The sequence below is a fragment of the Williamsoniiplasma luminosum genome, assembly GCF_002803985.1.
Classification (GTDB): Bacteria; Bacillota_I; Bacilli_A; order Mycoplasmatales; family Mycoplasmataceae; genus Williamsoniiplasma; species Williamsoniiplasma luminosum.
This window is the reverse complement of record NZ_CP024963.1, coordinates 519,042-576,712: the sequence shown is the minus strand read 5'-3', so window position 1 is coordinate 576,712 and position 57,671 is coordinate 519,042. Positions and strand designations below refer to the sequence as shown.

The window sequence follows — 57,671 nt, the reverse complement described above, 5'->3', positions numbered from 1 at the left end:
GAATTTAGAAACTTGTTGCTAAATTCTCTTGTCAAAATTAAAGTTAATTCACGTAAAATTGTTGACTCCTTACGAGCTGATATCTTGTTAAATCCCATGATGTTTTCCTTCTTTCGTTTATATCTATATTATATATAAATTCTGAGGTTGAGGTTTTTAAGTTGCCTTTTTTTCTTCAACAACATAAGCTTCGATAATATCTTGCTCTTTTAAATCTTTAAAGTTTTTAATGGTTAATCCGCCTTCAGAATCAATTTTCGCTTCTTTGATGTCTTCTTTTCCATGTTTTAAAGATAAGATTTCACCAGTATAAATCACAACTCCACCACGAATGACACGAATTTTTCCATTTCTTGGAATCATTCCATCAATCACGTGAAATCCACCAATTACTCCGATATCTGTATGTCTGAATAAGGCACGGATTTCAGCTTGACCAAGAATTTTTTCTTCCATAATTGGATCAAGCATCCCTTTTGCAGCCGCTTGAAGCTCTTCGATTAATTTATAAATAATATTATGTAAACGAATTTCAACACCATCTTCTTCAGCTTTTTTACGAACTGGAGCTGCTGGACGGACGTTAAATCCATAAACCAATGCTTGTCCTGCTGCTGCTAGGGTAATATCTGAATTTGAAATTGCCCCAACACTGGCACGAATAATGTTGATTCTCACTCCATCAATATTGACTTTGGCCAATGATGATTTCAGAGCTTCAACACTTCCTTGTGTATCGGCTTTAATAATTAAATTAATTAGTTTCATTTCCCCATCATCAATATGAGTTTTGATTGAATCTAATGTAAAAATTTGTTTGTTTGAACGTTCACGTTCAACAAATTGATGAAGCTGTGCTTCAGCAATTGAACGCGCAACTTTTTCATCATTCATGACTAAAAATTTATCTCCAGCATGTGGTACTTCATTTAAACCAATAATTAAAACGGGTTGTGATGGAATCGCTGTTTTTTGTTTTTTACCAACTTCATTTTCCATATCTTTAATCGTTCCATGCGTGGTTCCAGCAATTACGACATCACGTAAATTTAAAGTTCCATGTTGAACAAGAACTGAAGCCACAGGTCCTTTTGATTTATCTAAATGCGCTTCTAAAACCACCCCTGATGCAAATTTATTCGGATTAGATTTGTAATCTTTTAATTCTGCAATCAATAAAATTGTTTCTTGTAATTCTTCTAAACCTTGTTTTTGTTTGGCTGAACCATAAATAAATGGTACATCTCCACCAAAATCTTCAGCTAAGATTCCATGGCGCATTAATTCAGTTTTGACACGTTCAGGATCTGCTCCAGGTTTATCCATTTTGTTAACAAAAACAATAATTGGAACACCAGCTTGTTTTGCATGATCAATTGCTTCTTCAGTTTGAGGCATCACCCCATCATCAGCAGCCACAATCAAAATCACAATATCAGTCACGTTCGCTCCACGACTTCTCATTTCTGTAAAAGCTTCATGCCCTGGTGTATCAATAAAGGTAATTTTTTTACCAGATTTTGAAGTCACCTGGTATGCTCCAATTGCTTGGGTAATTCCTCCAGCTTCGCCAGAAACAACGTTTGAATTATGCATTGAGTCTAACAAAGTAGTTTTCCCATGATCAACGTGACCCATGATTGTTACAACTGGGGGACGAACTTTTAAATCTTCTGGTTTATCAGGGGTTTGAAATTGTTCGAAAATGTTTTCTTTGGTTAAATTTTGTTCTTTTTTAAAGTCAAAACCAAAATGTAATGCCAATTCTCCCATTTGTTCATCACTTAAAGTGGTATTTTGATTCAACATCATTCCTTGTGAAAAGTAATATTTGATAATTTCAGTAATTGGCTTATTAACTTCTTTGGCAAAATCAGACATTGATAAAGGTTTTGTGTAAACAAAAACACCATCAATCAAACCTGTTTCGACCGTTTCTTTTAATTGTTGTTTAATTTGTTTTGTATGTTGTTGGACACGTTTTTTCTGTGCCAATTTATTATTGTTTTTGTGGTTATTGTTGTTATTGTTATTTGCCATTTTTACTCCTTCTCCTTACTTTGTTTAAACAAAGTAATCATGTTTTTGTCTTTAATTCCGATTGCAACAACTTTTTTCATGCCTGTTGCTTGTGATAATTCTTGAATACTAACTACATCAACTCATGTTTCAATATTGTAAAAATTACTTTTATCTAAATATTTCTTTTTTTGTGATTCACCCATGTCTGTAGCTATGATGACTAAATTTACTTGATTGTTTTTTATCGCTTCTAATAATCTAAAACCAAAAATTATTTTTCCCGATCTTCTTGCAAGACCTAGATTATTAATCAACTTAATTTTATTCATTGAACAACTCTAAAAGTTGATTATAAATTGATTCATCAACTTTGGTTTTTAAACTTCTTGATAAACCATTGGTTTTTTTAAGGCTTAAAATTGCTTGTTTATTTTTTTGAATATAAGCTCCTCGACCTGACAAATTTTGTTGATGATCAATCAAAATTTCATTGTTTTTGGTTTTAACAATTCTGATTAAATCATGACGATCAATTAGCGTTTTGGAAAACAAATCTTTTCTTAAATTATTAGTCGTAATACTCATCATAATCTTCTTCGTCTTCATCATCAATTTCATCATCTTCGAATTTATTTTCTAAATCATCAAAAGCTGCAAGATTTTGTTGGATTTCTTCTAATTCTAAAACTGGAGTTGAAAGACCAAAACTTTCATCAATTGCTTCTTCTTGTTTTGTTAATTCATCATATGCTTGAATTTCTTTGATTTCTTCTTGCAATGCCAATAGTTCATCTTCATTAATTAAATTGAAATTATTTTTGAAATTGTCAAAATCTTTGTCATTATTTCTGAAACTGTTGTTGTTGAAATTGTTATTTCTTGATTGGTATTGAGTGTTTGTATGTGCATAATTGTTGAATGGTTGGTACGGTTTTTTTCTTCTAATTGTGCTTTCAATAAATTCTGGACTTGTTAATTCCGCTAAAGTAATATTTCCATTTCAATTAATATCAATTGCAAATTTTTGAGCATCATCATATGAATAAATGTTGACTCTTTTTTTGATTAAGTTCGCAACTAATCTAGCAGCTACACCTTTTTTACCAATTGCTAAAGATAATTGTTCGTTTGGTACAACAACATCAATTTCTTCTGTTCCTTCAATAAAGTTAATTGAAATCACACGGACTGGAGCCATTGCTTCCATGATAAATTTAGTTAAATCTTCATCTCATTTAATCACATCAATGCGTTCGTCTTTTAATGCTTTTCTGACAGCATCAATTCTTGTTGAGTTTTCACCAATCAATGAACCTTTTGCATCAATTGCATCATCATAAGACACAACAGCCACTTTTGCTCTGACCCCTGGTTCACGACTAATTGCTTTAATCGCAATTAGTCGATTTCTAATTTCAGGAACTTCTCTTTCTAATAATTTTTCAAGAAATGCTGGTGCAGTTCTTGAAACTTTAACTTGCGAAATTTTATCTTCTTTGGCAACTTCTTCAACATAAACTTCAATGATTTGATTCACTTCAAATTTTTCTCCAGGGATCACTTTTTGTTTTCACAATGATGCTTGTGTACCATTGATATCTAATAAATATGAGTTTCCTTGTTCGTTCATTCCAGTCACTTTACCTGGTAAAATTGTGTGTTCTAAATTTGCAAATTTATCATAAACATTTGCACGTTCAGCCCCTTTAATTTTTTGTTGTAAAATTTGTCTGACTTGAATCACTGCCAAACGTGAAAACTCTTCATTGAAATGAATTTCTTTTTTAATTGTTTCACCAATTTGGATTGCATTATTTAATTTTTTTGCATCAGCAAAACTAATTTCTAATCAATCATCTTCGACTTCTTCAACAACTTCTAAAATTTGGAACATTTTTAATGTTCCAGCTTGTTCATCAATATCAACAACAATTTTTGCTTCTGTATCAAAAAACCTTTCATGGGCTTTTTGAAATCCTTCTTTAATTCCTATTAATACAACTTCTTTGGCAATGCCTTTTTCCATCGCAATTTCGTTAATTGCACCTAATAGTGCTGCTCCGTTAATCATTTTTTCATCTCCTCTTAAAATTTAACTGCATATCTTACTTGTTGAATCAACTCTCAAGTAAAATCGATTTGCTTTTTTTGTCCTTTAACAAAAAAAGCAATTTTGAATGTTTTGTCTTTTTCATCATAGCTAATAATTGTTCCATCTAAACTTTTAATTTTGTTAATCATTTGATGAAATTCAATATGCACATATTGATCAATTGCTTGAACTAATTCTTTTTCATTTCTAATTGGCTTTTCAATACCAGCACTCGCAACTTCTAATAAATATTGATTATCAATGCCTTTGATGTCATCCATCATCGTTGATAAATCTTCATTCACTAATAACAATATGTCAAAACTTAGTGGTTTATTTGGTTGGGTTTGATCTTCAACTAAAATTTGAATCACATCACTTTCAAAATCTTGGAAATTATTAATTTCATAAACTCTTAAGTTGTGTTGATTTAAAATTTTATTTGCTAAATCTTCAATTTGGTTTTTAAAGCTGGTAAAGTTTTCCATAATCCTCCTGAACGAAACAAGAAAGCAAGCCCGAAGCTTGCTCATGTTTACTAACTTACAATAAAATAATACCATATTTAATCTAAAATGGCATAATAATTTTTATTGTTGATCCAATACATTAATCAAATCTTTAAATCCAAGAAATTTAGATATATTGAAAAATAAATGTCCCAATAATTTTTGTCGAAGTCGCTTTCGCCGTCACTCTAGTTTCGGTGTTTCAAGCTCATCGAGGTCATGCAATATCGATATCATCACTTGTCACACCAACATTTGGAAGTGCTTGATTAATTGCTTCTAAAAGAAGTCTTCTTATCGTGAAATCATTACCATCAATGTTGATAATTGTCGTCCCAAGATCACTCAGATCTTTTTTAGCAACACTAATTTTGAATTCATCTGTAATCAAGGTTGAACCTTCTTTGGCTTTAACTGTAATAATTTCATCTCCAGCAGTGGTTGCAATCCCGGTTTCAGAAATTGGTCCGGTGATCACAAAATCATTTACCGTTGCTCTTGGTGAGACAGTTTGAATTTTTCTTAAAATTGCTTCTCCAATATTATCACCAACAAAAACATCAGTGATCGAAAGAGTGCTAATTGTAATTCTGGCCGGTAAAACAGTAATCGTGAATGAATCTTTAATTAAAGCAGAATCCTCAATTGCACTAACTGTTATCTCACTTCCGGCAGTGGTTAAGCTATTCAAATTACTGATTGTGTAATCAGTTCCTTCTGCAACTTCCTCAGCATAGACTTGAATATTTTCTTGAATATATGTTTTGACATAATCTTCTTCATCATCAGTGTAAACAATCAATTCAATTTCTTGAATTGATACTTTTTCAACAGTGATTGAAAAAGTATCTTTAATTTTTGTTGAATTAGCTGTTGCTTCAACTGTAATTATTTGTCTAGAAATGGTTACATCAGCTAAATTTGTGATTATATAATCAATATCTTTTTCAATCCCGGGGGCAATTTTGTCCATTTCAGTTTGAATATAATCTTCAACCATTTCTTGTTCTTCTCCAACCAAAATTGCCAATTCAATATTTTCAATTGAGGCTTTTTCAACAGTCATTGAAAAAGCACCTTGAATCAATATTGAATCAGGATTTGCTTCAACTCTAATTGTCTTGATTCCAACTGATGTTGCAATTCCATTTACATAATTGGCCCCGGAAATTGTGAAATCATCACTTGTTACATCCGGAACTATTTCTTGAATTTTTGTTAAAACAAGTTGATCAATGTTTTGCCCAACAATCACATCGTCAATTGTGATTGTTGAAATATTTGTTTTTGCAGGTAAAACATTAATTGTAAATGAATTCTTTAAAAAATTTGAAGTAGAAATAGCCTTAACTTCAATAGTTCCAGCATTTTCAGTCATTTGTTTAATGATTTGATAATCAATATCTTTTTTTGCTTCAATAGAAAAATAAGTTGAAATTTCAGTTTGAATTTTTGTTTCTAATTCAGTTTCATAAGTATCAAAATATAAATCTTTAATATCTGCTAAAGAAATATCTTCTTTTGAAACTTCAAAAGAAAACTCATTGGAAATCAATTCCGATGCGCTTGTTGCCCCCACTGTAAAAAGGACTTTGTCTGCATCAACAGTTTTTGTAATGGTATAGTCTTTATCCTTGACAACACCGGGTCTTACTTTTAAAATTTCAGTTTGAATTTTGTTATAAATTGCTTCTAAAGTATTGTTGACAAATACAACGTTACGAATTTGAATATCACTAATACTTTTTCTTTCAATTCTTCTTTTGATATTTTCTATTGCATTAATTGGTTTTGTAGTTTGGATTTTGGTTTTTTGACATGAAACAGTCATCACTATTGGTGATGCTGTTGCAATGATTGCTAATAATTTTAATAATTTTTTCATTATCCTTTTTCTTTTGTTTTCTCTCTTTTTGAACAAAATTATTAAAACTATATCATTTCTTTTAAACTAAAATGAATTAATTGGCATTTTTGTAAAAATAACTCGAAATTAATTCCTTATATTTGTTAAGAATTTGAAAAAACAAGATGTAAAAAAGCAATTCCACACTATAAAACAAGTGTGGATTTGCTTTTTTAAAATCGAAATTAAGCTTTGATTTTACTTTTGAAATTTACTCAAATTTTCTTATAGTTTGATTTGGTAAATGTAGTTTTAATCCCTAAAATATCTTCCTGAAGATTGAATTTTAATTTTTGTTCACCACGATTTTCATAAATTGGTCTGGCAAAAAACATCAACGTTCAACCAATTACCATAATTATTGGCCCAAAACCGAAAATAAGCACAAAATATTGATTTAATAAACTTAATTTACCTAGTCCTAGATTATAAATAATGTATTTATAAATGTAATTTTCCCCTCAATATTCGCTTGGAATTTTACCTGGTGGAACTGGTTTTAATGGATCACTGCCAGCTGGTAAATGCGACATGTTTCACATCATCACAAAAGTTAAAAGTAATAAGGCAAATATGGCAGATCTTTTCATTGATTTCCAAGTTAGACGCGCACCTGTGAAATCATATAAATAAATATATAAGTAACTGAAAAGAATTCCTAAATGTCCAAAATAGTAATTGTAATAACGATAATGATCAAAACCATAATCTTTAGCAGTTCCAACAATCCCGCCAGCAATTGCTAAAACCGGACCAATCATTACCAAGGGCATAAAAAGATCAATTTGAATTTTTGTTGGAATCAACATTAAAACAATTGATGATCATGCAAGAATATGACATAGTTCTCAATCTCATGTGATATTTTGAAAAATTGTAATAAAAATTTGATTCCCCAACATTCACCCAGCAAGAATAATTCTGACTCAGTAGGTTTTTGCAGTTTTGGCTCAAAATTTGCGAAAAATAAATAAGGTGCTAATAATTAGAATGCTCGCTATCACCCCAACGATGTATTCAGCTATATGGTTCATAGTAAAATTTCCTTTTTGAAATCAATCTTTGTGTTTAATCTTTTCTAAATAGATTACATATTTTTTTACTATTTTATTTCAATAAAATCAACTGCTTTTATAGTTTTATTTTTAAAAAGTTATTCATTCCAAACAAAACATATCTTAAAACCATGACTTTTAAATTGGTTTTAAAAATTTATTTTTTATAAATTTTTTTATTTTGCCAAATAAACTTTTTTTAATTAAAAATGTGAGAAAATCACTTTGAAATAAAAACAGAAAAGTAATGCTAAGGGAATTTGGTTCAATGCCAAAACTGTACCAGCAACTGTAAAAGGGATCAATTATCCAGGCCATTGGGCAACCGAGAAGGCGATAATTGAGATGAACTTGAGTCAGGAGACCTATTATCTTTTCAAAATTATTCTTTTTCCTGGTCAGAAAAAGTTGGTTAAAAATCTTTTTCCAAATATGACCACGATTTTTTTAAAAAAATCGTGTTTTTATTTCAAAAACTAATAATTGAAATCAAGAAAATTAGAAATTATCTAATGCTTTTTAGTGACTCTAAAAAGCAAATAAATTTTTAAACCCTAATAAATTTTCTTGAAAATCAATTGTTAAATACACAAGAAAGGAAAAGAGATTTTATATGACAAATAACAAATACAAAACAAATGAAAAAAATAAATATTATCAAGAATCAGTGTCTCCACTCGAATATGCTTTAAATGGTTTTAATGGCAATATTCGTTCAATTAATTGAAATGTGATCAATGACAACAAAGATTTGGAGGTGTGAAATCGGATTACCCAAAATTTTTGATTGCCTGAAAAAATTCCAGTGTCCAATGATTTACCTTCATGAAAAACCCTAACCCCAGATTGACAACAATTAATTACCAGAACTTTTACTGGTTTAACGTTGCTTGACACTGTTCAAGCAACAATTGGAGACACAAGTCAAATGCCAAGTTCTTTGACCGATCATGAACAAATTATTTATACTAATTTTGCTTTTATGGTTGGGGTTCATGCCCGAAGTTATGGAACCATTTTTTCTACTTTATGTTCAAGTGAACAAATCGAAGAAGCTCACACATGAGTGATTAATTGTGAAAGTTTGCAAAAGCGTGCCAAAGCCTTAATTCCATATTATGTTGGTGAAGATCCGTTGAAATCAAAGGTCGCAGCAGCTTTAATGCCAGGATTTTTACTGTACGGGGGATTTTATTTACCGTTTTATTTATCAGCAAGAGCAAAATTACCAAATACTTCTGATATTGTGCGTTTAATTTTACGTGATAAAGTGATTCACAACTATTATAGTGGTTATAAGTATCAACAAAAATTACAAAAATTATCACTTGAAAAACAACAAGCAATGAAAACATTTGTTTTTGATTTAATGTATGAATTGATTGAGTTAGAAAAAGAGTATTTATATGAATTATATGATGGGTTTGAGATTGCTGAAGATGCGATTAAATTCAGCATTTATAATGCTGGTAAATTTTTGCAAAATTTAGGTTATGATTCACCTTTTTCTGAAACTGAAACAACAATCAAATCTGAAATTTTTGCTCAATTATCTGCTCGAGCTGATGAAAATCATGATTTCTTTTCAGGGAATGGTTCGAGTTATGTGATGGGTGTGAGTGAAGAAACTGAAGATGCAGATTGGGAATTTTAATTATGCACAAAGATATTATCAAAATAAATAATGCTGACATTATTAAACCAATTGGTGAAATTTGTGTGGTCTATTTTTCATCAACTTCCAACAATACTCATAAATTTATTCAAAAATTGGGGTTTACCAATTTTAGAATTCCGACTGAAATTGATCAAACAATTTCAGTCAATCAAGATTATGTTTTATTTTCTCCAACTTATAGTGGGGGTGGAGAATTCACAAGTGGAGCTGTGCCAAAACAAGTTATCAATTTTTTAAATAAAAAAGAAAATAGAGAATCTTGTCGTGGTGTCATTGCTTCAGGAAACACCAATTTTGGTGACACATTTGCGATTGCTGGACCAATCCTTTCTAAAAAATTAAATGTTCCATTGCTCTATCAATTTGAACTTTTAGGAACCACAAAAGATGTTGAACAAATTCAAAAGATTTTAATTAATTTTTGAAACCAAGAACCAGAAAAAAAGAGAATAAATTAAAATGAAAACAAAAAATAACTCATTATTTGAAAATGATGAATACATTACTTTAAATGCTAAATCCAAACTTTTTTCCAATAATCAAGCCAATTATCATTTGGATCGCCAAGCAGCAATTTTATATAAAGAAAAGCACATCAAACCTAATACAATGCAATTTGATAGCTTTGAAAAACGCATAGAGTTTTTGGTTGCTAACCAATATTATGACCAAGAATTAATTGCTAAATATTCAATTCAAGATTTAGCAAAATTAACTGCTTATGCTTTAAGTTTTAATCATCAATTTCCAAGCTTTATGGGAATACTAAAATTTTATAATGCTTATGCACTCAAAACATTTGATAACAAATATTTTTTAGAAGACTATGAAGATCGGGTTGTGATGAATGCTCTTTTTGTTGGTGATGGGGATGTTGAAATTGCCAAAAAGATAATTAAAGAATTAATGTTAGGAAGATATCAACCAGCAACACCAACATTTTTAAATGTTGGTAAAAAACAACGTGGTGAATATACAAGTTGTTATTTATTACGGATTGAAGATAACATGGAATCAATTGGAAGAGCAATTTCAACATCGTTGCAATTATCAAAACGTGGTGGGGGTGTCGCTTTATGTTTAACGAATTTAAGAGAATTTGGTGCTCCAATTAAAAATATTCATAATCAAGCAACAGGGATTGTTCCGGTGATGAAATTATTAGAAGATAGTTTTTCATATGCCAACCAATTAGGGCAAAGACAAGGGGCTGGAGCTGTTTATCTTTCTGCTCATCATCCTGAAATTTTAACTTTTTTAGACACTAAACGTGAAAATGCTGATGAAAAAATTCGTATTAAATCTTTATCACTTGGCATCGTAATGCCAGATATTACTTTTGAATTGGCTAAACAAAACGATGAAATGGCTTTGTTTAGCCCATATGATGTTGAAAAAATTTATCAAAAACCTTTCAGTGATATTTCCATCACTCAAGAATATGACAAGATGGTCAATAATCCGTTGATCAGAAAAACCTATATTAATGCTCGAAAATTATTCCAAATGATTGCTGAATTACATTTTGAAAGTGGTTACCCTTACTTATTGTTTGATGACACTGTCAATAATCGCAATGCTCATCCCAATCGAATTGTGATGTCAAATTTATGCAGTGAAATTGCCCAACCAAATACAATAAGTATTTTAAATGATGACTTATCTTATGCTCAAATTGGGGAAGATGTTTGTTGTAATTTAGGGAGTTTAAATGTTGATAAAGCAATCAAAGCTGGAGCTGATTTTGAAGAAATGATATACAATGCAGTTTATGCCTTAGATCATGTTTCAAGAAAAACCAGTTTAAAATCAGCTCCAAGCATTGAAAAAGGCAATCAAAATAATCATGCGGTTGGACTTGGGGCAATGAATTTACATGGATTTTTAGCAACACATAAAATTAATTATCATTCACCAGAAGCCATTGATTTTACGAATATGTTCTTCTATACAGTTGCTTATTATGCTTTTAAAGCTTCAAATAAATTAGCCAAAATTCATGGTTCATTTAAAGATTTTCACAAAACGAAATTTGCAGATGGAACATATTTTGATAAATATACTTTATGTTCACAAGACAAGTGAAGATGTGAAACGAAAAAAATTCAAGAAGTTTTTGCCAAATACAATGTTGTTATTCCAACCAAACAAGATTGAATTAATTTAGTTCAAAATATTCAACAACACGGTTTAGCAAATTCCCATCTATTAGCAGTTGCCCCAACTGGATCAATTAGTTACTTAGCAAGTTGTACCCCAAGTTTGCAACCCGTTGTTTCAAGTGTTGAAGTTCGCAAAGAAGGTAAAATGGGTCGAGTTTATGTGCCGGCTTACAATATCGATTTTGATAATATGAGTTATTATGCACTTGGGGCTTATGAACTAGGACCAGATCCAATTATTGATATTGCAGCAGCGGCCCAACAACATGTTGATCAAGCGATTTCATTAACTCTTTTCATGAATGATACAGCCACAACTCGTGACTTGAATAAAGCATATATTCGTGCCTTTAATAAAGGATGTGCATCAATTTATTATGTTCGTGTCCGTCAAGAAATTTTAGAAGATTCTGAAAACTACGAATGTGATTCTTGTGTTATTTAGTTTTAAAAAATGCATCGTTGGATGCATTTTTTAACCTTTTTTATGCCAAAAATCACTTTAAAATAAGAAATTTTTCAAATCCTTTCAAAAAAAGCAAAAGTCATTTTCAAAGGAATATAATATAGACAAGAGGTGATATTTATGCAAAAAATATATTTTGGCACAATGACTAAGTCAGGTGATACTTATAAGGCGGTAATGGAAGCTTTCCAAGCTGGCTATAAATACTTTGACTTCGCAGAAGTTTATGGTAACCAAGCAGAAATTGGTCAAGCAATTACTGATTGATTCAAAAATAATCCAACTCTCAAAAGAGCAGATTACTTTTTCCAATCAAAAGTATGAGTAACAGATATCGATAACAACAACGTGGATCAAGCGGTGATGAAAATCTTAAAAGATTTACATCTTGAATACATTGATTCACTATTAGTACACAGACCTTCAATGGATTTAAATAACTCAATTAATGCTTACAAAAAATTAATAGCATGAAAAAACAAAGGAATCGTCAAACATGTCGGAATTTCTAATTTTGAAAAAGAACATATTGTTCTATTATGATCAGAGAGTGGGGTAAAACCAGAAATGCACCAATTTGAAATGAACATCTTTAATCAAAGATGAGATCGTGTTGTCTTTGCACAAAAACATGGAATTGAAAGCCAAGTTTATGGAGCGCTGAAACGGCATGAGCAGTCTAGTGAGGTTGAACAACTAGCCAAGAAACACAACGTGTCTACAAATCAAATAGTTATGTCATGATTAAAACATCATCACTTAAATCCTGTTTTAAAATCAACAAACTTCGAACATATGAAGGAAAATTTAGCAAACGTTACAATTCAACTTACTGATGCAGAATTAGCTGTGATCAAAAATCTTAATCGATATGAAAATAGTTATTCTGAAGGTATTGAAAGCTCAAAGTTTAGAGACTTCTACAATCAAATAAAAAATTAAATAATAATATTGGTTAATTCCAAACAAATAAAAAATCCTGCAAGCAATTAAATGCTAGCAGGATTTTTTATTTAATAGTTTTGATAAATTCTTTTTTATCTCTTCTAACTTTTGCTTTTTTTGTATGATCAAAATCAAGATTTGACAATTTCCCAAGGGCTAATCCTAAAACAATCATTTCATTGTCTTCGATTAAATTTTGTTCAACCATGAATTGATTTAATTTAAGATGATCAAATCCTTCTTGAGCAACTGTGTCAATTCCAAGATCGGCTGCAGCAACAATTCCAACCCCAAGTGTAATGTAGGCTTGTTTCGCACTTCATTCATTAACCAAAGTTTCACTTCCATAATAAAGCGGAATTCTTTCTTGGAAAGAAGTCACAAATTTTTGTCCTTTTTCTGGTTCACCAACAAAAATTTGATCAGCTGTTTTCACAATTGTTTCGTTAATTAATTTTTCAGATTTATCAACAACAAAAAGTAAGTATTCACTTGCTTGAGTAAAATTTGGTTGGTGATAAAACAAGCCATTTAAGCTATTTTTAAACTCTCCTCTTGATAGTCTAATTAATCTAACATTCAATAAACCATAAGAAGCAGGGGTCATTCTCATTGCTTCAATAATTGATTCCATATCTGTGTTTGTAATTTCATGTGTTTCGTCAAATCTTCTAGGTGAGATTCTATTCGTCATCAGTTTCTCTATGTGTTTCATATTCTCCTTCTTGTTCATTAATAATGAAATCTAAATTTGTTTGAGTTAATTTACTCATAAAACCAATGATATCCTTGGTCATAATTTTGTAGATGATAGTTCTGCTTTTTTCGATTGTACCAGCACTCTTATTTAATGATCTTTCAATAGATTCTAAATCTTTGATCTGTTTATCAAAACGTTTTCATAAACTTGGCAAATTTTCTTTGATAAATTTATTTAATTGTTCTTTTTGTTTTTGATATAAATTTTGCAGTTCATCATTTTTAGATAATTCCATCAATTTTTTAAGTTCTTGGTTTCATTTATATTCATTTTCAACCAATTTACGAATCACTTGACCAATGAAAATAAAACTATTTGCATCAGTAATTCAAATGTTATCAAATTCTTCAGATTTAATAAATGGAGTATCTCCTTTGTATTTATCATTAAATGAAGTAGTGATTAAAATTCCGAATTTTGCTTTTTGTTTTGCCACATCAATACTTAATTTTGACACTCAACTATCTTTTCATTCAGCATTTTTTACTTCATAAACGATTGATCCAAAATTAGTTCCAGTACTATCTTTAACCACTTGTAAAAAGTCAGCTTTAGTCCCATCAATATCAGCATTAATTTTTTTAATTTCGTCTAAAATACCAAAACCTTTTCGCAATTCAGTTTCTACTTCGTGTTCAAAATTTTCACCTTTTGCTTTTGAATGCATCACTTTAAATGTTGAATTTTTAAGGTTCAATTCTTGAATTTCTTCATTTTTTTCATCAAGTAATTTTTGCATTTCTTTTTCTTTTAATAAGACTTCGTGAGTAATTTTCAAGATCATTTGTTCTTGTTGTTTTTCAAGTTCAACTTGCAACTTATTAATTTGATTGACAAAATCTGCTTGTTTTTTTGCAGTTTCTTCGTTTTTCAAATCAATGCTTTTCTGGATTTCTTTTTCTTTTAATAAGACTTCTTGACCAATTTTTAAACTAGCTTCTTCTTGTTGTTTTTTAACTTCAAGTTTTAGTCCATTAATTTGATTGATCAATTCATTGATTTGTTTTGAATTTTCTTCATTTTTAGCATTCAATAATTTTTGCATTTCTTGCTCTTTTTGCAAAACTTCTTGACCAATTTGCAAAGTAATTTGCTCTTGCTGCTTTTCAAGTTCTAGATTTAATTGATTTATTTCATTCACGAACTTGTTTTCTTTTTCATTAAATGATTTTTCAAGTGCAACCTTTTCAAGGTTCAATTTATTTTCAGCATCACGAAGAATAAGTTGTTTTTCTTCACCGATTTTTTCACTTAATTTTTCTTTTACTTTTTGATTAATTAAATCATTAAAAGCTTCTTTGTTATGATCAAACAATTGATCAAAACTAAAATCTTGTCCACATTTCGGACATGTTAAATTTATATTTGACATATTATGTCTCCTTCTTAATGGGATAAAAGTCTAAATTCAGCCTAGTCGGTTTAATAACTAATTTTATTAAACCAAGCATATTGTGTTTCTACTTCTTTATCCTCTAATTTATTCTACCATCTCCATTAACAATTATTGTGAATTTATCTTCATCCATGCGTGTTTTATCAAAAAAATGCACCATTTTGTCATTTAAATCCGCTTTTCCAAAACCAATAGCCACAGATAGTCTTTCATTTTTTTGATCAATTAATTGATATTTTTCTAAAATTTTATCAATTTCAAAACGGTTAAATCCTTCGTATGGAGCTGAATCAATCCCTAAATGTGCCGCTGTGATCATCGCACTGCCAAGTGCGATGTAAGTTTGTTTTGAAGATCACTCTTCAGGAACAACTTTATTCATTTCTCAATTGTTAAAAACAGCTTTAAAGCGGTCTTGGCGTACATTTGCAGCGTGTTCTGGAATTGCATGATCAAAACTATATGCCATTTGTTGATTTCTAATAAATTCTTCTTTTGAAGAGATCAATAAAATCACATGACTTGAATTAATAAATGATGGTTGATGCATAAAAGCTGGGGTTAATGCATCTCTTAATTCTCCTTTTGGCACAACAAGAATGCGATAACTTCAAACCCCATAACTCATTGAAGTTCAACGCATTGATTCAGTGATAACTCTTAAATCTTCATCACTAATTGTATAATTAGCAACCATTCTTTTGGTTGCGCGGCGGTTTTTGATTAAATCAAGTACGTAAGTTTTGTTGAACATTTTGTTAACTCCTTTTTAGATTGAAAGAATTAAATATAACAAATAATTCTATTAAAATTATAATCTTCATCTACTTAAAATGATGAAAAAAAATAAGTTTACAGCTAATGGTTTAGCTGTAAACTTACATTTTAATAACTATTCAGCAATAGTTGTGAATTTATCTTCATCCATGCGGATTTTGTCAAAGAAGTGGACCATTGTATCTTCTAAATCAGCTTTTCCAAAACTGATTGCCACAGATAATCTTTCATTTTGTGGATCGATTAAATTGTGTTTTGCCAAGACTTTATCAACTTCAAAACGGTTAAATCCTTCGTATGGAGCTGAATCAATTCCAAGATCAGCGGCTGCAATCATCGCACTCCCCAATCCAATATATGATTGTTTTGATGCTCATTCTTCAGGGATCACTTTATTGACTTCTCAATTTGTTGCAACTGCATTGACCATATCTTGACGCACACTTGCAGCACTGTCAGGAATAGTTTGTTCATAACTATATTTCATTCCTTCGCCTTTGATGTATTCTTCTTTGTTTGAAATAAACAAAATAACATGACTTGAATTAACAAATGATGGTTGGTTGAAAAAAGTTGGTGTTAATTCGTTGCGTAAATTTCCGCGTGGGACAACAATAATACGGAATGCTCAAACTCCATAACTCATTGAGGTTCAGCGAATTGCTTCAGTGATGCTTCTTAAATCTTCATCACTAATTGTGTAAGTGGGAATCATTCTTTTTGTTGAACGACGGGTTTTGATTAAATCAAGGACGTGTGTATTTTTTGCCATATGTGTAATATCTCCTTCATAAAATATCGTAGAATTAATTAGTAAACAAATAATTCTAATCCAATTATAATATTACTAGGATGCAGATGCAAATAAGGAGGCACAATGAAGAAGATTGGAATTGATATTATTGAAAACTCCCGAATCAAAATTGAACAAAATTTTTTAAATAAAATTTTGACCCAAAATGAAATTAAATATTTAGATCAAGTTGATGATTTACAAAGAAAAATTGAATTTACAGCTGGTCGTTGAGCTGTCAAAGAAGCGATTTGAAAAGTTATTCCAGTTGAAAAACGCCTTGCTTTTCATCAAATCGAAATCGGTTATGACCCAAGTCATCGTCCCATGGTTTTAAATCCAGAATTCGCAAATATCGCGATTTCGATTTCCCATGAAAAGCACTTTACAGTAGCAATTGCGATGGAAAATTAAGCAACCTTAATTTTCCATTTTTTATTTTCTAAATTCTATTTTCTTTTTTCATTTTATCAACATTGTAATCTGAAGTTGATTATATAATTAAAAGGATAAATGATTAAAAATAGTAATCATGAAATTAAATGCTAGAGGTGAAAAATGCAACAATATTTAGATTTATTAAAATTAGTGAAAAAGAAAGGTGAACATCGTGCAAATCGAACAGGAATTGATACAATATCTTATTTCGGAGCCCAATCTCGTTATGATTTACGCGATGGTTTTCCCCTTGTCACAACTAAAAAAGTGTTTATGAAAGGGATTACACATGAACTTTTATGATTCATTGCTGGGGATACCAATATTAAATATTTAGTTGACAACGATGTCAAAATTTGAAATGAATGACCTTATGAAAAATTTAAAAAAAGCCCAGATTTTAAAGGTCAAACTTTAATTGAATTTATTGATTTAATTAAAACAGATCCAAAATTTGCCAAAATCCATGGGGATTTAGGTCCAGTTTATGGGAAACAATGAAGGGATTTTGGCGGAGTTGACCAATTAAAAAAGATTATTCAACAAATTAAAACCACTCCAGACTCAAGAAGATTAATTGTTTCGGCTTGAAATCCACCATTAGTTGATTCAATGGCTTTACCTCCATGTCACACAATGTTCCAATTTTATGTTTCAGCTGATCATAAAACTTTAAGCTTACAACTTTACCAAAGAAGTGGAGATTTATTTTTAGGTGTTCCGTTTAATATTGCAAGTTATGCTTTATTGTTAGCGTTAGTTGCTAAAGAATGTAATTTAGAGGCTGGAGAATTTGTCCACACAATTGGTGATACACATATTTACACTAATCATTTAGATCAAGTTGATTTACAACTAAGTCGTGAACCAAAAAAATTGCCAACCTTAAAAATCAATAATTTCACATCAATTTTTGATGTGAAATTCGAAGATATTGTGATCGAAAATTATGATTCATGACCCGGAATTAAAGGCGCGGTAGCTGTTTAATGATTAAACTAGTTTACGCACAAACTCAAGATGGGGTGATTGGGGATGACAATAAACTTCCGTGAAGTATTCCCGCTGAAATGAAACATTTCAGACAAACAACACTTCATAAAAATGTTTTGATGGGGAGTAAAACTTTTGTTTCGATGAATAGTCGCCCATTAAAAAATCGTTTGAATATTGTTTTAACAAGAAACCCAAAAAAATTTGAAGGCATTGAAGCTGAAAATTTAATTTTCACAAGTGATGTTGATGCACTAATTAAAAAATATCAAGGCCCTGCCAATGATGACTTATATGTGATCGGGGGAAATGAAATTTTTACCATTTTTTTTGATTGTGCTGATGAAATTATTCGTTCAATGATTTTAGAAAATTACCAAGGAAACGTGAAAATTTCAAATTACAATTTTGAAAATTTTAAAAAAATCAATACTATTAAAGAGAATGAATTCGAAATAGAATATTTTGAAAGGAAGAAATAATGCCAAAAGTAGCAAAACCAAAAACCCAAGAATTAGATCTAACAGCTGTTGTTGAACAACCAGCTGTTGAAGTAAAAGAACAAGAAACACAAAGTGAAGAACTTGATGCAACTGCAGTTAATGAAACTGCAGTTGTCAAAGAAAAAAAAGAAAAACCAAAAGCAGAAGAACATTTTAAATTTGATAGAACTAAATTGTTATATATGTGACCGGCTTTATTAAATATCAAAGGTAAAGCTAAAAAAATTGCTCGCAAAAATAAGAAAATGCACGATACCTATAATGAAGAGTATCGTTATAATTGAGCAAAAAAAGCAGCTAATCGCATGATTACTGCGATGAATGTTGATGTTAAAGTTGAAGGAATCGAAAACTGATTAGATCGCGGAATTATTTTGGCACCTAATCATCAATCAAATTTTGATGCCTTAATTTTGTTAGCAATTAATGATTTTTCAAAACAACAACCTGTTGCTTTTATTGCAAAAAAAGAAATTTGAGAAGATAAAAACTTTGCCCGATTCACTGATTTAATTGATATGATTCCACTGGATCGTAAAAGCCCAAGAAGCGCGATTGAAGCGTTTAATGAAGCAAGACAATTAATTGTTGATTATAAACGTAGTTTAGTGATTTTCCCAGAAGGAACTAGATCTGGAAAACAAGAAATGGGAACATTCCTTCCAGCTTCAATGAAAATTGCACAAATGGCCAATGCCCCAGTTGTGCCTGTCACAATTATTAATTCACATATGGTCTCTGATCCTAACCGTCCAAAACGTGTTGAAGTTAAGGTCGCATTCGGAAAACCAATTATGCCAAATAAACACATTTCTTTAAAAACTGAGGATCTAACTAAAAACGTCCAAAAAGCAGTTCAAGATGGGATGGATACTTGAATTAACAAAGAAATGCGTTTTGAATTAAAAGCGTTAAAAAAATCTAAAAAACCAAAACCAAGCAAAGAAGAGAAAAAACAAAAAGCAAAAAAGAAAAAGTCATTTAAAGACATTTTCAAAATTGTTGATTAAGCAAATTAAACCCATTTGGGTTTTTCTTTTTATTTTTTTAAAATTTGGACTTGATTTTTTGAGAAATTAAGAGAAAATTAATAAGTATTGTTTGTATTACATATTGACTTTACATCATGCAAATATATATAATCTATAAGTATTTCATGCTGACTTAGCTCAGTTGGTAGAGCAATTGACTAGTAATCAATAGGTCGTAGGTTCGACTCCTATAGTCAGCACCAGATTTATGGAAGGGTAGCGAAGTGGCTAAACGCGGGTGGCTGTAACCCACTTCCTTTCGGTTCGGGGGTTCGAATCCCTCCCCTTCCACCATTTTTTTTGGGCTATAGCCAAGCGGTAAGGCAAGGGACTTTGACTCCCTCATGCGCCGGTTCGAATCCTGCTAGCCCAGCCAATTTATGACTCGTTAGCTCAGCAGGTAGAGCAACTGGCTTTTAACCAGTGGGTCCGGAGTTCGAATCTCCGACGAGTCACCATTTATTTTGTTTCCCCCAAGTGGCGGAATGGTAGACGCAGTGGACTTAAAATCCACCGAGCTTTATATCTCGTGCCGGTTCAAGTCCGGCCTTGGGGACCAGTTAAATGTTAAACACCTTCATGGTGTTTTTTTTATTTCCAAAAACATTAAAAAAAAGATGCCGATTAGGCATCTTGATAATCATTATTTTGATCTTATTTATTAATTTTTTTTGGATTTTTGGTTGTTTTATCATCTGGTTTTGGTGTGGTTCCACCTTCTCCAGTTCCTGGTTTATCTCCTGCTGGAGGTTGAGTTCCGCCATCACCTGGTGGTTTTGGTTCTGGTTTTGGTGGATTTGGTTCTGGATCTGGTTTTGTAGGAAAATTAGTTGGTTGATCTTTTTTAGTGTCTCAATTAACTGCACCTTGATCTCAACCACCGTTGGCTAAACTTTTTGAAACATCATTTGTTATTACTTTGATTAAATTTGTGATATTAGATGAATTTTTTTTGAATATTTCTCCAAAAGCATTATTATTTAAGTCTTTCCCCATTATCTCACCAATTGATTCAATAAACTTCTTATATTGTCCAAGTAAATCAGCTGGTGGTTCTCCTTTGGGAGTGTTCTTTAAATTTGGTTCTACATATGTAAATCAACCATTATTAATTGAAACGATATGACCATTTTTAACTACTAAAAAAATAGGACCTTTAGTAATGTTTGTTTTTATATCATCAACAGCTTTTTTAATATCAGCTGTTCTTTTAGAAAGAGCATCTCTGGCATTTTCTGCTTCTTTGTTACTAAACTCAAATGATGCTAATTGAGTCATTAAATCATTTCGAATATATTCATCAGTTAATTTAGTTGTTGCTTTAGTTAAATCTTCTGTTTTGTCATAACTTATATAATCAAAGAAAAAATTAGTTGCTCCCTTTGGTTTTGAAAAAAGTTTTGAATCTTTTTTAAGATCACTAATTTTTCCATATTCTTTACTTTTTGTATCTAAATTCACATTAGCTTCACTAAGATCTGTATTTTTTCATTCTTGTTTAAAAGCAGTTTGTCAATTTAGGAAAAGTTCATTATCTGCTTTTAATTCAGTTGCCCCAGTTGGGTCAACATTAAAAGATGCACTCAATTGTTTTGAGGCTTCATCCATTGAATTAACACCTAAAACTTGCTTTAATCCATATTCAAAAGATCTTGAAGATTGGTTATCTTTGGCTCCAAGATAGATTACACTTGCAGAATTTTTACTTCTTTCAATTAATTTGACAATTGCTTGTGATTCGTCACCACTACAAGACACAACAGTTAATGCAGCTGATCCCACAATTGTAATAGTGCTAATAAAACTTAATAATTTTTTCAAAATAACTCCTCTTCACTTATAGTAAATATTCTACTATATTATTTAAGCAAGTGAAATTTAATCTTTAAACATATTTATATTTTCAAGAATTGTGTTATCATAAATAAAGTATTGAAATACTTGAATATGCAGAGAGGTGAATAACATGCGCGAAGGAATAATTTTAAGATGTTCAGATTGCAAACACGAGAACTATGTTGGCAAAAACGATAAGAAAAAAGAAAAGATTGAAGCAAGTAAATATTGCCCAAATTGTAACAAACACACTGTTCATAAACAAAAAAAATAATTAGAAACATCAGTTTCTATTTTTTTTGTTTAAAATTTAAAGCAAAGGGGATTTTGTTTATGAATAAAAAAGCAATTATAAATCAATGTATGAAGGAAAATAATTTAGATGCGTTTCTAATTTATTCACCAGAAAATAGATATTGGTTTTCACGATTCCATAGTTCAATGGGTTATCTTTTAGTGACTAAAAATAAAACCTATTTATTTTTAGATTCACGTTATATTACGATGGCTCGCGAAAAAACAGATTTACAAAATATTGATGTTTTAGAAGGATTTGGACCAAATATTTGAAATCGAATCAGTGATATTTTAAAGGCAGAAAAAATTAGTAAAATTGGGTTTGAAGCAGACTGATTAAAATATCAAGAAGTTTTAAATTTTAAAAAACAATTAAAAATTGATGATTTAACACCAGTTGATACTTCAAAATGAAGAATGGTCAAAGATGAATGAGAAATCAAACAAATTCAAAAAGCATGTGAAATCACAAATCAAGTTTATGAAGATGTTTTAGGTTGAATTAAACCCGGGATCACTGAAAAAGCATTAGCAAGATTTGTCTCTGATGCATTTTTAAAACATGATGCTGATAAATTAAGTTTTGACACAATTGTGGCAAGTGGAGTTAATGGAAGCAAACCACATGCTGTTCCCACTGATAAAAAAATTGTTGAGGGTGAATTAGTGACTTTGGATATGGGTTGTTTTTACAATGGTTATGCCTCTGATCAAACAAGAACATTTTTGATGGGAAACGAATTTAATAACCCACAATTAGCAACAATTTACAACATCGTTTATGAAGCTCAAAGTTTAGGAATTAGCATGGTGAAGGCTGGACAAAATGCTGGAGATATTCATCGTGCGGTTTGAAAATATATTGATGAACAAGGTTATGGTCAATATTTTGATCACGGTCTTGGGCATGGATTAGGAATTGAAATTCACGAAGAACCATATGAAAGTTCATTATCTCAAACAATTTTACAACCAGGAATGACGATTACAGTTGAGCCAGGAATTTATATTCCTGGGATTGGTGGAGTGAGAATCGAAGATGATTTGATTGTCACTGAAAATGGATATGAAATGTTAACCACTTCTCCAAGAAAATTAATTAAAGTCAATTAAAATTGACTTTTTTATTTGACCCATTTTAATGGTAGAATTAAACATAGTTTAAGGAGCGGTTTTGTGCAAAAAACTCATAATAAAGAAGAAGTAAAAACAATTAATACAAGCCAAAATAAATTAAAAGATTTAAAAACTAGGGTGATTACCTCAGTCTTTATCGTCATCTTTGTTTGTTTTTATATTATGTTTTCCGTCTTATCAACTGAAGCTGGAAAATTTGGATGAGAAATTAATCCACGCATTACTAGTTATATGTTTTATGGGCTTGGAGTTTTGTTAATTATTGCCATCATTTATGAGTTAGCCAAAAGTCTTGGTTATAAAAAAGTATGGATGCAAATCCCAATTATTATTTTTGTTTTAACTTTGTTCTACTTTCCTTTTTTTACAATTATTAACAAGAATATTATTTATGATGATGCCAAAGTTGACGAATGGTTTGGATGATGATTTACTTTAGCAATTCTTTTTGCTTATTTATTCATGATTTGCATCTTTAGTTTATTTACCAAAGCAAAACACGCCAAAATTAATGCTTTGCTTCTATTTGCGTATTCACTTGTCATCATTCTTGGATTTAAAGCGTTTAGTGAAATTGGATTAACAATGTTTGATAACGGTGCCAAATATGGATTTATTACATTGATTTGAATTTGAGCAATTGTTATTTTTTCAGATACTTTCGCTTATTTAGGTGGGAGCAAGTTTGGTAAAACAAAACTTGCTCCAAGTATTAGTCCTAAAAAAAGTTTAGAAGGTGCACTAATTGGAACTGCTTTTGGAACAGTCACTGGAATTCTAATTGCAATCTTTCCCTTTTATTTCGCCCCAGAGTTTGGACCTTTTTACATTGATTTTCAAAGTGTAAAAAACTTATCAATGGCTGCTGGAGGAATTTTAATTGCTTTATTTAGTATACTGATTTCTATTCTTGGACAAATCGGAGATTTAATGTTCAGTTGATTAAAACGTTTTGTTGATATTAAAGATTTTTCAAGTGTGATCCCTGCTCATGGAGGCATCTTAGATCGCTTAGATTCATTTGTTTTTGTTTTCTTTTTTATATTTATCATTATTCAAATTATTTAAAAACTGGGAGGTTTTATGGAACAAAGATTAAAATTAGTTTTTGAAAAATTAGATATTAAAATCGATCAAAATGATTTGATCCATTTTAATAATGCTTGTATTTTAGGAAACATTTCTGTTTCCACAGTTAAAGAAAAAGCCTATCTGACCATTCAAGTTGAAAAAACATTACCCATTGCTTTAATTAAAGAATTAGATGATAAATTTAAAAATGCTAAAGTCAAAACCAAAATCCAAATTAACACATTAATTGCCAATTATGATCCAACCTTGATTTGAGAATATATTAATTTTATTAAGACTGAAAAAGCAACAATTAAAACTTCAACTTGAGAATTTATTGAACCAAAATATGCTACTTTCAATGAAGCAAATCAGCAACTTGAAATTGTTGTTGATTCAAAGAGTAAACAAAAAGTTGTGGAAGCAGAAATCTTATATTTAAGTGCTAAAATGCGTCAATATGGTTTTGCCGAACTTGATATTATTTCCAATCTAATTGAACCTGGTGAAGATTTTTTAACCCAGCAAGAAGAGGTTTTCAAGCAATTAGCAATTCAAGAAAGACAACAACAAAACCAAATTGAAAATGCCAAAGAAGTCAAAACATTCAATAATAATTCTTTTCGCACATTTGCTGGACCAAAATTAGATACTCCAAGCTATAGTTCATTATTAGACCTTGAAGAAAATGCGAATAATATTGTGATTCATGCTCAAATCATGAACATGAATATTAAAATTTCTAAAACAGGAAGAAAAATTTATTCTTTAAACGTGACTGACCACAACACTTCGATTAAGGCTATTTATTTTGCCAAAGATGAGGGAATTAATTTATTAGATCCAATGACTGAAGATGAACAAAATAGTCCTGATGTTGAAACATATCGTCAAAATCGCATTCAAGCAGGAGATTGAATTGCTCTTAAAGGTCGAACAAGTTTTTCACAATATGATAATGAAACTATTTTTGCGATTGATAATTTTCAAAAAATTAATCGCGAAACCAATATTAGAGAAGACAATGCTGAAAAAAAACGAGTTGAATTACATGTTCACACTAAGATGTCAGTGATGGATGGGGTGAGTGATGTTAGTGATTACATCAAACGTGCAGACAAATGAAATTGACCAGCCATAGCAATCACCGATCACACAAATGTGCAATCATTTCCGGACGCTTTTGCCACAATCAAAAGCGTTAATAAAAAACGTGATCAACAAAATAAAAGTCCATTAAAATTAATTTATGGATCAGAGATCACCGTTTTAGATGATGAACTTTGATATGTCAAAAACCCAACTGGAATCAAATTAAAAGAAGCTAAATTTGTGGTTTTTGACTTAGAAACCACAGGACTGAGTCCTGAATTTGATGAAATCATTGAATTTGGTGCTGTTGTTTATAATTACAAAAACGGTGAACGTAAACGTGTTGATTATTTGATTAAACCTGAAAAACCATTAAAAGCTTTCACCAAAGAATTAACTGGTATCACTGATGAAATGTTAGAAGATAAGCCAACAATCGAAGAAATCTTTCCAACAATTTATGACTTGATCAAAGATGGAATTTTGGTTGCTCACAACGCTAGTTTTGACTTTAATTTTTTGAATTCTTATGCTCAAAAACTTGGTTATCCTGAACTTACAAACACAGTTATTGATACATTATCAATTGCCAGATCAGTTTATCCAACTTTAAAAAATTATCGATTAGGAACGGTTGCTAAAAAAACTGGAATTATTTATGATGATCGAGATGCCCACCGTGCTGATTATGATGCAGATATTTTGATTGATGTTTATGAACACATCTGAAACGATGCCAAAAAAATGCATGATATAATCACTGATCAAGACTGAAACATGATCAATCCGATTGATAAAAAAACTAATACTAACTTCACTAAAACTCGTGGATATCATGCAACTGTGCTTGCTAAAAATCAAACTGGTTTAAAAGATTTATACAAATTAATTTCTTACACCCATACAGAATCATTAATGGGATCACCCAAAATTTTTAAGTCAGAATTATTAAATTTAAGAGACAAGGGCAATTTATTAATTGGAACAAGTTGTGCCAATGGTGAAATTTTTGATTTGGCTAGAACCAATACTTTAGCAAGACTTGATGAAAAAATCAGAGATTATGATTATGTTGAAATTCAACCAATTAGTGTTTATAAAAATTTATTGCAAAATGATAGTTTGGATCTCCAAGAATTACAAAGAACAATCAAAATTATTATTGAAGCCGCTTTAAAAAATAATAAATTACTGGTGGCTTCAAGTGATACTCATTATTTAGACCCTGAATTAAAACTGATTCGTGAAATTTATATTAATTCAAAAGGTTTAGGTGGTGTTAACCATCCCTTATATGATTTTAAAAAACGTGTTAAAGATTATCCAGACCAACATTTACGTACTACTCAAGAAATGCTTGATGAATTTGAATGATTAAATGATGAGCAATTAGTACAAGACATCGTGATCAATAACACCAACAAGATTGCTGACATGGTTGATCATGGAATTGAAGCGGTCAAAAGTGGAACTTTTGACCCACAAATTGAAAATGTCGATCAGTTATTAAAAGATAAATGTTATGAAATTGCTGAAAAAACTTATGGAAATCCACTGCCTAAAATTGTTGCTGACCGATTAGAACGAGAATTAAACTCAATCATCAAACATGGTTTTGCTGTTGTTTATTGAATTTCTCATAAATTAGTTGAAAAAAGCATCAATGATGGTTATCTTGTTGGAAGTCGTGGAAGTGTTGGTTCAAGCTTTGTTGCATGAGCAAGTAATGTTACTGAAGTTAATCCTTTAAAAGCTCACTATCGTTGCTTAAATTGCCAATATTCTAATTTTGAAACACCACCAGAATATAATTGTGGTTATGATTTACCAATTAAAAATTGTCCTAAATGTAACACTCAATTAATCGGGGATGGGCATGATATCCCATTTGAAACTTTCTTAGGTTTTGATGGGGATAAGGTTCCAGATATTGATTTAAATTTTTCAGGTGAATATCAAGCTCAAGCACATAATTTCACCAAAGAAATGTTTGGTGAAAACAATGTTTTTAGAGCCGGAACAATTTCAACAGTTGCTGATAAAACGGCTTTTGGTTATGTTAAAAATTTCTTAGAAGAACACACTGAAATTGAACAACCAAGAAGGGTTGAAATTGAACGCTTAGCAAGTTTAGCCACTGGGGTTAAAAGAACGACTGGACAACATCCTGGGGGAATTATCATTTTGCCCAAAGAGTTTGAAATCGAAGATTTCACACCAGTTAATTTTCCAGCAGATGATAATAAAAGTACTTGAAAAACCACGCATTTTGATTTCCACTCAATTCACGATAACTTATTAAAAATGGATATTTTAGGTCATGTTGATCCAACTGCCTTAAAAATGTTGCGAGATTTAACAGGAGTTGATCCTGTGACGATTCCAACAAATGATCCAAAAGTTTATGCTTTATTTTCAAACTTAAATTCTTTAAATATCACCCCAAATCAAATCAATAATGAAACCACTGGGGCGATTGGAATTCCAGAATTTGGAACCCAATTTGTGCGTGGAATGTTGCGCGATACTAAGCCCAAATCTTTTGCAGATTTGGTGCAAATTTCTGGTTTATCACATGGAACTGATGTTTGATTGGGTAATGCTCAAAACTTAATCAAAAATGGTCTGGCCAATATTTCAACTGTGATTGGGTGTCGTGATGATATTATGGTTTACTTGATGCGCCTTGGTTTAGAACCATCACTGGCGTTTAATATTATGGAATCAGTTCGTAAAGGAAAAGGTTTAAAAGCAGCTTGAATTGAAGAAATGCGCGCTTATAAAATTCCTGAGTGATATATTGAATCATGTCAAAAAATTAAATATATGTTCCCCAAAGCACATGCAACAGCTTATGTTTTAATGGCATATCGAATTGCCTGATATAAAATTTATTATCCTGAAGAATATTATGCAATCTTTTTCTCAACCAGATCTAATGCTTTTGATTTAAAAACAAGTTTACTTGGTTATAATGCAATTGTTCAAAAATTAAGAGAACTTGAAGTGAGAGCTGCTAAGAAAGAAACAACAGCTAAAGAAAATGATTTAATCACAACTTTTGAAGTTCAAATGGAAATGCTATCAAGAGGAGTTAAAATGGAAAATATTGATTTTAACAAATCATTATCAACCAAATTTTTAATTGAAATTGATGAACATGGGAACAAAATTTTATACCCACCTTTCAATGTGATTGATTCACTTGGTGAGACGGCTGCTGAATCAATTGTTGATGCTCGAAAAGTTCAACAATTTAGTTCAGTTCAAGACTTGAAAAACAGAACTCAAATTACTCAAACACAAATGAAAATTTTTGAGGACTTAAAAATTGTTGATTCATTATCAAATGATGAACAACTAGCATTTGAATTTTAAAAAACATCTTTGGAGTTTTTTAAAATTCATAATAAAATTAAAGAAGAGGAATAAAAAATGTTATTAAATAAATATATTGATCACACAGTGTTAAAAGCAGATGCCACAGCACTTGATGTGGAAAAAATTTGCAAAGAAGCAATCGCACATGATTTTGCAACAGTTTGTGTTAATCCTTGTCGCATCGCTCAAGCAAAAACACTTTTGAAAGGTTCAAATGTTGGAATTACAACTGTGATTGGATTTCCATTAGGTGCATCAACAAGTGAAACCAAAGCTTGTGAAACTACCAATGCTTTAAAAAATGGGGCGACTGAAATCGACATGGTTTTAAATGTTGGAGCAATGAAAGATCAAAACTACGAGTTAGTTTTAAATGATATCAAAGCTGTTAGACAAGCAAGCACTGGACATGTTTTAAAAGTTATTTTAGAAACATGTTTACTAAGTGATGCTGAAATTATTAAAGCTTGTCAATTAAGTGTTGAAGCTGGAGCTGATTTTGTTAAAACATCAACTGGTTTTAGTACTGATGGTGCCAACATTCATGTCGTGAGCTTAATGAAAAAAACAGTTGGTGATGCTGCTAAAGTTAAAGCCAGTGGTGGAGTTCGTACTTATCAAGATGCGATTGACATGATCAAAGCTGGAGCTGATCGTTTAGGCACAAGTGGTGGTGTGGCCATTGTTAATGGCCAAGAAAACACTGAAAAATACTAAAAAAAATTGGATTTGAAATCCAATTTTTTTATCGTTTATTTTTTTATTTTTTGAATTTTAGAGCTGTTTCTAAAGCAACTTCAAACATTTTCACAAATTTAGTTTGACGTTCTTCACTCGTTGTCACTTCACCAGTTACAATGTTGTCAGAAACTGTAAATAGTGCTCCGGCTTGTTTTTGTAATCTTAGAGCATTTGCAAATAAAGCATATGTTTCCATTTCAGCAACATCTAAATGTTTTTCTTGGGCAAGTTTTAATGAGTCATCACTTCTGTAAAAAACATCACTCGCATGTGCTCTTCCGTGAAGCATCGGAATTCCCAATTCTTCAGCAGTTTGATTAATGGCATCATACAATTGTTTTGATGCTGGAAGAATTGCTTCATCTTTACCAGTTACAATTTTAGCAAATTGTGATTCTCCAAATGAATCTTTAGTGTTGAAAATTGAATAAGGTCGGTAATCTTTATTGTAAGCTCCACAAGTTCCAACTCGAATAATATTTTCCACACCATATTCATTATATAGTTCGTATGAATAAATTCCCATTGAAGGGTTTCCCATTCCTGATGCAGCAATAGTAATTTCCATTCCTTTGTAAGTTCCTGTGTACATAAACATGTTACGAACTTTGTTAACAAGTTTAGGATTTTCTAAAAATTTTTCAGACATTACTTTTGCCCGTAATGGATCTCCTGGCATTAAAACGAATTTTGCAATTTCGCCTTTTTTGGCTTCGATATGTGGTGTTGGCATTCTATTTTCTCCTTTTATATATCTAATGATAATGCTTCTTTTAGCGCATTTCACATTTTGGTTTGTTTATTTTGAGCTTGTTGTTGATTCTTATCAACAACAACAAAATAAATTTTTAATTTTGGTTCTGTCCCTGATGGACGAGCAGCAAATCATGATCCATCTTCAAAATAAAATTTCATTAAATTTTGACCTGGCATGTTATGCAATCCATTGATGTAATCTTCAGAATTAACAACTTTTAAGTTGTTTAATTCCTTTAAACCATTCGCTCTTAATTTATCCATAATTGGATCTAATTTGATTGCTTTTTCTTCTGGTTTAACATTTAAATTGACAGTATCTGTAAAGTAGAAACCATATTGGTCATAAATATCATTTAAGACATCAATTAAGGTTTTGTTTTGTTTTGTTTTTGCATATCAACATGCTTCAGCAATCACAATACTTGCTTGAATTCCATCTTTATCTCTGGTTGATGCGTCTAAAACATAACCAAAAGATTCTTCATATGCAAAAACAAAATTTAATCCGCGTTCGGCTTCTTTGGCAATTTCATCACCCATTCATTTAAAACCAGTTAAGGTTTTAATAATTTTAGTTCCGTAAGTTTCATGGGCAATACGATCACCTAAATCTGAAGTGACAAAACTTGAATAAAGAGCTGGATTTTTTGGTAATTTATCAAATTTTGCTTGTTGTGATAATTTTCATTGAATTAATAATGGACCTGTTTCATTCCCATTTAATCTAACTCATTGACCATCATGTTTAATTGCAATTCCGATGCGATCAGCATCTGGGTCATTAATAATAATTATATCTGCATCATGTTTTTTAGCATATTCCAACGGAATGATTCATGCTGGTTCAAATTCAGGATTTGGATTTCCAACATTTTTGAAAGTTTCATCTTCAAAGGCATGTTCTTCAACTTCGATTACATCATAACCAAATTTTTTCAGCAGGACTGGAGTAAATTCTGTTCCAGTTCCATTGACGGCTGAAAAAATGATTTTAACAGCTTTTTTGCTTGCAACTTCATTTGGATAAAATTGTAAATCAGCAATCATTTTTTCATAATCATCGATCACTTGATCGTTGACAATTGTTAATAACGCATCATTTTTTTCAAATGTTCAATTTAAGATGTCAGCAATTTTGTCCATTTCCATGGCAATCACGTCAGTGTCTTCTGGCATCAATTGACACCCAAATGGATCATAAATTTTATACCCATTATATTCAGCTGGGTTATGACTAGCTGTAATCACAACCCCAGCAATTGCATTTAATTTTTTAGTCGCATATGAAACCAACGGTGTTGGTTTCATTTCATTGTTTTTAAACAGGTAAGCTTTGATACCAAAACTAGTTAAAACATCAGCAACCAATTGAGCAAACGATTTTGAATTGTGGCGGTTATCATGTCCAATCACCACTCCATCGTTTAATCTATTTGGGTATTTTTGAATTAACAATTTGCTCAAAGCAATTGTTACTTTTTTGATTGTATAAGAGTTAAATCTCCCAGGACCTGCACCAAGAACACCTCGGATACCAGCTGTTCCAAATTCTAATTCAAGATTGAATGCTGCATTCAATTCTTCATTTGTTGCATTTTGCAACAAATTTTTTAATTCTTGATCTAAGGAAGGGTTATTGATTCACTCTAAAAAATCTTTGTTTTTTTTATCGAAATTCATATTTCTCCTCTAACTATCATTATTAAATTATACCTTTAATTAGGTCAAAATAAAAATAGGATTTGCATCCTATTTTGAATCTTTAATCGAAATTTCAATATTTAAATTTGGTAATAATTCATAAGTGATTTTTGCAGCATCAAGCATGCGTTTTGAAGCAATGATATTTGGTTGATCAGCATATTTATCTTCCATAAAATAAATCTTAGAAATTCCTGCTTGAATTAAAATTTTAGTGCATTCATTGCATGGAAAAAGTGTCACATAAATTTCACAACCAGTTAAATCAGTTCTTGAAGCAACAACTGCATTTAATTCAGCATGAGCAACATATGGATATTTGGTATCAACAAATTCACCTTCACGTGCTCAAGGAAATTCATCATCACTAATTCCTCGTGGAAAACCATTGTACCCTGTTGAAACAATTTGTTGTAAATGGTTAACAACCACTGCTCCAACTTGAGTTGAAGGGTCTTTACTTCGCATCGCTGATGCTTTGGCCACAATCATGAAATACGTTTTTCAATCTAAATATTCTTTTCTTTTCATCTTAAATCCTTATTTTCAGAAATGGCGATCTCAGCCAATTTTGGCAACAATCGCATCTGCGTCACTCGCAGAAAGCATATTATTTTTAATATAAACTTGTAATGTTTGTAAGACAGTCGGGTCAGTTGGTTCTGTATATGGTCGAACAAAAATAAAGATAATTGGGACAATAATTAATGTCAAAATAACAAGTAAAGATCCAACACTAGTGATTGTTGATTTTTTATCAACAGCCATGACCAAAGCCATTAAAACTGTTCCTGAAACTAAACCAACTCCAAGTGCAAAATATAATTCAAGACTTGGGTTGATCATAAAAGGAATAAAAATTAAAAGAATAATTGGTCAAATCATTTTGGCTTTGATAAATTTTGATGTGATTTTGGGATCTGATGCCACACTCATGATCAACATTCCAATTGTAATTGCGGCGATATTTAAAATCCCACCTGTTATGGCACCTTGCAACATAACTGTGCTAAAAAAACCCGTAATTACATAACCCAGAATTAGCACAAAGATTAATTTTCATTTTTTGATTGTGATTTCTGCAAATTTTAATGATGAATAAAGTGCGACTGCACCAAATCCTGTCACAATAAGATTGGTCATAATATCGGTTCCAGCAATTGCAAAACCATAAGTAAAAATTCTTCATCATTGACCACCATCAATTGTTAGTGAAACTGTTGTTCCTCCAGAAAATAAAGTGGCCATTCCAAAAAATGGGGGGCTATTTCAGTTTAACTCTTTATTGATGTGATACATAATTGAAAGTGAAAATCAGACAATTGGAACTAAAACAGAAACCGCTAAACAAAATCATGTAAACAGGATTTTATTCGGTGCTGCTTTAGCAAGTAAGGTTGAAATAGTTTTAGTGATTTTTTCTGTATCAAATTCACCAACACCATCGTCATCATCTTTTTCTTTATCTGGTTTTTTCGAAAACATTCCAGTTTTTTCAGCATTAATGTTCATAATGCTTGGAAAAAACTCTTGAAGTTTTTCTTTGATAAATTCAAAATTTCCAATAATTTCTAAACTTCCATCTTCATCTTTTTTGAATTCATTTGTCAAGTTTTCATTTACAACCAAATTCAAAAAAGATGGTTTATGATGAATTGAACTTTTCATCTTTTTCAACAAGTCTTCTAAAAATAAATCATTATCATCCTCATTTTTTGAATCAGATAGTTTGATCACATTAATTGAATTAGCTGAAGAATAGAAATAAATTGCATTACTTTTCAGATTAATTGTTTTTTTGTAATTTTCTTGTTTCAAAAAGAAATTAGTTAAGGAGTTTTTAATATTTTTGTAAATTATTGCCATTATTTATCCTCTTCCATTTTTTTAATCATAACATTAAATTCTTCTGGCAGAGGGGAATTGATATTTATTTCTTGTTTTGTAATTGGGTGAATAAACATTAATTTAGCAGCATGCAAATATTGGCCAAAAGCAGTTGGTTTTTCATTTTTACGACCATAAACAGGATCATTGATCACAGGATGTTTAATGAAATTTAAATGCACACGAATTTGGTGAGTTCTGCCAGTTTCAATTGATAATTGTAATAAAGTAGCATTATTAAATCGTTCTAAAACTTTAAAAGAAGTTTTAGCATATTTCGAGTTGGTGTGAGTAACACTCATTTTTTTGCGATCATTTTCATGTCTTCCAATTGGAGCTTCAATCACTCCTTCGTTTTCTTCAAATTCACCTCAAACCAAAGCAATATATTCTTTATAAATTTGATGATCAACTAACATTTGAGTTAGTAATCGATGAGTTTTATCGTTTTTTGCAACAATCAAAAGACCTGTTGTTTGTTTATCCAAACGGTGGACAATCCCTGGTCTTTCCACCCCACCAATTGAACTTAAATTTTGCATTTGTCCTAATAAACCATTAACAACAGTTCCGCTTTTATTTCCAGCCCCAGGATGGACAACCATGTTGTTTTCTTTATCAATAATTAATAAATCTTGATCTTCATAAACAATTTTTAAATCTAATTTCTCAGGTTCAATTTCAGTTGATTCAGGTTCTGGAATAATGATTTCAATGATATCATTTGGTTCGATTGTTTTTTTAGCGATTGTGACGACTTCTTGATTAATAGTGACATTGCCTTTTTCGATGATTTTTTGCACCATAGAACGCGAAAAATCAAAATCATCTTTCAGTTCTTCTGTTAAAAAAATATCTAATCTTTTGTGGTTTTCTTTTGCTTCAATGATTTTGGTTTTTTGCATACTTTTTCTTTCCTTTTACTATTTGATTTTGCATCAATAGTCCCTTCAGTTTTAACGGTTGTTTGAGTTTCGTTTGTTCCAGTATTAATTTCAATTGTGACAATGCTCTGGTCTTGAACATCTTTTGCTTTTGGTTTGACAAACATTTTGATGATGTCAATTAAAACACATAAAACTAAAACACCAATCGAGATGCTTACTCATGCATCTGCTATGTTCATGATGAAATCACCAAAAAGTCATCATTTAATTTTGATAAAATCGACAACACCACCCATCACTCCTTCATGTTCACCAACACTAATCATCGGTGCTCAAGCACGTGCTAATAAATTAGCAAAACTTCCGGATAGAAAAATCGTGAAACCAATTAATCATTTTTTATCAGTTGTAAAAATGATTGCCGTGAACATAAACACGGTTAGAATTGTTGCGATTGTCATGACAAGAATCGGTTGACCATCAAGCATTCCTTTAGCGGCCCCGGGATTAATTACAAAATGAAAAAATAAAAAGTTTTTAATAACTTCTTTTTCTTCACCTTGTACCATGTATGTTGTAATTAAGCCTTTTGAAATTCAATCAATAGCAACCAAAACCAAAAATATTGGTAAGCAAACTAACAATTTAAATTTTCATTGATATTCATAATGCCTTAATTTTCCAGCAACATTTAATCACATACTGCTCCTTGATTTTGATCAACTACTTCAAAACAACGTTCACAAAGTTCGTTGTTTTTTAATGTTTCAAAAATTGCTCAGCATCTTTGACATTTTTCACCATTTCGTGGTTTGATGTTGATTCAAGAATTTTTATATTCAACAAAATCGTTTGTTTTTGTTTTCAATTCAATTTTTGAAACAATAAAAATTTGAGCTAAATCTTGGACATCAATAAAATCTAATAGATTTTGATAATCATCTTTCAATTCTAATTCGACTAATGCTTCAAAACTTTTAGAAACAATTTGATTGTTTTTAGCTTCTTCCAAAGCTTTGTTAACATCATTTTTTAAATCTAAAATTTGATTTCATGTTTCGATAAAACTGTCTGATTCTAATTTATTTAAAACCTTATTATCTAACAAGTGAACTGAAAGTTCATTTTTAGTTCATGGTAAATTTTGATAAACTTCTTCGATTGTATGAACTAAAATTGGTCGTAAAACATCAATTAAAGCTCATAATTGTTCAAATAAAACTGTTTGAACTTGTTTTCTTCTCACGCTATTTTTACCTTCAACATATAAAATATCTTTAATAAAATCTAAGTAAAATGATGATAAATCTTTAGTCACAAAATTGATTGTTAAATTATAAACCGCATTAAATTGATAATTATCATAAGCTTTAAAAGCTGCATTTTTAAATATTGTTGTGTTGTGTAAAGAATATTTATCAACACTACTCAAGTCTTTTTGATAATCTTTTTCAGGATTAAAATCTGCTAAATTAGCTAAAATAAAACGTAATGTATTTCTGATTTTACGGTAAGTTTCGCTCACTTGTTTAATGATTTCTGGGCCGATTTTTTGATCATCAGTATAATCAGTTGAAGCAACTCATAAACGTAAAATGTCAGCTCCAGAAGTATTTGAAAATTCAATTGGATCAATTCCATTTCCAAGTGATTTAGACATTTTTCCGCCTTTTTCATCAGTGGTCATTCCGTGTGAAATTAAAGTTTTATATGGACTTTTATCATCATAAACAACAGAGTTAATCATTGAAGCATTAAACCATCCACGATATTGATCATTTCCTTCTAAATAAATATCATATGGACGTTTAAATTCTGGGAACCTTTCTTCTAAAGCAATCGCACTACTTCCAGAATCAAATCAAACATCAAGAATATCTTTTTCTTTTTTTAATCCTTGGCCTTGATAAGCACTTGGTAAAAAAATGTCAGCTGGTTCTGAAAATCAAGCATTAATTCCTAATTTTTCAATTGTTGAAATGGTATGGTTTAAAATTTCTTGATTTAAAACCAATTCATCTTTTTGATCATAAAATCCAAGAATCGGTACTCCTCATAATCTTTGACGAGAAATTGTTCAATCAGTGCGATCATCTAAAACTTGATAAAGTCTTTCTTTGGCTCATTTTGGTCTTGTTTCAATTTGATTAACATGTTTTAAAATTTTATCTTTAGCTTTGTTTAAACCGACAAATCATTGAAGTGTTGCACGATAAATAACTGGTTTTTTAGTTCTTCAATCATGTGGATATGGATGGGTGACAAACTTCAGTTTTAATAACTTATTCATTTCTTGTAAATGCATTCCAATAACTTTATTGGCATCTTCATAAAATAAACCTTCTAAAGTTTGGTCCATAATTTCAGTTGTGAATTTACCTTGATTATCAATTGGGGCAAAAGGTTCAATCCCATGACTTTTTGCAATCATGTAATCATCTTCACCAAATCCACCAGCAATGTGGACAATTCCAGTTCCTGCTTCATCAGTCACGTGATGACCAGCAACGATTTTTGAAATTTTATTTGCATATCATGGGTGTTCATATTCTAAATTAATTAAATCTGTTCCTTGAACATGATCAAGAGTTTGAACATTTGTTCAACCAATTTGTTCAGCAACTTTTTCAACTAAACTTGAGGCAATAACAAAATTACGATCGTCATTTTCTGGTTTAACAATTGCATAATCCATATGTTCACCCACAGCAATTAATTGGTTTGATGGAATGGTTCATGGGGTGGTTGTTCAAATCACTAAGTGAGTGTCTTTTGGCAACTTAGAAATACCAACAATTTTTGTCGCAACAAAAATTGTTGGTGATTTAACATCACGATATTCGATTTCTGATTCAGCCAAAGCAGACTCACTTGAAGGTGATCAATAAATTGGTTTCAAAGCTTTATAAATTAATCCATCATTAAACATTTTTGCAAAAAGTTTAAGTTCAGAAATTTCATAATCAGGCATTAAAGTTAAATATTTATTTTCATAATCAGTAAACATTCCTAAACGTTTGAATTGAGCAATTTGGTTTTCGATTTGACCTAATGCATATTTTTGACAAAGTTCTCGAAATGAAGCTGAATCCATGGTTTTGCGATCAACTCCAGTTTTGGCAACTGCAGTTTCAATCGGAAGACCATGAGTGTCTCAACCCATAATAAAAGGTGCATGGTAACCACTTGCATTTTTTCAACGAATAATAAAATCTTTTAATGATTTATTCAATGCATGTCCAATATGTAGATCACCATTTGCATATGGAGGACCATCATGTAGCATGAATAAAGGTTTAGCTTTATTGCTCATAATTTTTTGTTGATAAATATTGTTTTCTTCTCAAAACTTTTCAAAGCTTGGTTCTTTATCTTTTAAACTAGCTCGCATATCAAAACTAGTTGAACCAAGCAGCAAGGTTTCTTTGTATTTATTGTTCATATTTATCCTCTCGTTATTCAATTAACATTTAAAATATTATAACATCAAGGCGGTTTTTATAAAATAAAAATGAGTCTTATTTGGTTGTCAATCAAAATTGACAACCACATTAAATCTCATTCCTATTCTTTGTGTTTTGTTTTTTTGTTAGCTTCTAAAAGACGCATTTCATCACGAATTTGGCGAGTCATTTGGTTTGTTTTGAAAGCCATTTTACGCAACTCTTCATCACGAGCTTTGTAAATGTTAGTTAATTCATTAATGTTTTTGGCATTTTTAATTTGATGCACATATTTTGATGATTCTTCTGTCATAACTAATAAACCATATTGATTTTTACGGTGGAAACGAATTTCATTACTAATTTTGATAATTGATAATGAACCATAAAATGCAATTGTCAGAAATGCACCTAAATAAGCTAATCAAATTTTGCCATCAAAACCAAAATTAACTGAGATGGTTCGTTCTTGATTAACGACCAGATCTTTAATGATTAAAATCGAGCCACTAGCTGTGTCATTGGCGAATCCCGCTTGGGCTAAGTTGATAGCATATCGATGTGGTCAGGCATATAAAATGTAACCAAATCATTCATAATCAGGATTTAAAATTACATCAATTGGAAATCCCAAACCTAAAAAATATGTTGATGTTGAATAAATCAAAATCGAGATCATTTGGGAAATAACAGAGTTTTTAAAGAAGGTAAAAATGAAAACCCCCATCACAAAAGATGTCAACCAAACTAAAGTTAATGCTGTAAAAACTACAGCTCAATTAGCTTTGGCAGCTAATACCCTTTGATCAGGGAAAAAAGTAATTCCAACTAAAAACATAACAATTGAAACACCCAAAGTTGTAATTAAATTAAATAAAAGCGATGCTAACATGCGAATATAATTCGGAATTGAGGTTTGATTCAAACGATTAACCATGCCAGAATCTCGATATTCATTATGATGTCTCGTGTAAATAAACATTCCATTTCGAATAACTCCAACCGAAATTCCTGAAACAAGCAAAAAAGGATCGCCTTCTTTGAAAACAAGTCAACAAACCATGATATACAAGGCTATCCCAAACCCAAGAATTAAATTCATTGGACCTTGGAATCAATTTTTTGTTTCAATTTTTAACAACAAACATAAAATTCTAAAATTTTTTTTAATGTTTAATTTTTCCATTAGCCGGACCTCTTTTTAGGTGTTTTGGTTTTCAATTTTATTAATTTTAATTTATCTTCTTCAGATTTGGCTTCAGAATTAATTTTATCAATCACTTGTATTAATTGATTGATAGTTTGAGTTTTTTTAATTTGATTGATGTAAAAAATTCTTTTGTTGACACCTTGATAACTTTTAATTCCTCTGGAATTAAAGTTATTACCTTTTTTAAATCCTCAATAAATGATTAAAATAATCACAATAAATCAAGCAAAAATTAACAAGTAAACTAACCACAATTGATGATCAAAACCAAAACCTTCAGTTGCTAAAAATGAATTTGGATCAACACTTCCAGGAAATTCATTTCCCTCTCCGAGATCTCATTTAGCATCACCAACGACTGGCATTTCTAAATTTGGATAAGCTTTTCCAATTCATCCACTTTGCATTAAAGTGATAGTGTATCTATGTGGAGCAATATAAAGTAAATAATTCAATCACTGAACATTTCCAACTACTTTTCAAGGAATTCCTAAACCTAATAAATACATTGATCCAAAATAACCAATTAAACAAAAAATTTGTTTCAAATCACGATTATTGGTTCAAGCTTGAAGCACAAAACCTAATAATGTACATAAAATAATATGTAAAAATAAGCCCGATAAAAAAATATTTCAATCAACAAATTGCAACAAACGTCGTTGTTCAGGAAACATCATTCCCATGATAAAAATAAAGGTGATAATCACAAGATTAATGAATCAATTAAAAGAAAGAACAGAGACAAAAGCAATTGGTTTTGAAAGTGTTGTTTGTCTTAATCTTGTTAAAATTCTTTTTGCTCTTCAATCTCCTAAAACATTTGATAAATTATATTGCGCATTTCTAATTGTTGTAATCCCAATTCCGGATGCAAGAATAAACGGATCAGCTGTGAACAATCCGTTTTTAGGTTTAAACATCAATCAACAAAAAACCATAATTGATGTAAGCACAAAACCTAAGGTGATTGATGCATAATCATTTTTATAATTATTTCACTGGATCCTTCAAAAAACAGCGATTAATAAAAGATTTTTTTTCATTAATCATCACCTTCTTCAGGCGCATGTTTTAATGTTGGACCAACATTTTTGATTGTATGATTTTCTGAAATTTCGAATTGATTATTTTGATTCAAAGCATAATCAAAATTTTCTAAATCATCAAGTAAGAGTTGGTTTTTCTTTGCACGTTTTCGTTCTAATTTGATAATTTTTAATTCTTCTTTAATGTATCTTTTTTTCAAAATTTTTAATTGTTTTTTTTCAGCTGAAGAGATGTCTTCTTCAGTTTCTTCATTTTTAAATAACTCGTCATTTTTTAAAATTAATAGAATTTTATTCTCAATAAAATTAGACATTTTTTCAAGTTCCAATTCAATTTTTTTGAATTTGGGATCCTTGTATTCAGTTTTTCGATGTTTCTTGATAAAGATAATGGTTTCGCGTAATTCTTTTAAAGTTCGTTTTAAATTTTTGATGGCTTGATTAACATTTTTTTGTAATAAAATTTGCGTAAAAGTTTGAGTTAATTGATCTTCAGATATTTTAATTTGATAAAAAGTATTTTTAATTTGAATTAATAAATGATCATCTTCATTTAAACCACAATTTTTTTCATATACATTTTCTAAATTTGCAAAAGCTGTTCTGAATTTTTTTAATAAAATTTCAAAACTGTGGTTAGTTGCAATTCGGCGTTTATTTTCTTTAGCTTCTTCGGCTAATTTACGAATGTATTCAAACGTTGAACCATGTTCTTTAACAATGTTTTTTAATGAAGAATCATCTTGCATCTCACCTTTATTCAATGTGATGATGCGATTACATAATGCATTTAAAATAAAATCTTCAGGTTGAACAATAATAATTGTTCCACCATTATTTTTATATTCTTTTAACAAATTTAAAATTTTCATTTTACGTTCAAAATCAATTGAAGAAGAAAATTCATCAATCACAATTAACTCTGGTTTATATAAAAGCACCAAAAAAATCGCAAACAATTGCAAACTCAAAATGTCTAAACTTGAAAGTTTTTTCTCCATAATTTCTTCAAATCCAAAAGTATCAATTAATTTAGCAATTCAAGTTTTATCTTTAACTTCATAAATGGTTTTATATAACGCAATCACATCTTTGACTTTAAAACCAACTGGTCAAGCTTGTTCTCTTGATTGATAACCAATCGCTTTGAAAATATTTGATTCATTAAAAAAATAATCAATAATTCCACTAGTTTGTTGAATCACATTTCCGATCAATTTAGCAAGAACACTTTTCCCAGCACCGTTGTTTCCAACAAAGGCAATTGCTTCTCCACGATTAATTTCAAAACTTACTTTTTTAATTGTTCAAACTGTATGCGAAAAAATTTTAGTTAGGTTATGAACCACCACTAAAACATTGGAATTTTCTTTTTTAGTTTGATCAATTGTTTTGTCCATATATTATTTTTTTTCATGCTTTCTAACGAAATTTAAAGTCTTTTCTTTGTACTCTTGAGTGTGTTCGATTAATGCTTTTGTATGGTGTGAACCATCAAAAATAATTAATTCATTAACATCAGTTCCTTCGAGATTATTTTTAGTATTTCACATTCTAAAACTATCTAAATAGTTAGTGATTCGATCTCCGCGATTGTGAATATACAAAATTGGAAAATGAGTTTCATTGGGTTTGATGATTGATAAATAATCAAGATGTGTCAAATCTACACCATGGTCTTTTTTGTAAATTTGCATCATATTTTTAAGTGTTTCTTTACTAAAATTTTTTAAAATTTTAGGGGAATTATCATAAACAATGCGCTCTAATAATTTGGGCACAGACATATAAGATGAATCTGAAACCCCTCATCTAATGTTAGCTTTTTTAATCAATTCTGGTTCAGTTAAATTAAAATAATTCATTGTAAAAGCACCCATACTAGTGCCCACGATTCCCATTTCATCAACTTTATATGCTTTCAACAATCATTCGATTGTTGAAATTAAATCTCATTTTTCTTTATACCCTCATGTAACTGCATCATTTTCACTAGCACCATGATTTCTAAAATCAAAAGTAATAATGTTATATCCCAATTCTCGATAATGTCATGCCAAATATAAGAAATCAAAACGCGATGAATTATAACCATGAGCACCAACAATTCATTTATTCGTTGCTTTATCATTCAACCAAATTGAAGCAGCTAACTTGATACCATCTTTGGAAGTTAAGGTGATATTTGTTGGTTCTTTACCAGGATCAATATTTAATTTTTTATTAGAATTATAATTTGTTGGATGGAGATTAAACATTTTAACAATGTTTAATCTAATATCTTGGCCATCTTCACGACGATAAACGGTAGGGGAATAATGTGAATTTAACATGCTGACCATTGTTTTTGCAAATATTGAATTTTCAGCCATTTATTGTCTCCTTTTTTGTTTTTATTATATTCTTTTTTAGTTGAGATAAAAAGGCATTTTTCTTTTTTATAAGAATAGATTTTCAAAAAACATAATCAGATCATGATTCAAAAAATCTATGATTTTTAAAATCAAATCAGACTTAAAATAGCAGCATGAAAATAAAGAAATCGATGAGCTAAACTCATCGATTTCAAATTTTTAAATTATGTTTTTTGGGTTAAATTTTGGTAATTAAAGTCCACATTTAACTTGTGAATTACAACTGTTGCAAGTGACACAACCACCACTATCAATCAGTGTTCCTAATTGACAAACTGGGCAAGTATCACCAACTTCGTTACCAATTCTAATTGTGTTTTCATCTTTGAAATCTTCATCATCAACAACAACACCAACCCCACTTCTTGTGAATTCTTCACTGAATAAGTTTTCTTCTTTTTCAAGTGATAAAACTTGTGTATCACGGCTACCATCAACATAAACAGTTCCACCTTTGGCACCATTTTTATATAAGTACATGTAGATTTTTTCAACATCATTGACCAAATATCCTTTTGGTGCATTGACTGTTTTTGAAATCGAAGAATCAACTCAACGTTGAATAATGCACTGCACATTGGCATGTTCAATCGGGCTTAAATTCATCGCTGTAGCAAAAATATCTGGTAAGTTTTGATGTTGATATTCTGGGTGGAATGCTAATCATTTTTCAACTAATGGCACTTTTACTTCCATAAATTTACCAAGTCTTCCACTTCTGAAATATGAGAAAGCAAAATATGGTTCTAATCCAGTTGAACCACCAACCATAGTTCCAGTTGATCCAGTTGGGGCAACTGTAATTAAGTGTGAATTTCTGATTCCAAATTCTAAAATCCCATCAACAATATCACCAGGTAATGTTTTGATAAAACCTGATTGAACAAATTTTTGACGATCATCCAAAAATGGAAAGGCACCTTTTTCTTTAGCTAATGCAATTGATGCACGATAAGCAGAAGTGGTGATGATTTCAAAAACACGATCAACAATTTTGTTTCCAGCTTCACTTCCATATCTCACACCGGCTCAAATCAACATGTCATGTAATCCCATAACACCCATTCCAACACGTCTTTCACCTAACGCTTGTTTTTTATTTTCTTCTAAAAAGTATGGGGTTAAATCAATAATATTGTCTTGTAAACGGACACAAGTTGAGACAGTTTTTTTCAACTTATCTTCTAAAATTTGGCCAGTTTTTTTATCAACAAAATTTGCTAAATTGATCGCTCCTAAGTTACATACTGAAAATGGTGCCAACGGTTGTTCTCCACAAGGATTAGTTGCGACAACTCTTTGATCATAACCTCTGGCATTAGTCATTTCATTGGCTTTATCAATGAAAAAGATTCCTGGTTCTGCTGAATAAGTCGCACAAAAATTAATCAATTTTCATAATTCGCGAGCTTTAATGGTTTTGAATGTTTTTGTCGGATAACCTAAAGCTTCTCACTCAAAAACATTGCCAATTTTTTCTCAATCTGATTCATAAAAACTTTTTTGTTCAGGAGTGAACACCAAATTATCTGGAAATTTTAATGCTCAATCTTGATCGTTGTCAATCGCGTCCATAAATTTATTTGAGATAGCAACCGAAATATTGGCCCCACTTAAAAATTCTGGTGCCACAACTTCATATTCACCACCACTTAACAATTTTTGGGTCACTTCAGTGACAAATTTATGATCAAATGAAGAACTATGTTGTAAAACATTTTCATAAATTTTTCTTTGAGTGGCATCAAAATTTTTAAATTTAAGCTTTTTGTTAACTTCGTTTTGAATATGTTCAGATGTAAAATTTTGTTTAACAAAAAGCAATGATTTAACGTTTTGCATTTTGGAAATAATAAATTCTACAATGTCTGGGTGTCAATCTGCAAGCATAATCATTTGTGCTCCACGTCTTGAACCACCTTGTTCAATTAAATGTGTTAATTGTGATAAATCGTTTAATCAAGAAACAGCCCCAGATGAAGAACCTCCAACTGACAAAGCAACAGCCCCTTTTGGTCTCAAAGTTGAACCATTAGTTCCAACTCCTCCCCCACGACTCATAATTTCAGCAACTTTTTCACGGTGATGAGCAATTCCTTCACGACTATCGTGGATATATGGCATTACATAACAGTTAAAAAATGTTACTTGTTTGTTTGAACCAGCTCCATATAAAACTCTTCCGGCAGGAATAAAATTTAAACTTTCCAATTCATGGGCAAACGCTTTTTGAATTTCTTCAGCTTCTTCTTGACCTAAAAATTTAGCAACTCGTCTTGCGATTTGTTCAAAATATAGTTCTAATGGTTTCATTAAAGATCCTTTATCTTTAATGATTAAATTATTAATTTTTGGGTCAACTTTAAATTCGTCTGAGACAAAACCTAGATATTGTTCTTCGATTTTAATTAAATACTTGTCATTTTCAATAATATCAATGATTTGACCAATTCCACGAGTTGGAAAATTAGGATCATTTTTAATCACAGTGATGACTAAATCCCCAACTTTCAAGGTTTTTAGAGTGTCATCCTTTTGGGAATAACGATCTAACATAACCATTCTAGAAACACCTTCAAAATGAAGTTTGAACCCATCTTCAATGGGAAAAATATTGTCAAAATTATTTTTAATATCTAAATTTAATTCAGCAATTTGGTCTGCGTTGTACATTTTATCTCCTCTAATTTATGAATAACACCTTTAAACCTCAACTTGCGTTAATAAAAAGGCAAAACATGGCCATTCCATTAATCTTAGAGAAAGTGATTTCATGTACAATAGATTGTAATACACATTTTGTGGAAATGTGGAAAAAAGTGTGAATAAATTTTTCCAATAAAAAAATCACCTTTTTGTGGTGAATTTTTTATTTTCTGGTAATGAATTTGTAGATTTTATTTTCCACTTTATTGTATTCACCATCAAGTCCGTACATAACTCCGGTGATAAAATCAATTGATCTCACTTTATCAGCGTGTGATAATTTGGAAAAATCAACTAAGACAATTTTGTAGTTAATTAGCTCATCAACAATTGGTTTAATTGTTGAAAATGATGTCGGACTAAAAATTGGGGTTTTACGTTTCACATCTTTTTGAATTGGTGAGATTGGTGGTTTTTCTTCTTTCAAACCTTCTCTGAAAGTGTTGAAATCTTCATTGTCATGAATCACATTTGATGATAAATTCGGTTCAGGTTGAATTGAAGTTTGATGTTTTTTAAATATGTTAATGAATTTTTTCATATTATTTTAAGAAGGTTGGAAAGTCTTCATCTTCATCATCTATTTCATTACTAATTGGGGTTTGAAGTTTAATTGTTTTTTCTCAAGCTTGTTTATTTTCAAAGCTTTTTTCTTTGGCTTTCAATGATTCAAGATCAAAATTGTTGGTGTTCACCACTTGTCTTCTTTGTGATTCAAGAATTGTATTTTGGTGTTGAACTTGACTGTCAACTTGGTCAAAACCAGTTGCAATCACAGTTACAATTAATTCATCATTTAATTGATTATTAATGGCAATTCCAAAAACAATATTCACATCTTCGCTGCCAACTGCTTGTTGAATAATATCCACAGCATCATAAGCGTCATTTAATGAAACACCTTTCCCACCAGTGATATTGACAATCACATCTTTTGAACCTTCAATTGAAGCTTCAAGCAGTGATGATGAAATTGCTTTATTGGCAGCAACAATTGCTTTGTCTTGACCTTCAGCAATTCCGATTCCAAATAAAGCATTTCCTTTTTTAGACATCACGGCGCGCACGTCTGCAAAATCTAAATTAATCACAGCTGGAACTGCAATTAAATCTGTAATGGTTTGAACACCTTGTTTCAAAATTGAATCAGCTTCTTTGAACGAATCTTCAATTGGTAATCCACCAATGTATTCTAACAATCGATCGTTTGAAATCACAATCACAGAATCAACATGTTTTTTCAATTCTGTTAATCCTTCAATGGCAAATTTATTGCGATTTTTTCCTTCAAACCTAAATGGTTTGGTCACAATCGCAATCACAAGAGCACCAGATTCTTGCGCAACTTTGGCAATGATTGGAGCAGCCCCAGTTCCGGTTCCACCCCCCATTCCAGAAGCAACAAAAACTAGATCGGCTCCTTCTAATGCTTCTTTAATTGCATCAATTGATTCAAGGGCTGCTTGTTTTCCGATTTCTGGATTAGCTCCCGCTCCTAAACCTTTTGAGATTTTTTCTCCCAAAATAATTTTTGTTGGTGCTTTTGAAACTGATAGCACTTGTGCATCAGTGTTTGCAACGATAAAATCCACACCTTGGATTGATTCGTTAATCATCCTATTGACAGCGTTATTTCCTCCGCCACCAACTCCGATAACTTTTATTTTAGCGATTTGGTCAAATTTTTGTTCCATATTTTTATCCTTCTTTTCTTAAAATTTCTTGTTCATCAATGAAGATTCCTTCATTGATTAAGAAATGTGCTTGTTGTTGTAATTGGTTTTTCCCAAAATTCATTTGGTGTTTGAAAATTGTATTTTCATGTTTTTGTTTGATGTGTTGTTTTGAAATAATTCCAATCGAAGTAATCACTTCTTCGAATTGATTTTTCATATTATTGATTTGTTCAATGGCTTTAATAGCACCAAAAGAACTGTTTAAATTGTAATTGTTGTTGACCCCCATGTTGAATTGATTAAACACATAATCGTTAGCAATTGCATTGCCTTTTTTAAATAATTGTTCAGCACCCATGATTTTTTGAACGCATCCGAAATTATAGGTCACAATTTCAATTGAATCATTATAACCAATGCAGAGTTTTTTGATCATCTCATAACTATTATTTAGCTCTTTGATAAAAATCTCTTTTAATTTCAGCCCTGAATATTGTTGCTTTTTTTTATAACTATCAACTTTGGTGAAAACTTGCATCACTAAACTCTCATTTAAAATATCACTTGAAAAATTTAATAAATTAAATAAGTATTCTTCAACATTTTTAATCTTAATTTTCAGTTGTTGAGCAATGGTTTTAACAACCTCATTGATTCCTCACGGAATCACGATATTTTGTTCCATGATTCCTTGATTGTACATGGCTGCTTCAATCTTATCTTCGCCTCAATCAATAATTAAAGTCGAATTTTCTTTAGAAGTTTCATTGGCAGCCAGACGATATAATTCATTGATTGAAGTTGTGGTATAAAGCACTTCTAAATCATTTTTTTGAAGCACTGCTTTATGACTTTTAACTATTTGATTATTCATTTCATAATTTTTAAATCAAGCTGATAATTCCTTTCCTTCATGTTGAAAGATTCGATTCAATGGAATTTGGAAGTGATCAATTGATCAAGAAATACTTCTAGATTCTAAAACTACATTTTGTTCAATTGAAGGTTTGCCGAAGGCAACTTTTTTTAATTTCGCAATTAATTCTTTTGTGATTTTTGTTGGTTTTCCATTTGTCTCGATGTTTATTTTTTCATAAGTTTCTTTGAGTTGAATTTTTTCAGATGGTAAGATTAATGCTACTTTAATGATCTTATATCCATCATGTGTTTGTTCATATTCATTGATAAATGTTTTTAATTTATTTGCTGTTTGATGCACATCAATAACAATTAATTCGTCATTTAAAAATGTTGTTTTATTATCTTCTTTTTTAAAGACAACCATGGTTCTATTATGAGTTTTTTTCAAAACTGTAAACAACATTTGATTTTGACGAATTTCTAAAGTTGCATAAACTCGTTGATTATTTAAGAGCATAATCTCACATCCTTTCTTATTTCTTTTCGATGACTCACATTTTAGAACTGTGAGCTCGGTTATTATTTTCGATTTCCGTATTTTTTGGAACAATTGGTTTTTTAATAATTAATGAAAATTGCGTATCATTTTCAACTTCGATCGGAAGTTTAGAAATGACTGATTCCATGCCACTAATCGTTGCTGCCTTAAAACTTTCTTTGACAATTTTTTCTTCTAATGAGTGGAAAGTGATAATCACAATCCTCCCTTTAGGTTTTAAAAGTTTTAAACTTTGTTCAATCGAAGTTTTCAAGACATTGATTTCATCATTGACATAAATTCTTAAAGCTTGAAAAACTTTTTTAGCTGGGTGTCCTTTTTGTTTCAAAACTTTTTGAGGTAAACTTTGTTTGATGACATCAACTAATTCAAAGGTGGTTTTAAGTGGTCTGGTTTTGATAATTGAACTGGCAATTTGTCTAGCAAATTTTTCATCTCCATATTGTCAAAAAATTTGACATAATTCTTCTTCAGATTTTTGGTTGATAACTTTTTCAGCAGTTAATTGATTATGAACAGTGTCCATTCGCATATCCAAAGGTCCATCAAAACGATAACTAAACCCTCGTTCACCAACATCGAATTGGGGTGAAGAAACTCCTAGATCATATAAAATTCCATCGACTTGAAAAACATTTTTCAAGGCCAATAATGATGCTATATTTGAAAAATTTCCATTTAAAATATGAAAATTTTTCAAAGTTGCAGCGAGTTTTGTTTGTGATTCGGCAATTGCTATTGGATCTTGATCAATGGCATATAAAACTCCATTGTCTAAATGTTTGAGGATTTCACTTGAATGTCCACCTCGTCCTAAGGTGCAATCAACATAAATTCCATTTGGTTGAAGATTTAAATACTTAATTGATTCTGCTAATAAAACCGGTGTGTGCTTTTCCATACTAACCACCAACGTTATCTATTTTTTCAGCAATAGCTTCAATGTCAGAGAAATTATCTTGTTCATATTGGTCATAAGAAGCTTTATCTCATATCTCAATTTTTGAACCAACCCCAAGGATATAAACTTCTTTTTCAATTTTTGCAACTGCTAACAAGTTAGTTGGAATTTTAATTCTTCCAGCTGCATCAATTTCGAGATCAGCAGAGTTAGAAAAGATGTAACGCATTAAAGCACGTGTGTCTTTTTTGAATGGTTCTAATAGTTCCAATTCTTGTTTTCACATACTAAATTCTTGTTCGTTGCGAATTTCTAAGCTACCTTCAAATCCACGAGATAGAAAAACTGTCGCATCCATTTTGCCTCTAAATTTAGATGGTAATGTTAAACGACCTTTTGTATCAATAGAATGTTCGAATGTACCTAAAAACATACACTTTCCCCCACTTTCTCCCACTATGTATTTATTATAGCAACAGAAAATAAAAAATGTTATCTTTAAATTACATATTTTTTTAAAAAGTCAATATGTAAGAACCTTTTTTGTCTCTAAATAAGGACATTTTTTTCTCTTTTATGAACTCAAAGCTGTAAAAATCTCTTTAAAACGCTAAAAAAGGCAATTTAAACATAAAAAAATTGCAAATTTAAGTTTGCAATTTTTTTATATTATTTTTGCTGTTTATTTTCTTTTAAGAAATTAAGCTTCAGTTTTAACTGCTTCTTTTCCTTTGTAAAATCCACATTCACGGCAAACGCGGTGAGGTTTGATTATTGTACCGCAATTTGTACATGACATTAATGTGCTTGGTTTTAATGCTAGATGTGAGCGACGTTTGTTTTTAGCCGCTTTGCTGGTTTTTCTAAATGGTACTGCCATAATCTCACCTCCTATTTGTCAGATTTAAAGTTGTTTAGTTTTTCTCATCTCGGATCTAAGTCTTTGCTTATTTCTTCGTTTTTCATATGATCATTTTCACTTAAAAATTCTCAATTTGAACCAACCTTATAGATTATAGCATGCTTCTCTGATAAATTAACAGGAATATTTAGGTTTATTTGTTCAATCACATATGCTTGTAAATCAAAGTTGTTATGCAAAATTAAATTCGTTTGATCATTGGCTTTTTGGTCGAATGAATACTCATCGTTTCATTCGATTTCTGCAGAATATAAAAATTCATGTCCGTCATTGGCATCAAAGGCTGTTAATTCACATTCAATCACTCCATCAACTTCAATCGCATCAACATCATAAATGTATTCTAATTTAACATCATAACTAATTTTGATTAGTTCTTTAATTAACGGATTATCAAGTTTGATCTTGGTCAAATTTTCAATTTGACCAACCAAATGTTTTTTTGGTTGGTTTTTAAAATCTTGTGGATTCATTTTATCTTACCTTTAATTTCATTTTCCCAATGTTTGCTAAAACTTGGTTTCATTCTTGATTGATTTCGGCTTCAGTTAGTTGTTTGTCTAAATGATTAAAAACAAATGAAAGTGTAATTGATTTTTCGTTATTAGTTTTCATTTCTTCATTTTGGTATTCACCCATTAATTTATAAGAAGCGACATATTGCACATCATTTAAAAGATTTTGGGTTAATTCTTGATACATCACATAATCTGGGAGAATTAGTGAAACATCTCTAGATGATGATTGAAATTTTGCAATTGGGGCGAACAAAATGTTTTTGTTTGCTAATTCAAATAATAAATCTAAGTTTAATTCAACTACAAAGGTTGGTTTAATTTTGTTCGCATTTTCAAATTTTGGATTCAATTTGAAAATGAAACCAATAGTTTTTTGATCAATTGTAATTTCAGCATTAATAAACGGATGAATTACATTGTTGGCAGGTTTAGTTTCCTTAAAACTAATGCTTAACGGATCAATGCGATAAAAGTCTAAAATGGCATCAACCATCCCTTTTAAATAGAAATAATTATTGTCTAAATCATTTTTCACAATCGGTTCTTGGACAATTTCTCCAGTTACTAACATTGATAAATGTCTTTGACGCAGATTGCGAGTATAAACATCGGCGATTTCTCATAATTTTAAACGTTTGTTATTATTAACAGAATTATAAATCGCTGTTTCAACAATTGAACTTGCTAAATTCATACGATAAACCTCATGTGCTTGGGATAATGGTGAATTTAAAACAACAGGTTGTTTTAAATTGAAAAGATTTCATTGATCATTTTTATCACTTGGAATTAATGAATAAGTTTTAATGTTATTAAAACCAGCCCCAATTAAATAATGACCAATTTTTGCTTCCAGATTTGGTTTAGTTTTATCAACACTCGCATTTGCTTGAATCACTAATGGAACTTCTTGGATTTTGTCATAACCATATAATCTGGCGATTTCTTCACAAAGATCATTGGCCCCATAAATATCTACACGATTTGGATCAGTGTAAAAAGTAATTTTTTTAGTTTCGGTTTTAACTTTAAAATCTAAAGTTTTAAAAAGTTTTTTAATTTGGTGGGCTTTTAATTCAAAGCCTAAAATATTTTTAATTTCTTCAAGGGTTAAGATGAATTTGGTATTGGTTGGGGGAGCTTTAATAATCAATTGATGACTAGATTTAGCTGCTAAAATTTTGTATTGTGCTAAAAGATGGGTCAAAACTTGATCTGACTGATCAAACAAATTTGGATTCAAAGGTTTCATATATCTTTGTAAATTAACATTTGAAAGATTTAAATGTTTTTGTTGTTGACGCATAATTGTTGGTTTAAAATTTAAGCGAATCGCTAAAATTTTAGTTGTTGATGCATCAACGGCAAATTGTTTTGCAGTTGGTAAACCAATAATTTGAACAATTTCATGATTAGAAATTAAAGCCAAAACTTCTTTATCTTCATGTTTCACAAAATCCAATTTCAAAATCTCTTCGATTTTGTCTTGGTCAATTAAAATGGTTGGTTGACCAGTTTGAATGGTTGCCAACGTTGCTAAATTTTCGATTGGATTGTCGATTGCTTTATGACCATTAATTTTTAATCAAAGATCATCGATGACATTTAAGTTCTTAAACTCTTGGTGAATTTGGTAACGTTGGCAAGTTAAAGTATTAATTTGTTGTTCAAGATTTTTAGAAATTTGAAATTGAATTTTTGGATTTGGTAATAAATTAGTTTTAACTTCTTTACTATATGGATTTTTAATTTTTAAATTAAAGAAATTAGCAATTTCTTTTAAAAGTTGTAAACTTGCTAAAGCATCACTACGATTTAAAGTTAAATCAACTTCTCAAGCATAATCATCATATCCAATTTCAGCAAAATTTTTACCTAATAAATGCATTAATTCTTGGTCTGAATGAATCACATAAATTAAATCTTGTTCAGCTTCATTTAAAGCAGAATTGGGAATCCCAATTTCATTTAAAGCACAAATCATCCCTTGTGATTTATAACCTTTAATGATTCTTTCTCCCATTGTTAAACCGTTAGCAATAGTTGACCCAACGGGGGCGATCACAACAAATTGTCCCGGTCCAACATTGGCCCCACCACAAACAATTTCTAAAGGGGTGTTAGTTCCAATGTTGACATGGTTAAAACTTAAGTGCGTGTCAGGAATTTTATGTGATTGTTCAACATAACCAATAATTAATTCAGTATTTAAATTCGCAAAGTTAGTTTCAGCTTCAACTTCAAAACCTAAAGCATTTAAGGCTTTAGAAATGTCAGCATTTTTAATACTCTCTAAATTTAAAAATTTAGAGAGTCAGTTTCTCGTTAAAATCATACTTACCTACTTTCCATAAAATGGGAATTGAGTTAAAAATTCCACATTGTTTTCATAAAATAATCGAATGTTATTAATCCCAAATTTTAGCATTGCAATTCGTTCAATCCCAATCCCAAAAGCTAATCCTGTGACTTTGTTCGGATCTAACCCATTTAATTCCATGACTTGTTGATTAATCATCCCAGCCCCCAGAATTTCAATTCATCCAGAGCTTTTACACAACCCACAACCAACCCCAGCACATTTAAAACATGAAATATCAACTTCGACACTTGGTTCAGTAAATGGGAAAAAGCTTGGTCGTAAACGAATATTAACCTTTTCATTAAATAGGCGTTTAACCATATGTCTTAAAACTCATTTTAAATTCGCAAAAGAGATTTTTTCACCCACGGCAAACCCATCAATTTGCATAAATTGATGCGAATGTGTGGCATCATCATCATCTCGTCGATAAACATTCCCATATGAAATGGCGGCTAAGTTTTGATTGTCAGTTCTTTGGTTAGCTAATTTGGTTAATAATCTTGAAGTCATATTCGTACAGTGAGTTCTTAAAACAGATTCTTCATCAAGATAAAAAGTATCTTGCATATCACGAGCAGGATGATCTTTTGGTAAGTTTAATTTTTGAAAATTAAACTCATCTTGTTCAACTTCTGTTCCATCAACCATTTCAAAACCAATTTCCGTAAAGATTTGACTAATTTCATCAATTACAAGATTTAATGGATGTTTACTTCCGAACTTTAAATTCATTCCGGGTAAAGAAACATCAATTCTTTCCCCTTTTAATTGTTCATTTAAAATCTCATTGTTTAAAGTTTCGCCCAATTCATTTAATTGATTTGCAATCTCAACAAGTAAAAGATTGGCTTGTTTACCAATTTCTTGTTTAGTTTGCTCATCAGCATCACGCATTGATTTTAAAATGGTAATTAAAGGTGAATCCTTACCTAAATATTCTTTTTTCAAAACTTGAATTTCTGATAACGTTTTAACTTCTTTAAATTGTTGTTCAAAATTGTGTTTGATTTGTTTAATTTGTTCTAACATGTGGCCTCCATTGGTTTAAATTTTATCGATTTTTTAAGGATTAAAAAATAAACCTTAAAAATAAATAAATCTATTTCTAATTTTAAAGGTTTATTTTCGAATTTTGCTTCATTGTTTTAAGTTTATACATTTTACTAATGATATCTTGTTCATAAGTTTGGTCTAATAAAGTAAATGTTTGATCACCAGGATTTCTTAAAATTAAAATTTTAAGAATTTTTCTGAGTCTTTTTTGGAATTCTAAACTTAATAATTCATTTTTAAAATCAAAAAATAAATTAGGATCATACTCAATTCCTATTTCTTGATGTTTAATGTCTAAAGCGACTTCAAAAATTCAAGGAATTAAAGTTTCACTTATATATGTTTTTAATAATGCATAAGCATCTTTTAAAAATTCGTTATAACCATTAATTTTATGCCCATCATTGTCTAATTCTGATAGATATCTGATTGTTGCTTCATTAACTTCATTAAATAAATTTTGAAAAGCATAAATTTTATTAAAAATATCTTCTTTGGTTAAAACCGAAAATTTATAACCTGAACCATTTTCTAAAATTGCGATAAATTCAGTTTTATTTAAAATGATTGGAAAATCCGTAAATTTCCATTTGATCACGATATTTTGAAAATTGGTTTTCAAAAATTCTTTTTTTCTAGTTTTATTAAAAGTTTGGACTAATTCATTGAACATTGGTTTTCTCCTATTATTTGATTTTAAATGAAATATTGTATTTGAAAATAATATTTGTATGCCATAAATGTAAAACCATGGTTTTCATACAATAATGAGTAAAAATGAATTACACAAAAATCGTAAACGCAAAATTTATATATGTTCATGTTTTTCTTCACATTAAAAATAATATTTTTCAAAAAAATCTTGAAGTAAATTGGTTACTTTTTCTTTAATTTTTGGTCTGATGTTATTTGTATCAAATCTGGAAATTGGGGGTAAAATTTTATCAATTTCTTCTCCGATTGTTTTTAAATAACCGAAATCGAAACAAAGTTCTATGAATTTAAGTGTTGCTTTTTCATTTAAATTATTATTATCAATAATGGTTTTTAAATCATTGAATCTTGACTCTTTAATAAAAATAGAAAATTCTCCTTCAATGTCATCTTGTCCATCATAATGTTTTACAAACTCTAAAATTAAATCTTTTTTATTTCTTAAATCTGGACTTGAATCTAATTTAGAAATAATGTCTGGATCTAAATTTGAATTTTTTCTTCAATTCGCTTTGATTAATTGAAGGATATAATCTACATTAATATCAACTTGTCTTACCAATTCGATTTCAAAAACTAAGTCATCATTAATATTTTCAACATCAGAAGATTTTCCTCTTTTTTCCTCATAAAAATCTAAATATAAACTTTGATAATCTTGAATTTGTCTTGGAGTTAAAATTTGGTTATTTTCAAACTCATCAAATGGTTTTAATCATCGACTATATTGCAATATTTTTCCATACAAACCAACAAAATTATTTTTTTGTAATTCTCCAATAATTTGCTCATTTAAAGGGAATTGTTCCAACAACTGTTCAATTAACTTTTTATATCCAGGATTTTTTTCACCTTTTTTGTCAATATATCCATTGTAATATTCTTCATAAGTTTTAATTAAAACAATTGAGTTGGCATTTTCATCACCAAATAATGCAATGGCTTCTTTTGCTTTTTGTTCTATGTTTCTAAAACAAATAATATTTCCAAATTTTTTAACATTATTCAAAATTCTATTAGTTCTTGAAAAAGCTTGAATTAGATTGTGATATTTTAATTCTTTATCAACTCATAATGTATTTAAATTAGGCGCATCAAAACCAGTTAAAAACATATTAACAACAATTAAAATATCAATTTGAGTTTGTTTGGTTTTTTCAGACAGATCTTTATAATAGTTTTGAAAACTATCTCCATTTACACTAAAATTAGTTTTAAACACTTCATTGTAATCGTTGATAGCTGAAGCTAAAAAGTCTTTTGAACTTGAATCTAAATTTGAAACATCAAAATCTTCGTCTATCTCATTCATATCTTCGTTCGGATTAAAACTAAAAATTGTTGCAACTTTTAAATTTAAGTTTTCTTCTGAAATTGTTTTCTTGAATTCTAAATAATATGCTTTTGCTGCTTCAATACTAGAAACGGCTAAAATAGAATTGTATTTTTTCTTTGTTAAATTAGGATTTGGGTTTTTAATTGAAGCAGGCGGTGTTAAAAGTGTTTTAGTATCAAAACGGTCAATGATATATTTAACAATTTCTCGAATTCTTTTAACATTATTTAAGGCTGATTGTTTATCAATTGCTTTGACTTTCTTATTAACAATTTCATCTTTTTCATGAAATGTTGTAAGGTATTCCACTCTTCAAGGTAAAACATTTCCATCATTTATTGCATTAACAATTGTGTAGGCATGTAATTTTTCACCAAAAGTTGCTTCTGTTGTTTGAAAACCAACATTATCATTTGTATTTTCTGCAAAAATTGGAGTTCCTGTAAAACCAAATAAGTGATATTTTTTAAAACTTTTGGTAATTGCTTTATTCATATCCCCGAATTGTGATCGATGACATTCATCAAATATCAATACTAAATGTTTGTTATAAATATCATGTTTTTTATATTTCTTAACAAAGTTGCTTAATTTTTGAATTGTTGTGATCACAATTTTTTTCAATGGATCTTCTAAGTTTTTCTTTAACTCTTCTGTTGATTTATTTCCATTAGCAGATCCTTTTTCAAATTTGTCATATTCTTTGATTGTTTGATAATCTAAGTCTTTACGGTCAACAACAAATAAAACTTTATCAACAAAATCTAATTCAGTTGCTAGTTTAGCTGTTTTAAAACTAGTTAAAGTTTTACCAGATCCGGTTGTATGCCAAATATATCCACCAGCATCTTTAGTTCCTTCTTTTTTATAGTGGGAACTTATTGTGATTTTATTAATAATTTTTTCAGTCGCAGTAATTTGATATGGTCTCATGACTAATAAATTTTCATCAACTGTAAAAACACAATATCTTGTTAAAATATTTAACAAAGTGCGTTTATTAAAAAAAGTTGAAGTAAAATCTTTTAAATCTGTGATCAAATTGTTTTTTTCATCAGTTCAATTAGATGTAAATTCAAATGCTTTACTTTGTAATTGCTTGTGGTTAAGTGTTTTTTCAACTTGTTCTTTTCTTGTTGTATTTGAATAGTATTTAGTATTAGTTCCATTAGAAATTACAAACAGTTGAACATATTCAAAAAGACCACTCCCTGCTCAAAAATTATCTCTTGCGTATCTTTGAATTTGATTAAAGGCTTCTCTGATGTTAACACCACGTCTTTTTAATTCAATATGCACCATCGGAAGTCCATTAACCAAAATCGTAACATCGTATCGACCTTTATAATTTCCTTCATTTTCTTCAAATTGATTAATTACTTGAACTGTATTATTATGAACATTAGTTTTATCAATTAAATAAATATTTTTAGGCGAACCATCACTTTCACGTTTGATGTATTGTTTGTAATCCTCTTGAATTTTGCGTGTCTTTTCAATTAACCCTTCAGCTTTATTTGCAATAACATTATTATAAAAATCTTTTCATTCTTTCTCCGTGAATTCAATATTGTTTAATTTTTCAAGTTGTTTTCTTAAATTTAAAATTAAATCTTGATCAGTATTTAA

49 protein-coding genes, 5 tRNA genes and 1 riboswitch (2 of these 55 cut by a window edge) are annotated in these 57,671 nt (G+C 30.2%); of the genes, 18 read left to right on the top strand and 36 right to left on the bottom strand.

Features of this window, described 5'->3' with window-relative positions:
- The 8 genes from rbfA to ELUMI_RS02435 all read right to left on the bottom strand — a co-directional run.
- Nucleotides 1–98 carry the beginning of a 30S ribosome-binding factor RbfA gene (gene rbfA, locus ELUMI_RS02470; RefSeq protein WP_025734329.1) on the bottom strand. 256 nt of this gene lie to the left of the window's left edge, so only the first 98 of its 354 coding nucleotides appear in the window; the start codon lies at nt 96–98; the stop codon falls past the left edge of the window.
- Between the two features lie 58 nt (nt 99–156).
- The gene (gene infB, locus ELUMI_RS02465; RefSeq protein WP_025734330.1) at nt 157–2,040 is read right to left on the bottom strand and encodes a translation initiation factor IF-2; all 1,884 of its coding nucleotides are present in this window, start codon (nt 2,038–2,040) and stop codon (nt 157–159) included.
- Between the two features lie 2 nt (nt 2,041–2,042).
- A complete protein-coding gene (locus ELUMI_RS02460) occupies nt 2,043–2,351 on the bottom strand; it encodes a L7Ae/L30e/S12e/Gadd45 family ribosomal protein (RefSeq protein WP_025734331.1) in 309 nt (102 codons plus the stop codon).
- On the bottom strand, nt 2,344–2,607 hold the full coding sequence (locus tag ELUMI_RS02455) for a YlxR family protein (protein WP_025734332.1): 264 nt from the start codon (nt 2,605–2,607) through the stop codon (nt 2,344–2,346). Before ELUMI_RS02455 ends, ELUMI_RS02460 begins: the two co-directional genes overlap by 8 nt.
- Complete coding sequence (nusA, locus tag ELUMI_RS02450; RefSeq protein WP_025734333.1) at nt 2,591–4,093, bottom strand: transcription termination factor NusA; 1,503 nt, start codon at nt 4,091–4,093, stop codon at nt 2,591–2,593. The genes ELUMI_RS02455 and nusA overlap by 17 nt, the downstream gene beginning before the upstream one ends.
- 14 nt (nt 4,094–4,107) lie before the next feature.
- The gene (gene rimP / locus ELUMI_RS02445) at nt 4,108–4,602 is read right to left on the bottom strand and encodes a ribosome maturation factor RimP (protein WP_025734334.1); all 495 of its coding nucleotides are present in this window, start codon (nt 4,600–4,602) and stop codon (nt 4,108–4,110) included.
- A 148-nt stretch (nt 4,603–4,750) separates the two neighbouring features.
- The gene (locus ELUMI_RS02440; RefSeq protein ID WP_025734335.1) at nt 4,751–6,508 is read right to left on the bottom strand and encodes a hypothetical protein; all 1,758 of its coding nucleotides are present in this window, start codon (nt 6,506–6,508) and stop codon (nt 4,751–4,753) included.
- A 206-nt stretch (nt 6,509–6,714) separates the two neighbouring features.
- Nucleotides 6,715–7,563: a TMEM164 family acyltransferase gene (locus tag ELUMI_RS02435; RefSeq protein WP_025734336.1), complete on the bottom strand. Its 849-nt coding sequence runs from the start codon at nt 7,561–7,563 to the stop codon at nt 6,715–6,717.
- Nucleotides 7,564–7,787: 224 nt separating this feature from the next.
- Nucleotides 7,788–7,971, top strand: a riboswitch (cobalamin riboswitch).
- Between the two features lie 226 nt (nt 7,972–8,197).
- On the opposite strand from ELUMI_RS02435, the gene nrdF reads away from it, so the two are divergent.
- From nrdF to ELUMI_RS02415, 4 genes are all read left to right on the top strand, one after another.
- A complete protein-coding gene (gene nrdF / locus ELUMI_RS02430) occupies nt 8,198–9,238 on the top strand; it encodes a class 1b ribonucleoside-diphosphate reductase subunit beta (protein ID WP_025734337.1) in 1,041 nt (346 codons plus the stop codon).
- Between the two features lie 2 nt (nt 9,239–9,240).
- The gene (nrdI, locus tag ELUMI_RS02425; RefSeq protein ID WP_025734338.1) at nt 9,241–9,720 is read left to right on the top strand and encodes a class Ib ribonucleoside-diphosphate reductase assembly flavoprotein NrdI; all 480 of its coding nucleotides are present in this window, start codon (nt 9,241–9,243) and stop codon (nt 9,718–9,720) included.
- A 1-nt stretch (nt 9,721) separates the two neighbouring features.
- Nucleotides 9,722–11,869, top strand: a complete 2,148-nt coding sequence (gene nrdE / locus ELUMI_RS02420; protein WP_035018838.1) for a class 1b ribonucleoside-diphosphate reductase subunit alpha — start codon at nt 9,722–9,724, stop codon at nt 11,867–11,869.
- Nucleotides 11,870–12,010: 141 nt separating this feature from the next.
- The gene (locus ELUMI_RS02415; protein ID WP_025734340.1) at nt 12,011–12,832 is read left to right on the top strand and encodes an aldo/keto reductase family protein; all 822 of its coding nucleotides are present in this window, start codon (nt 12,011–12,013) and stop codon (nt 12,830–12,832) included.
- 67 nt (nt 12,833–12,899) lie between these two features.
- Here the strand turns inward: ELUMI_RS02415 and ELUMI_RS02410 are convergent, their stop codons facing one another.
- From ELUMI_RS02410 to ELUMI_RS02395, 4 genes are all read right to left on the bottom strand, one after another.
- The gene (locus ELUMI_RS02410) at nt 12,900–13,550 is read right to left on the bottom strand and encodes a nitroreductase family protein (protein ID WP_157843906.1); all 651 of its coding nucleotides are present in this window, start codon (nt 13,548–13,550) and stop codon (nt 12,900–12,902) included.
- Nucleotides 13,519–14,967, bottom strand: coding sequence for a DUF2130 domain-containing protein (locus ELUMI_RS02405; RefSeq protein ID WP_025734342.1), 1,449 nt, complete (start codon nt 14,965–14,967; stop codon nt 13,519–13,521). Before ELUMI_RS02405 ends, ELUMI_RS02410 begins: the two co-directional genes overlap by 32 nt.
- A gap of 103 nt (nt 14,968–15,070) precedes the next feature.
- On the bottom strand, nt 15,071–15,745 hold the full coding sequence (locus ELUMI_RS02400; protein ID WP_025734343.1) for a nitroreductase family protein: 675 nt from the start codon (nt 15,743–15,745) through the stop codon (nt 15,071–15,073).
- 138 nt (nt 15,746–15,883) lie between these two features.
- Complete coding sequence (locus ELUMI_RS02395; RefSeq protein WP_025734344.1) at nt 15,884–16,540, bottom strand: nitroreductase family protein; 657 nt, start codon at nt 16,538–16,540, stop codon at nt 15,884–15,886.
- A 105-nt stretch (nt 16,541–16,645) separates the two neighbouring features.
- Between ELUMI_RS02395 and ELUMI_RS02390 the strand changes: the two genes are divergently transcribed.
- The 9 genes from ELUMI_RS02390 (at nt 16,646) to ELUMI_RS02350 (ending at nt 20,085) form a co-directional block, all read left to right on the top strand.
- Nucleotides 16,646–16,975, top strand: a complete 330-nt coding sequence (locus ELUMI_RS02390) for a holo-ACP synthase (RefSeq protein ID WP_025734345.1) — start codon at nt 16,646–16,648, stop codon at nt 16,973–16,975.
- A gap of 144 nt (nt 16,976–17,119) precedes the next feature.
- Entirely contained in the window at nt 17,120–17,989 is an 870-nt protein-coding gene (locus ELUMI_RS02385) for a thymidylate synthase (RefSeq protein ID WP_025734346.1), read from the top strand.
- Nucleotides 17,989–18,474, top strand: a complete 486-nt coding sequence (locus ELUMI_RS02380) for a dihydrofolate reductase (RefSeq protein ID WP_025734347.1) — start codon at nt 17,989–17,991, stop codon at nt 18,472–18,474. Before ELUMI_RS02385 ends, ELUMI_RS02380 begins: the two co-directional genes overlap by 1 nt.
- Nucleotides 18,474–19,505: a lysophospholipid acyltransferase family protein gene (locus ELUMI_RS02375; RefSeq protein ID WP_025734348.1), complete on the top strand. Its 1,032-nt coding sequence runs from the start codon at nt 18,474–18,476 to the stop codon at nt 19,503–19,505. Before ELUMI_RS02380 ends, ELUMI_RS02375 begins: the two co-directional genes overlap by 1 nt.
- Nucleotides 19,506–19,653: 148 nt before the next feature.
- Nucleotides 19,654–19,729 (top strand) — tRNA-Thr (locus tag ELUMI_RS02370).
- A gap of 7 nt (nt 19,730–19,736) precedes the next feature.
- Nucleotides 19,737–19,820: transfer RNA gene (locus tag ELUMI_RS02365), tRNA-Tyr, on the top strand.
- A 7-nt stretch (nt 19,821–19,827) separates the two neighbouring features.
- Nucleotides 19,828–19,902 (top strand) — tRNA-Gln (locus tag ELUMI_RS02360).
- Between the two features lie 6 nt (nt 19,903–19,908).
- A tRNA-Lys gene (locus tag ELUMI_RS02355) sits at nt 19,909–19,984 on the top strand.
- Between the two features lie 13 nt (nt 19,985–19,997).
- A tRNA-Leu gene (locus tag ELUMI_RS02350) sits at nt 19,998–20,085 on the top strand.
- 95 nt (nt 20,086–20,180) lie between these two features.
- Here ELUMI_RS02350 and ELUMI_RS02345 read toward each other — a convergent pair.
- Nucleotides 20,181–21,347, bottom strand: a complete 1,167-nt coding sequence (locus ELUMI_RS02345) for a lipoprotein (protein WP_025734349.1) — start codon at nt 21,345–21,347, stop codon at nt 20,181–20,183.
- A 145-nt stretch (nt 21,348–21,492) separates the two neighbouring features.
- On the opposite strand from ELUMI_RS02345, the gene rpmG reads away from it, so the two are divergent.
- From rpmG to deoC, 5 genes are all read left to right on the top strand, one after another.
- Nucleotides 21,493–21,636 (top strand): 50S ribosomal protein L33, encoded by a 144-nt coding sequence (gene rpmG, locus ELUMI_RS02340; RefSeq protein ID WP_025734350.1) that lies wholly within the window; start codon nt 21,493–21,495, stop codon nt 21,634–21,636.
- A 59-nt stretch (nt 21,637–21,695) separates the two neighbouring features.
- Nucleotides 21,696–22,772 (top strand): M24 family metallopeptidase, encoded by a 1,077-nt coding sequence (locus ELUMI_RS02335; protein ID WP_025734351.1) that lies wholly within the window; start codon nt 21,696–21,698, stop codon nt 22,770–22,772.
- A 63-nt stretch (nt 22,773–22,835) separates the two neighbouring features.
- A complete protein-coding gene (locus tag ELUMI_RS02330; RefSeq protein WP_025734352.1) occupies nt 22,836–23,864 on the top strand; it encodes a phosphatidate cytidylyltransferase in 1,029 nt (342 codons plus the stop codon).
- A gap of 15 nt (nt 23,865–23,879) precedes the next feature.
- Nucleotides 23,880–28,337 carry a PolC-type DNA polymerase III gene (locus ELUMI_RS02325; protein WP_025734353.1) on the top strand — a complete coding sequence of 1,486 codons (4,458 nt, stop codon included), beginning with the start codon at nt 23,880–23,882 and terminating at the stop codon, nt 28,335–28,337.
- 57 nt (nt 28,338–28,394) lie between these two features.
- A complete protein-coding gene (deoC, locus tag ELUMI_RS02320) occupies nt 28,395–29,057 on the top strand; it encodes a deoxyribose-phosphate aldolase (RefSeq protein WP_025734354.1) in 663 nt (220 codons plus the stop codon).
- Between the two features lie 43 nt (nt 29,058–29,100).
- On the opposite strand, the gene deoD is transcribed toward deoC, so the two are convergent.
- The 23 genes from deoD to ELUMI_RS02205 all read right to left on the bottom strand — a co-directional run.
- The gene (gene deoD, locus ELUMI_RS02315; protein WP_025734355.1) at nt 29,101–29,814 is read right to left on the bottom strand and encodes a purine-nucleoside phosphorylase; all 714 of its coding nucleotides are present in this window, start codon (nt 29,812–29,814) and stop codon (nt 29,101–29,103) included.
- 14 nt (nt 29,815–29,828) lie between these two features.
- Nucleotides 29,829–31,520 carry a phospho-sugar mutase gene (locus ELUMI_RS02310; protein ID WP_025734356.1) on the bottom strand — a complete coding sequence of 564 codons (1,692 nt, stop codon included), beginning with the start codon at nt 31,518–31,520 and terminating at the stop codon, nt 29,829–29,831.
- A 69-nt stretch (nt 31,521–31,589) separates the two neighbouring features.
- Nucleotides 31,590–32,072: a deoxycytidylate deaminase gene (locus ELUMI_RS02305; protein ID WP_025734357.1), complete on the bottom strand. Its 483-nt coding sequence runs from the start codon at nt 32,070–32,072 to the stop codon at nt 31,590–31,592.
- Nucleotides 32,073–32,081: 9 nt separating this feature from the next.
- The gene (locus ELUMI_RS02300) at nt 32,082–33,407 is read right to left on the bottom strand and encodes a hypothetical protein (protein WP_025734358.1); all 1,326 of its coding nucleotides are present in this window, start codon (nt 33,405–33,407) and stop codon (nt 32,082–32,084) included.
- Nucleotides 33,407–34,333, bottom strand: coding sequence for an RluA family pseudouridine synthase (locus ELUMI_RS02295; protein WP_025734359.1), 927 nt, complete (start codon nt 34,331–34,333; stop codon nt 33,407–33,409). The genes ELUMI_RS02300 and ELUMI_RS02295 overlap by 1 nt, the downstream gene beginning before the upstream one ends.
- Nucleotides 34,285–35,016, bottom strand: coding sequence for a signal peptidase II (locus tag ELUMI_RS02290; protein WP_025734360.1), 732 nt, complete (start codon nt 35,014–35,016; stop codon nt 34,285–34,287). The genes ELUMI_RS02295 and ELUMI_RS02290 overlap by 49 nt, the downstream gene beginning before the upstream one ends.
- Entirely contained in the window at nt 35,007–37,757 is a 2,751-nt protein-coding gene (gene ileS / locus ELUMI_RS02285; RefSeq protein WP_025734361.1) for an isoleucine--tRNA ligase, read from the bottom strand. Before ileS ends, ELUMI_RS02290 begins: the two co-directional genes overlap by 10 nt.
- Before the next feature lie 122 nt (nt 37,758–37,879).
- Nucleotides 37,880–38,944: an ABC transporter permease gene (locus ELUMI_RS02280; protein ID WP_025734362.1), complete on the bottom strand. Its 1,065-nt coding sequence runs from the start codon at nt 38,942–38,944 to the stop codon at nt 37,880–37,882.
- The gene (locus ELUMI_RS02275; protein ID WP_025734363.1) at nt 38,944–40,014 is read right to left on the bottom strand and encodes a hypothetical protein; all 1,071 of its coding nucleotides are present in this window, start codon (nt 40,012–40,014) and stop codon (nt 38,944–38,946) included. Before ELUMI_RS02275 ends, ELUMI_RS02280 begins: the two co-directional genes overlap by 1 nt.
- The gene (locus ELUMI_RS02270) at nt 40,014–41,417 is read right to left on the bottom strand and encodes an ATP-binding cassette domain-containing protein (protein ID WP_025734364.1); all 1,404 of its coding nucleotides are present in this window, start codon (nt 41,415–41,417) and stop codon (nt 40,014–40,016) included. The genes ELUMI_RS02275 and ELUMI_RS02270 overlap by 1 nt, the downstream gene beginning before the upstream one ends.
- A gap of 3 nt (nt 41,418–41,420) precedes the next feature.
- Nucleotides 41,421–42,389 (bottom strand): alpha/beta hydrolase, encoded by a 969-nt coding sequence (locus ELUMI_RS02265; RefSeq protein WP_025734365.1) that lies wholly within the window; start codon nt 42,387–42,389, stop codon nt 41,421–41,423.
- A 234-nt stretch (nt 42,390–42,623) separates the two neighbouring features.
- Nucleotides 42,624–45,104: a vitamin B12-dependent ribonucleotide reductase gene (locus tag ELUMI_RS02260; RefSeq protein WP_025734366.1), complete on the bottom strand. Its 2,481-nt coding sequence runs from the start codon at nt 45,102–45,104 to the stop codon at nt 42,624–42,626.
- Between the two features lie 196 nt (nt 45,105–45,300).
- Entirely contained in the window at nt 45,301–45,678 is a 378-nt protein-coding gene (gene sepF, locus ELUMI_RS02255; RefSeq protein ID WP_025734367.1) for a cell division protein SepF, read from the bottom strand.
- A 1-nt stretch (nt 45,679) separates the two neighbouring features.
- A complete protein-coding gene (gene ftsZ, locus ELUMI_RS02250) occupies nt 45,680–46,831 on the bottom strand; it encodes a cell division protein FtsZ (protein ID WP_025734368.1) in 1,152 nt (383 codons plus the stop codon).
- A 4-nt stretch (nt 46,832–46,835) separates the two neighbouring features.
- Nucleotides 46,836–48,191, bottom strand: coding sequence for a hypothetical protein (locus ELUMI_RS02245; protein WP_025734369.1), 1,356 nt, complete (start codon nt 48,189–48,191; stop codon nt 46,836–46,838).
- Nucleotides 48,192–48,207: 16 nt separating this feature from the next.
- Nucleotides 48,208–49,134: a 16S rRNA (cytosine(1402)-N(4))-methyltransferase RsmH gene (rsmH, locus tag ELUMI_RS02240; protein ID WP_025734370.1), complete on the bottom strand. Its 927-nt coding sequence runs from the start codon at nt 49,132–49,134 to the stop codon at nt 48,208–48,210.
- 1 nt (nt 49,135) lies between these two features.
- A complete protein-coding gene (gene mraZ, locus ELUMI_RS02235; protein ID WP_025734371.1) occupies nt 49,136–49,567 on the bottom strand; it encodes a division/cell wall cluster transcriptional repressor MraZ in 432 nt (143 codons plus the stop codon).
- 267 nt (nt 49,568–49,834) lie between these two features.
- Entirely contained in the window at nt 49,835–50,014 is a 180-nt protein-coding gene (gene rpmF, locus ELUMI_RS02230) for a 50S ribosomal protein L32 (protein WP_025734372.1), read from the bottom strand.
- 11 nt (nt 50,015–50,025) lie between these two features.
- Nucleotides 50,026–50,529, bottom strand: a complete 504-nt coding sequence (locus ELUMI_RS02225; RefSeq protein WP_025734373.1) for a YceD family protein — start codon at nt 50,527–50,529, stop codon at nt 50,026–50,028.
- A gap of 1 nt (nt 50,530) precedes the next feature.
- Nucleotides 50,531–52,909, bottom strand: a complete 2,379-nt coding sequence (gene pheT / locus ELUMI_RS02220) for a phenylalanine--tRNA ligase subunit beta (protein ID WP_025734374.1) — start codon at nt 52,907–52,909, stop codon at nt 50,531–50,533.
- Nucleotides 52,910–52,915: 6 nt separating this feature from the next.
- The gene (gene pheS, locus ELUMI_RS02215; RefSeq protein ID WP_025734375.1) at nt 52,916–53,968 is read right to left on the bottom strand and encodes a phenylalanine--tRNA ligase subunit alpha; all 1,053 of its coding nucleotides are present in this window, start codon (nt 53,966–53,968) and stop codon (nt 52,916–52,918) included.
- Between the two features lie 82 nt (nt 53,969–54,050).
- On the bottom strand, nt 54,051–54,665 hold the full coding sequence (locus ELUMI_RS02210; RefSeq protein WP_025734376.1) for a hypothetical protein: 615 nt from the start codon (nt 54,663–54,665) through the stop codon (nt 54,051–54,053).
- Between the two features lie 162 nt (nt 54,666–54,827).
- On the bottom strand, nt 54,828–57,671 hold the 3' portion of the coding sequence (locus ELUMI_RS02205) for a type I restriction endonuclease subunit R (RefSeq protein WP_025734377.1). The gene runs 159 nt beyond the window's last position; 2,844 of the gene's 3,003 nt are visible here — the last part of the coding sequence; the start codon falls outside the window, past its right edge — the gene reads right to left on this strand; the stop codon is at nt 54,828–54,830.